Annotated in this window: 53 protein-coding genes, 2 pseudogenes and 2 riboswitches (1 of these 57 only partly in view); of the genes and pseudogenes, 20 read left to right on the top strand and 35 right to left on the bottom strand. The window is 64.2% G+C overall.

Annotated features, from left to right (window positions below; all coding sequences use genetic code 11):
- The 15 genes and pseudogenes from ACZY0Q_RS16965 to ACZY0Q_RS16895 all read right to left on the bottom strand — a co-directional run.
- Positions 1-2,176: the 5' portion of a cation-translocating P-type ATPase gene (locus ACZY0Q_RS16965; RefSeq protein ID WP_463918613.1), read on the bottom strand. 629 nt of this gene lie to the left of the window's left edge; only the first 2,176 of its 2,805 coding nucleotides appear in the window; the start codon lies at positions 2,174-2,176; its stop codon lies beyond the left edge, outside the window.
- A 607-nt stretch (positions 2,177-2,783) separates the two neighbouring features.
- Positions 2,784-3,278, bottom strand: a complete 495-nt coding sequence (locus ACZY0Q_RS16960; RefSeq protein WP_463918612.1) for a universal stress protein — start codon at positions 3,276-3,278, stop codon at positions 2,784-2,786.
- A gap of 185 nt (positions 3,279-3,463) precedes the next feature.
- Positions 3,464-5,593: an NUDIX domain-containing protein gene (locus tag ACZY0Q_RS16955; RefSeq protein WP_463918611.1), complete on the bottom strand. Its 2,130-nt coding sequence runs from the start codon at positions 5,591-5,593 to the stop codon at positions 3,464-3,466.
- 133 nt (positions 5,594-5,726) lie between these two features.
- Entirely contained in the window at positions 5,727-7,391 is a 1,665-nt protein-coding gene (locus tag ACZY0Q_RS16950) for an ABC1 kinase family protein (protein WP_463918610.1), read from the bottom strand.
- Between the two features lie 99 nt (positions 7,392-7,490).
- A complete protein-coding gene (locus ACZY0Q_RS16945; protein WP_463918609.1) occupies positions 7,491-8,420 on the bottom strand; it encodes a DMT family transporter in 930 nt (309 codons plus the stop codon).
- A 90-nt stretch (positions 8,421-8,510) separates the two neighbouring features.
- Positions 8,511-9,191, bottom strand: coding sequence for a methyltransferase family protein (locus tag ACZY0Q_RS16940; RefSeq protein ID WP_104062023.1), 681 nt, complete (start codon positions 9,189-9,191; stop codon positions 8,511-8,513).
- A complete protein-coding gene (locus tag ACZY0Q_RS16935; protein WP_104062024.1) occupies positions 9,188-9,439 on the bottom strand; it encodes a DUF2933 domain-containing protein in 252 nt (83 codons plus the stop codon). Before ACZY0Q_RS16935 ends, ACZY0Q_RS16940 begins: the two co-directional genes overlap by 4 nt.
- Positions 9,436-10,500 (bottom strand): type II glyceraldehyde-3-phosphate dehydrogenase, encoded by a 1,065-nt coding sequence (locus ACZY0Q_RS16930; RefSeq protein WP_463918608.1) that lies wholly within the window; start codon positions 10,498-10,500, stop codon positions 9,436-9,438. The genes ACZY0Q_RS16935 and ACZY0Q_RS16930 overlap by 4 nt, the downstream gene beginning before the upstream one ends.
- Entirely contained in the window at positions 10,497-13,757 is a 3,261-nt protein-coding gene (locus ACZY0Q_RS16925; RefSeq protein ID WP_463918607.1) for a beta-phosphoglucomutase family hydrolase, read from the bottom strand. Before ACZY0Q_RS16925 ends, ACZY0Q_RS16930 begins: the two co-directional genes overlap by 4 nt.
- Before the next feature lies 1 nt (position 13,758).
- Positions 13,759-16,188, bottom strand: coding sequence for a phosphoketolase family protein (locus ACZY0Q_RS16920; RefSeq protein WP_463918606.1), 2,430 nt, complete (start codon positions 16,186-16,188; stop codon positions 13,759-13,761).
- 51 nt (positions 16,189-16,239) lie between these two features.
- Positions 16,240-18,714, bottom strand: coding sequence for a heavy metal translocating P-type ATPase (locus tag ACZY0Q_RS16915; RefSeq protein ID WP_463918605.1), 2,475 nt, complete (start codon positions 18,712-18,714; stop codon positions 16,240-16,242).
- A 221-nt stretch (positions 18,715-18,935) separates the two neighbouring features.
- On the bottom strand, positions 18,936-19,364 hold the full coding sequence (locus ACZY0Q_RS16910; protein ID WP_463918604.1) for a hypothetical protein: 429 nt from the start codon (positions 19,362-19,364) through the stop codon (positions 18,936-18,938).
- 56 nt (positions 19,365-19,420) lie between these two features.
- Complete coding sequence (locus ACZY0Q_RS16905) at positions 19,421-19,627, bottom strand: hypothetical protein (RefSeq protein ID WP_463918603.1); 207 nt, start codon at positions 19,625-19,627, stop codon at positions 19,421-19,423.
- 19 nt (positions 19,628-19,646) lie between these two features.
- Positions 19,647-21,206 (bottom strand): multicopper oxidase family protein, encoded by a 1,560-nt coding sequence (locus ACZY0Q_RS16900; RefSeq protein ID WP_463918602.1) that lies wholly within the window; start codon positions 21,204-21,206, stop codon positions 19,647-19,649.
- A gap of 40 nt (positions 21,207-21,246) precedes the next feature.
- Positions 21,247-21,864: pseudogene (locus tag ACZY0Q_RS16895) on the bottom strand (cytochrome c biogenesis CcdA family protein); the annotation flags it as partial.
- 174 nt (positions 21,865-22,038) lie between these two features.
- On the opposite strand from ACZY0Q_RS16895, the gene ACZY0Q_RS16890 reads away from it, so the two are divergent.
- Together ACZY0Q_RS16890 and ACZY0Q_RS16885 are read left to right on the top strand one after the other, a co-directional pair.
- Positions 22,039-22,485: a universal stress protein gene (locus tag ACZY0Q_RS16890; protein WP_463918601.1), complete on the top strand. Its 447-nt coding sequence runs from the start codon at positions 22,039-22,041 to the stop codon at positions 22,483-22,485.
- Between the two features lie 48 nt (positions 22,486-22,533).
- Positions 22,534-22,974: a hypothetical protein gene (locus ACZY0Q_RS16885; protein WP_463918600.1), complete on the top strand. Its 441-nt coding sequence runs from the start codon at positions 22,534-22,536 to the stop codon at positions 22,972-22,974.
- A gap of 76 nt (positions 22,975-23,050) precedes the next feature.
- Here the strand turns inward: ACZY0Q_RS16885 and ACZY0Q_RS16880 are convergent, their stop codons facing one another.
- The gene (locus tag ACZY0Q_RS16880) at positions 23,051-23,395 is read right to left on the bottom strand and encodes a heavy-metal-associated domain-containing protein (protein ID WP_463918599.1); all 345 of its coding nucleotides are present in this window, start codon (positions 23,393-23,395) and stop codon (positions 23,051-23,053) included.
- A gap of 224 nt (positions 23,396-23,619) precedes the next feature.
- Here ACZY0Q_RS16880 and ACZY0Q_RS16875 point away from each other — a divergent pair, with 224 nt between their 5' ends.
- The 9 genes from ACZY0Q_RS16875 (at position 23,620) to ACZY0Q_RS16835 (ending at position 29,801) form a co-directional block, all read left to right on the top strand.
- Positions 23,620-23,937 carry a DUF2933 domain-containing protein gene (locus ACZY0Q_RS16875; RefSeq protein WP_463918597.1) on the top strand — a complete coding sequence of 106 codons (318 nt, stop codon included), beginning with the start codon at positions 23,620-23,622 and terminating at the stop codon, positions 23,935-23,937.
- A complete protein-coding gene (locus ACZY0Q_RS16870; RefSeq protein ID WP_463918595.1) occupies positions 23,927-24,598 on the top strand; it encodes a methyltransferase family protein in 672 nt (223 codons plus the stop codon). The genes ACZY0Q_RS16875 and ACZY0Q_RS16870 overlap by 11 nt, the downstream gene beginning before the upstream one ends.
- A gap of 43 nt (positions 24,599-24,641) precedes the next feature.
- On the top strand, positions 24,642-25,748 hold the full coding sequence (locus tag ACZY0Q_RS16865; protein ID WP_463918594.1) for an ABC transporter permease: 1,107 nt from the start codon (positions 24,642-24,644) through the stop codon (positions 25,746-25,748).
- Positions 25,745-26,473, top strand: coding sequence for an ABC transporter ATP-binding protein (locus ACZY0Q_RS16860; RefSeq protein WP_463918592.1), 729 nt, complete (start codon positions 25,745-25,747; stop codon positions 26,471-26,473). Before ACZY0Q_RS16865 ends, ACZY0Q_RS16860 begins: the two co-directional genes overlap by 4 nt.
- Positions 26,470-27,147, top strand: a complete 678-nt coding sequence (locus ACZY0Q_RS16855) for an LOG family protein (RefSeq protein WP_463918591.1) — start codon at positions 26,470-26,472, stop codon at positions 27,145-27,147. Before ACZY0Q_RS16860 ends, ACZY0Q_RS16855 begins: the two co-directional genes overlap by 4 nt.
- A 374-nt stretch (positions 27,148-27,521) precedes the next feature.
- The gene (locus ACZY0Q_RS16850) at positions 27,522-27,782 is read left to right on the top strand and encodes an SHOCT domain-containing protein (RefSeq protein ID WP_463918590.1); all 261 of its coding nucleotides are present in this window, start codon (positions 27,522-27,524) and stop codon (positions 27,780-27,782) included.
- Between the two features lie 169 nt (positions 27,783-27,951).
- Positions 27,952-28,083 (top strand): hypothetical protein, encoded by a 132-nt coding sequence (locus ACZY0Q_RS16845; protein ID WP_463918588.1) that lies wholly within the window; start codon positions 27,952-27,954, stop codon positions 28,081-28,083.
- Between the two features lie 10 nt (positions 28,084-28,093).
- Positions 28,094-29,455, top strand: a complete 1,362-nt coding sequence (locus ACZY0Q_RS16840) for a phenylacetate--CoA ligase family protein (protein ID WP_463918586.1) — start codon at positions 28,094-28,096, stop codon at positions 29,453-29,455.
- 76 nt (positions 29,456-29,531) lie between these two features.
- On the top strand, positions 29,532-29,801 hold the full coding sequence (locus ACZY0Q_RS16835; protein ID WP_463918584.1) for a hypothetical protein: 270 nt from the start codon (positions 29,532-29,534) through the stop codon (positions 29,799-29,801).
- 409 nt (positions 29,802-30,210) lie between these two features.
- Here ACZY0Q_RS16835 and ACZY0Q_RS16830 read toward each other — a convergent pair whose 3' ends face one another.
- Positions 30,211-30,750, bottom strand: a complete 540-nt coding sequence (locus ACZY0Q_RS16830) for a DUF2269 domain-containing protein (protein ID WP_463918582.1) — start codon at positions 30,748-30,750, stop codon at positions 30,211-30,213.
- The gene (locus tag ACZY0Q_RS16825) at positions 30,747-30,923 is read right to left on the bottom strand and encodes a hypothetical protein (RefSeq protein WP_463918580.1); all 177 of its coding nucleotides are present in this window, start codon (positions 30,921-30,923) and stop codon (positions 30,747-30,749) included. Before ACZY0Q_RS16825 ends, ACZY0Q_RS16830 begins: the two co-directional genes overlap by 4 nt.
- Before the next feature lie 98 nt (positions 30,924-31,021).
- Between ACZY0Q_RS16825 and ACZY0Q_RS16820 the strand changes: the two genes are divergently transcribed.
- Positions 31,022-31,591, top strand: coding sequence for a TetR/AcrR family transcriptional regulator (locus ACZY0Q_RS16820; RefSeq protein WP_463918578.1), 570 nt, complete (start codon positions 31,022-31,024; stop codon positions 31,589-31,591).
- Positions 31,592-32,184: 593 nt separating this feature from the next.
- On the opposite strand, the gene ACZY0Q_RS16815 is transcribed toward ACZY0Q_RS16820, so the two are convergent.
- A complete protein-coding gene (locus ACZY0Q_RS16815) occupies positions 32,185-32,598 on the bottom strand; it encodes a four-helix bundle copper-binding protein (RefSeq protein WP_463918576.1) in 414 nt (137 codons plus the stop codon).
- Positions 32,599-33,520: 922 nt separating this feature from the next.
- Positions 33,521-33,697, top strand: a riboswitch (cyclic di-AMP (ydaO/yuaA leader).
- A 5-nt stretch (positions 33,698-33,702) separates the two neighbouring features.
- Between ACZY0Q_RS16815 and ACZY0Q_RS16810 the strand changes: the two genes are divergently transcribed.
- Both ACZY0Q_RS16810 and ACZY0Q_RS16805 read left to right on the top strand, forming a co-directional pair.
- A complete protein-coding gene (locus ACZY0Q_RS16810; RefSeq protein WP_463918574.1) occupies positions 33,703-34,479 on the top strand; it encodes a M23 family metallopeptidase in 777 nt (258 codons plus the stop codon).
- Positions 34,480-34,698: 219 nt separating this feature from the next.
- Positions 34,699-35,034: a hypothetical protein gene (locus tag ACZY0Q_RS16805; protein ID WP_463918572.1), complete on the top strand. Its 336-nt coding sequence runs from the start codon at positions 34,699-34,701 to the stop codon at positions 35,032-35,034.
- Between the two features lie 145 nt (positions 35,035-35,179).
- On the opposite strand, the gene ACZY0Q_RS16800 is transcribed toward ACZY0Q_RS16805, so the two are convergent.
- From ACZY0Q_RS16800 to ACZY0Q_RS16760, 9 genes are all read right to left on the bottom strand, one after another.
- Entirely contained in the window at positions 35,180-35,437 is a 258-nt protein-coding gene (locus ACZY0Q_RS16800) for a hypothetical protein (protein WP_463918570.1), read from the bottom strand.
- 23 nt (positions 35,438-35,460) lie between these two features.
- On the bottom strand, positions 35,461-36,096 hold the full coding sequence (locus ACZY0Q_RS16795; protein ID WP_463918568.1) for a DUF3105 domain-containing protein: 636 nt from the start codon (positions 36,094-36,096) through the stop codon (positions 35,461-35,463).
- The gene (gene lgt / locus ACZY0Q_RS16790; RefSeq protein WP_463918567.1) at positions 36,093-37,001 is read right to left on the bottom strand and encodes a prolipoprotein diacylglyceryl transferase; all 909 of its coding nucleotides are present in this window, start codon (positions 36,999-37,001) and stop codon (positions 36,093-36,095) included. Before lgt ends, ACZY0Q_RS16795 begins: the two co-directional genes overlap by 4 nt.
- An 8-nt stretch (positions 37,002-37,009) precedes the next feature.
- Positions 37,010-38,557, bottom strand: a complete 1,548-nt coding sequence (locus ACZY0Q_RS16785) for a multicopper oxidase family protein (protein WP_463918565.1) — start codon at positions 38,555-38,557, stop codon at positions 37,010-37,012.
- 51 nt (positions 38,558-38,608) lie between these two features.
- Entirely contained in the window at positions 38,609-39,358 is a 750-nt protein-coding gene (locus ACZY0Q_RS16780) for a cytochrome c biogenesis CcdA family protein (protein WP_463918563.1), read from the bottom strand.
- A gap of 4 nt (positions 39,359-39,362) precedes the next feature.
- Positions 39,363-40,247, bottom strand: a complete 885-nt coding sequence (locus tag ACZY0Q_RS16775; RefSeq protein ID WP_463918561.1) for a F510_1955 family glycosylhydrolase — start codon at positions 40,245-40,247, stop codon at positions 39,363-39,365.
- Positions 40,248-40,333: 86 nt separating this feature from the next.
- Entirely contained in the window at positions 40,334-40,933 is a 600-nt protein-coding gene (locus ACZY0Q_RS16770; RefSeq protein WP_463918560.1) for a DUF305 domain-containing protein, read from the bottom strand.
- 152 nt (positions 40,934-41,085) lie between these two features.
- Positions 41,086-41,553 (bottom strand): hypothetical protein, encoded by a 468-nt coding sequence (locus tag ACZY0Q_RS16765; protein ID WP_463918559.1) that lies wholly within the window; start codon positions 41,551-41,553, stop codon positions 41,086-41,088.
- 138 nt (positions 41,554-41,691) lie between these two features.
- A complete protein-coding gene (locus ACZY0Q_RS16760) occupies positions 41,692-42,090 on the bottom strand; it encodes a heavy-metal-associated domain-containing protein (protein WP_463918557.1) in 399 nt (132 codons plus the stop codon).
- Positions 42,091-42,470: 380 nt separating this feature from the next.
- Positions 42,471-42,637, top strand: a riboswitch (cyclic di-AMP (ydaO/yuaA leader).
- Positions 42,638-42,640: 3 nt separating this feature from the next.
- Between ACZY0Q_RS16760 and ACZY0Q_RS16755 the strand changes: the two genes are divergently transcribed.
- Positions 42,641-43,387: an NlpC/P60 family protein gene (locus ACZY0Q_RS16755; RefSeq protein ID WP_463918555.1), complete on the top strand. Its 747-nt coding sequence runs from the start codon at positions 42,641-42,643 to the stop codon at positions 43,385-43,387.
- Between the two features lie 108 nt (positions 43,388-43,495).
- Here the strand turns inward: ACZY0Q_RS16755 and ACZY0Q_RS16750 are convergent, their stop codons facing one another.
- The 3 genes from ACZY0Q_RS16750 to ACZY0Q_RS16740 are packed head-to-tail and all read right to left on the bottom strand — an operon-like array spanning position 43,496 to position 46,401.
- On the bottom strand, positions 43,496-45,811 hold the full coding sequence (locus tag ACZY0Q_RS16750) for a heavy metal translocating P-type ATPase (protein ID WP_463918553.1): 2,316 nt from the start codon (positions 45,809-45,811) through the stop codon (positions 43,496-43,498).
- Between the two features lie 2 nt (positions 45,812-45,813).
- Positions 45,814-46,041: a heavy-metal-associated domain-containing protein gene (locus tag ACZY0Q_RS16745; RefSeq protein WP_463918551.1), complete on the bottom strand. Its 228-nt coding sequence runs from the start codon at positions 46,039-46,041 to the stop codon at positions 45,814-45,816.
- 18 nt (positions 46,042-46,059) lie between these two features.
- Entirely contained in the window at positions 46,060-46,401 is a 342-nt protein-coding gene (locus ACZY0Q_RS16740; RefSeq protein ID WP_463918549.1) for a metal-sensitive transcriptional regulator, read from the bottom strand.
- A 235-nt stretch (positions 46,402-46,636) separates the two neighbouring features.
- Here ACZY0Q_RS16740 and ACZY0Q_RS16735 point away from each other — a divergent pair, with 235 nt between their 5' ends.
- Together ACZY0Q_RS16735 and ACZY0Q_RS16730 are read left to right on the top strand one after the other, a co-directional pair.
- Positions 46,637-47,158, top strand: coding sequence for a hypothetical protein (locus ACZY0Q_RS16735; protein ID WP_463918547.1), 522 nt, complete (start codon positions 46,637-46,639; stop codon positions 47,156-47,158).
- A 178-nt stretch (positions 47,159-47,336) separates the two neighbouring features.
- On the top strand, positions 47,337-48,653 hold the full coding sequence (locus ACZY0Q_RS16730) for a YibE/F family protein (protein WP_463918546.1): 1,317 nt from the start codon (positions 47,337-47,339) through the stop codon (positions 48,651-48,653).
- Positions 48,654-48,916: 263 nt separating this feature from the next.
- Here the strand turns inward: ACZY0Q_RS16730 and ACZY0Q_RS16725 are convergent, their stop codons facing one another.
- Together ACZY0Q_RS16725 and ACZY0Q_RS16720 are read right to left on the bottom strand one after the other, a co-directional pair.
- Positions 48,917-49,510: a hypothetical protein gene (locus ACZY0Q_RS16725; RefSeq protein ID WP_463918545.1), complete on the bottom strand. Its 594-nt coding sequence runs from the start codon at positions 49,508-49,510 to the stop codon at positions 48,917-48,919.
- 131 nt (positions 49,511-49,641) lie between these two features.
- Complete coding sequence (locus ACZY0Q_RS16720; RefSeq protein WP_463918544.1) at positions 49,642-52,011, bottom strand: bifunctional polysaccharide deacetylase/glycosyltransferase family 2 protein; 2,370 nt, start codon at positions 52,009-52,011, stop codon at positions 49,642-49,644.
- Between the two features lie 227 nt (positions 52,012-52,238).
- Here ACZY0Q_RS16720 and ACZY0Q_RS16715 point away from each other — a divergent pair.
- A pseudogene (locus ACZY0Q_RS16715) lies at positions 52,239-52,591 on the top strand (ArsR/SmtB family transcription factor).
- Positions 52,588-53,031, top strand: a complete 444-nt coding sequence (locus tag ACZY0Q_RS16710; protein WP_463918543.1) for a hypothetical protein — start codon at positions 52,588-52,590, stop codon at positions 53,029-53,031. Before ACZY0Q_RS16715 ends, ACZY0Q_RS16710 begins: the two are co-directional and overlap by 4 nt.
- 345 nt (positions 53,032-53,376) lie before the next feature.
- Here ACZY0Q_RS16710 and ACZY0Q_RS16705 read toward each other — a convergent pair whose 3' ends face one another.
- Both ACZY0Q_RS16705 and ACZY0Q_RS16700 read right to left on the bottom strand, forming a co-directional pair.
- On the bottom strand, positions 53,377-53,943 hold the full coding sequence (locus tag ACZY0Q_RS16705) for a recombinase family protein (protein ID WP_463918542.1): 567 nt from the start codon (positions 53,941-53,943) through the stop codon (positions 53,377-53,379).
- 406 nt (positions 53,944-54,349) lie between these two features.
- The gene (locus ACZY0Q_RS16700; protein WP_463918541.1) at positions 54,350-54,565 is read right to left on the bottom strand and encodes a hypothetical protein; all 216 of its coding nucleotides are present in this window, start codon (positions 54,563-54,565) and stop codon (positions 54,350-54,352) included.
- Between the two features lie 148 nt (positions 54,566-54,713).
- On the opposite strand from ACZY0Q_RS16700, the gene ACZY0Q_RS16695 reads away from it, so the two are divergent.
- Complete coding sequence (locus tag ACZY0Q_RS16695) at positions 54,714-56,135, top strand: ATP-binding protein (protein ID WP_463918539.1); 1,422 nt, start codon at positions 54,714-54,716, stop codon at positions 56,133-56,135.
- Positions 56,136-56,140 lie beyond the last annotated feature (5 nt).

The following is a 56,140-nucleotide window of genomic DNA, read 5'->3' as shown; positions in this document are numbered from 1 at the left end:
TCAGAACGAAGCCCCACGCCGTCGTCAGCTGGAACTTCACGAACTTGATGATGTTCGCGTAGACCCCGCGGCCTACCTCGACCGCGATGACAATGGTGGCGAAGTTGTCGTCGGTCAGTATCATTCTGGCCGCGCCCTTGGACACATCGGTTCCGGTGATACCCATCGCGATGCCGATGTCTGCCTGTTTCAGTGCCGGGGCGTCGTTGACGCCATCGCCCGTCATGGCCACGACATTCCCTCCGGCCTGCAGCGCCTTGACGACGCGGATCTTATGTTCCGGGGCGACCCGGGCAAGCACGCCATATCCGGAGACCCGGCGGGTGAGCTGTGCGTCATCGAGCCGGTCCAGATCAGTCCCGGCCGCCGCCGCGCCGCGGATGCCCAGGCCAGCGGCGATAGCCGAGGCCGTGACCAGGTGATCCCCGGTGATCATGTGGACCTCGATCCCGGCCTCCCGTGCCGTGGCGATTGCCGCGGCGGCCTCGGGACGCGGCGGGTCGACAATCCCAACCACGGCGTATACCGTCAACCGGTCCGCCGTGAGCCGGAGCTCATCGGGGTCCTGCGGCAGGTCCGAATCGAGCCGGCGCCCGGCGATTACCAGCGTGCGAAGACCTTCCCCTGCCAGTGCCTGGACCTCCTCATGGATCCGCTGGCGGTCAGCGTCGTCCAGCGGGCGGATCCCCGTGTCGGTCAGGACAGAATCGGCACGTTCCATCAGTACGCCGGGTGCTCCTTTAGCGAAGCAGCGGAAGCGGGCGGGAGTGGTGTCTCCGCCGGTGAAGTTCTGCCGGTGGAAGGTGGCCATGAACTTGTAGTCCGAATCAAACGGGATTTCCGCCACACGGGGGTGCTCCTTTCGGGCACCCTCGACGTCAATCCCGCCCTTCTCGGCGAGTACAACGAGTGCGCCTTCTGTAGGATCTCCCACGAGTTCGCCGTCCTTCACGGAGGCATCGTTGCACAACGCCATGGACAGGAAGGTATCCGTCATCGCCGGGGGCGGGGCGCCATCGCTGCTCAGGATTTTGCCGTCTGTCGAATAGCCGTTGCCGGTGATCCGGAAGCTGCGTCCGGCAACGAGCAACTGCCGAACGGTCATTTCGTTGAGCGTCAGCGTCCCAGTCTTGTCCGTTGCTATGTGGGTGGTGCTGCCGAGTGTTTCGACCGCGGACAGCTGCTTGATGATGGCGCCGCGCCGGGCGAGCCGGGAAGCGCCCATGCTCAGAGTGAAAGCGACGACGGCGGTCAGACCCTCCGGGATGGTGGCTACTGAGAGGGAGACGGCGGTGATCAGCAGATCGGACCAGGTCTGGCCCCGGGACAATCCGAGTATGAAGACGATGGCAACGACAACGAGTGCGACGATCGTCAGCATCCCGGCAAGCTGATCGATCCGCCGCTGCAGCAGGGTCTTCTCAGTTCCCGCACCACCGAGCAATGAGGCGATGCCGCCGATCTCGGTGTCCATTCCGGTAGCCGTCGCCACCATCACGGCGCGCCCACGGCTGACGTCGGTGCTCGTGAAAAGCATGTTCGTCCTGTCCGCCAGCACAAGATCCGCGTCGGTCAGCATCTGGGTGGTCTTGTCCACGGGCTGGGACTCACCGGTCAGCGCGGCTTCGGCAACCTGCAGCCTCACAGCCTCGATCAGTCGGCCGTCCGCAGGGACCGAATCCCCGGCGTCCAGCAGCACAATGTCTCCTGGCACCAGGTCGGAGTTGGAAATTTCCTGCTCGCCCCCGTCCCGGCGCACCCGGGACGTGTCCACAGTCATCTTCCGCAGCGCCGCAAGACTGCTGTCAGCCCGTCTCTCCTGAACGTAGTTCAGAACCGTGTTGAGGATGATGACAGCCAGAATCACGACGGGCGTTTCCCATTCCCGGGAGACCGAGGCGCTCACTGCGGCGGCAACGACCAGCAGGATAGTCATCTTCCCCGCCAGGAGCCGCAGTACTTTTTTCCATGCAGGTTTCTTTTGTGCCTCAGCCAGCACATTGGGCCCGTGCTCCAGCTGCCGTGATTCCGCGGCAGCTGTGGTCAGCCCAACCGAAGGGTCTGTCCGGAGGGCCGCTGCGGTGTCGACCGCCGACAGCGTATGCCACGACGGCCCGGCGGACCCGGACGCTGGGGAGGTCCCCGCTCGTGAAGTGCGGGAATCGTTGGAAACCATGGAAAAACTCCTCGCAACGAACTGGCCCGCGGGACATACATCCTGCGAGGCCCAGCGTATAGGAAAGAAACGTTGCAGCCTTTTGCCCATGGGCTGCAAACCGGGAGCCATCTCGGCCGGGCCAGGCGCACACGCCGACGCCGCGGCGAAAGCACGATTCACTTCAGACCTGCGCGTGGACAGGCGTGCTCGCCATCAATGCGTATTCCCTACTGGCGGGTTCCGGCACCGCCGCGGCGCGCACGGGTTCCGTTCTCGTACTGACGCTGATCGCCCTGTGGGTGTTAGTCGTTCTCTCGCGGCCGCTGAACAGCTGGCGGGTAGCGATCATTTGGTGCCGTGTACGCCGCCCTGGTCCTCCTGCTGACCGTGCCTCCACTGCGGGATTTCTTTGATTTCACAGTGCTTCGGCAAGAACACCTGACAGTTATCTGTGCTGGTCTGCCTCGTCGGCGCCCTCGCCGTCGAGGTCCTGTTCCGGTTCCACCGTCGCGGCCTCAACGCTGACCTGGCCCTCCCTCATTCAGGAACCCGCTGATGCATGGCAGCCGCAGATACAGCCGACAGTGCACCCGGCCCACTGGGGCGACCCCCTCGACCGAAGATGTCATCCCTCTTCGAGTACTCCTGGCCTGGTCCTGACTACGAGCACGGCGCAGGCGGCGTGGTGGAGTACCTGCGTGGACACGGATCCGAGCAGCAGCCCGGTGAATCCTCCGTGGCCGCGGGAACCAACGACTAGCAGGTCGGCGTCCTTGGAGGCATTTATAAGGACGGTGACTGTAGGCCCTTGGACGACGTCACCAGTGACGTCGACACCTTCGGTGTCCGCCCCCTTCAAGATGTCCGTCTGCATTCCCCGGGCAGTCGGCTCGAGAATGTTGCTATCCCAGATCATCGCTTCCATCCCGGCGGTCTCGGGAGGATACTCCCAGGCGGTTACTGCCCGTACCTGTCCGTGGCGGAGACGGGCCTCCGTGACGGCCCATTCGAGGGCGAACCGTGATTGCGCCGAGCCGTCCACCCCGACCGCGATCCTGAATCCGTCTCCGTCGCCCATGATCTCCGCCGTCCGTTGGGGTCCTGCCTGGCTGGTTGCCATCAGTCTCCCATACAGGTTTCAGCGGCAAGGTACCTGATGAAGATTGCAATTAAGGAGGATGCTACGCCGCAGGCCAGCCTGCCGGTGACGGGTGATGTGAGGGGTTGCCCAGTCAGGGCAGCCTCTTCCGTGCCGCGGCCTGAGGCAGGGACCAGCGGTTATCGGCGAGTGATTCGTCGTCCCTGTCATGGCTCCGTTGCCCCGGTGCTCATCGGGCCCCAAAGCATGCCTCTGAGCATGTCAAGTATCGCGCTTGTGCCGGCTCCCAGCGTCGCGGGTTGGCGTTCCGCCGAGGTTTCTTCATCCGGTGCAGGATCCTGTCGCTGCTGCCCTGTCTTTGTCCTCTGGTACAACGGAATTGTGGTGATATGGCTGACCTCGGCTATGTTGGCCGTGCCGGTGAAGATGGGCCCCTCAGACCATGCGATGACGGGCGTCAGCATGTAGCCGCTTTCGGGAAGGGCGATTGCGGGCAGAGTGCCCAGAATGTGCACGCTGCCCGGGTCCAATGCGGTTTCCTCACGGGCCTCGCGCAGCGCCGTAGCGGCCGGCCCGTGGTCGCCGTCTTCAGCAGCGCCGCCGGGAAACACCAGCTGCCCGGGGTAGTTGGTTAGATCGGGTGCCCGTTCAGTGAGGAGCACGGACGGGCCCTGTGGGCTGTCCGTGAGCAGCACAAGCACCGCCGCCTGGTTAAGTGTGACCAGGGTCGGCTGGCGGTTCGGTTCTGGACGGTCAGGTCCGGTCAGCCGGGCCAACGTGTCGGCCCACGGCGGCCGCAAGGACGTTCCGCGGGTCAGCCTAGTCCGGCCAGCCTCGGAGTCCAGCCATTGAAGTTGGCCGGTTTGTACACGCAGCAGCCCCACTCCGGGAGCGGAATTGGCCGGCTGCACCAGCCGGGTCAACTGCCCAAAGCCAGGATGGCCGAACAACGCACGGGCAGGACGGTGGACCGTCAGGTCAGTCGCCTCTGAGAAATCAGCCGGGTTGTTTGCTACCGCCACGAAGGCCTGGCCGGATCCTACGAGGTTCGCCACCGGGCCGCCAAAGGCAACGAGGGTCTCGCTCATCGCCGGTACCAGCAGGAGGTTGACGCCAGACTCGGCCAGAGCATGCACCGCGTGGGGATTGAGCAGGTCCCGGCAGATTGCCAGTACCAGATGCCATCCGTCGTCACTGACATGGACCCGCAGCTGGGGCCAGCCTTGGGGCTGGATACCTTCTTTGACCGGCCGGTCGGCTGGCGAGTGCTTGTCCTGGGTCAACGGGGCAGGGGTGCCGCGCAAATACGCGACGGCCGTGTTACGCCGCCGCGGCGACCCAAGATGCTCGTCGTCGTGGTGGTAGCTTCCGGCAACGAGCATCTTGGGCCCGCCGGTCCGGCATGTCCAGCTCTGCAGGCGGGCGGCGAGGGACTCGGTGACGCAGAGCTCGGGCAGGACAACAATGCTCGCGCCGTTTGCGACCGCCGCGCTGATCAGCCGGTCGATCTCCTGGTGCTGTTTGTCTTCATCCTTCGGGCCGACAGGGAATGTCCGCCCGCTGGCGTCGGCCGGAAAGTGGAAATCAGCCAGGGTGCGGTTGGGATGGCAGGTTGCCACGACGGTGTTGCGATCTATGATCCCGGTGAGCTCGCGGGCAAGGCTGTAGTCGAAGATGACCTGGAACTGTGTGGCCCATTCCCCGGCGAGCCGGACGTGTCGGGTCTCGTCGAGGCGGTTGGCCAGCCGCCACGGCGGGGAGGTCGCGGTCAGCGCGGTCACATGCCGGAGGTCTGGACTGTCCAGGGGGATAGGATCACCAACGCCCGGCTGGTAAGGGCTCCGGCGGCGAAAGGACTCGCGGAAGCCGTGGCAGTACTGTTCATCCAAGAGTTCGGCCAGTAGCCGTGCGACAGCGACGGCGGGAAGGCCGTCGTCTGCGGTCAGTGCCGCCGCCAGTGCAGCGGCAACCTGAGGGCCCAGTTCGGGTCCGGTCGATGTGGTGGGCAGTAGGGACCTGACGCCGGCTGTGACCTGCTCCGCCTTAGCGCGGCAGCCGGCATCCTGGATCCGCTCCTGCAGTATGGGGTGCTCGTCCCGGCACAGCTGCAGCAGATGCGTGAGGGCGACCAGTGGTTCTCTCTCGGCGGCGATGGCTGTCTGGATGGACGCGACCCGCTGTGGCAGCGGTGATGGCCGGGCAACGCAGGGGGCACAGTCCGTCATGGATGCAGACGTGATACCCCCTTGGACGTTGGCCGCCCCGGGATCGCCGTCCGGGGCAAAGGCGGCCCTTCCGGTGTCTTTCGAGTCCGCACCGCAGCCTGGATCCTTCACAATGCATCCTTCGCTGTTGCAATTTCATCTCGCTGAGCCTGACCGTGCCGGATTGGCGGCGGAAACAGTCGGGCCGAGCCCGCCGGGGGTAAGGGGGCGCAGGATCCGGTCCGGCGTGCGGAATCTTGACTCCTCATCGATGTGATCCCCCTGCACGCCGTGAAGTCCAGACCAGATAAGCGCCAAGCGCACCGCCCGCGCCCAGCCCGGCGCGCATTAATGGTTTCTCCCAACTTCCCCAGCGTTCCTTGTCCCCCGACGTCAGAGCCCCAACACCTCCGATCAGCGCCGCAGCAATCATGCCAGCTACCAGACGGTTGCCGATGCGTTCCAACCGCCCGACCAAGGGTTCGAGCTCCGCGGCCCGTAAATGGACTTCCAACCCCGTGTCGAGGGTATCCACGACTCGACGCAGTAACTCCGGCAGGTCCCCGGCCAGTTCCGCTGCGTCAGCACCGACTGCGGCCATGCGGCTGGCAAGTGCCTGCGGCGCAAAGCGGCCCAACATCAGCTTCCTGGCATAGGGGGCAAGCAGCACGCCCAAATTAAAGCCGGGGTCCAGTTCAACTCCGATGCCTTCAGCCATGATCATCATCTTCAAGAGCTTCGCCAGTTCCTGCGGCATCTGCAGGTGGTAAGTGCGCATCAGCGCGACCGCTTGGGTGATCAGCGGCCCGATTTCGATCTGATTTAGTGGGCGGCCTTCGTAGAGGGCAATAAACCGGGTGACGTCCGCGCGCAGCCGGCTGCGGTCCACAGGCTGCCGGGTTACGGAAAGGTCCAGCAAAGCGGAGCCGACACGGCCCGGGTCGCTGCGTGCCAATTCAGTCAGCAGGACGCCGAGTTGGCCCCGGAGCTTGTCGTTCACCTCGCCGACCATGCCAAAGTCGATGAGACCTATGCGACCGTCGGCTTCGATGAACAGGTTGCCCGGATGCGGATCGGCATGGAAGAACCCGTCCTCAAAGACCATTTTAAGGGCTGTGCCCGCGGACCGGACAGCCAGCGCGGCCCGGTCGATCCCTGCACGGTCCAGGGCCGCGAGATCATTGACTTTCATCCCCACAATCCGCTCCAGCGTCAGCACCCGGGACGTGGTCGTCTCCCAAAAGACGCGGGGAATATGGACGCCGGGGTCGGATGCAAAGTTCGCGGCGAATCGCTCCGCGTTCCGCCCTTCCTGCAGATAGTCGAGTTCTGCCCGTAAAGTCTGTGCAAACTCCGCGGCTATGCCGGGGAGGTTGTAGTCGCCCGCTGCCTCCCACCGGTTGCTGATCTGGACCGCGAGGTTCTGCAGAATATCCAGGTCTGCCTCGATCGTGGGAATGACGTCGGGCCGGCGGACTTTGACTACGACGGGTGTTCCGTCGTGGAGAGTTGCTGCATGGGCCTGGCCGATAGAGGCACTCGCGAGGGGTTCGAGGGTGAAGTCCGCAAACGCCTCGTCCGGTCCGGACCCGAGTTCTTCGCGGATTACCTGTCGGATCGTTGCGCCTGGCACCGGCGGGGCAGCGTCCTGGAGTTTAGCCAACTGGGTCTGGTATTGGAGCGGCAAGAGGTCAGGCCGGGTGGAGAGGAGTTGGCCGAGCTTGATGAACGTCGGTCCCAGTTCTTCGAGGGCCAACCGCAAGTGGTCCGGATTCGTGTACGGCTCGGCCCTTCGTTCGTGGCCCATGAGCCCCTGGTGGAACGGGACCCACCGCTCAAGTCCGGTGATGCCCACGAGGAAGCCCAGCCCGTGCCGGGCCAGAACCTCGCCGATTTCCTGATAGCGGTGGACACGTATGTTGGTTGTCATGGTCCGTTCTGATTTCCGTGTGATGTGGGGGTCTTCGAAGGGGAAGGGCGTGCCTCACGTTCCTGCACGTCTTGCCTTTCCATGCGGCGGGGCCGCGGTCTATTGTCCATGGGAGTTTTCAGGTCTTTGCAGGGTGGGCTGTCTTCGCGGCAGCACAAGGACGACCATGGACACCAGAACCAGGCCCATGCCGGCCAAGCTCCAACTGCTCTGGCGTTCGCCCAAGACAACCATGGACAACAGGATGCCGAACACCGGAACCAGGAAGGTCCATGCCGTGACCGCGTCCAGGCGGCACTGTTGGACTTCTGTGAACCAGCCGAGAAAGGCCGCAGCGGTGCCGACGAGGGAGACATACAGGAGAATGCCGATGAAGCGCACACCCCAGTTGATGGCCGGTGCCCCTTCGGTGAGCCCGGCGATGACGGCAAGAATTGCGCCACCGATCAGGAAATGCCATGCAATCACCTGCAGGACATCGGCCTTTATCTGCCTCGAAATCAAAGTCCCGGCAGTGACCGCGAGAGCCGCGGTGATGGACAGCCACGCACCGGTGCCAGTTCCGCTGGGCAGGGCGACTGCCAATAGCCCTGCGAAGCCTGTCCCCATCGCTGCCAGCGTTCGCGCTGACACTCGCTCCTTGTATATCCACCAGGCCGGAAGCACTATGAGCAGGGGCTGGGCATTGGCCAGGACGGAGGCGGCCCCTGTTGAGAGGCCGGCCAGACCGCCGAACATGGCACTGAATGCCAGTGTGACATTCACAATTCCCATCACTGCTATCAAAGCCCAGGTCCGTGCCCCGCGCGGCGTCGGTTCCCGCCGGAATCCCGCAACGGCGAGAAGCACCCCGCCGGCTATGATCGCGCGCAACGCAGCAAACCACAGCAGCGGGGCATCCGCCAGACCGATACTGATCGCCAGAAAGCACGAGCCCCAGGCGAACGTGATCAATAACATACGCACCGGCTTGGGCCGGCGCAGGTCTCCGACCTGTCCGGCACCAATTAGTGCCTGGGGTATGCGCACAGCAGCTCCTTCGACACCAGAATCCCGGAAAGGCTTCCGGCCGGCACTTCGCACGGCTTGGTCGGCGGTGCCCCGCAAGCCGAAGCATGGCTACTGAGGATGGTCAGTGCCGCCGTGAACGCGCGGTACCCCTTTGTTCTTGCCGAACCGGGGGATGAAGCCTGGAACGTTGCGGGCATAGGCGAGGTAGTCCTCTCCGAATTCGGCGGCCATGTTTTTCTCTTCGTGTCTGGCGAGGCGGTGGTAGACGACAACGAGGATCGGGAACATGATCAGAGTCAGGAGGGTGGGCCACTGCAGCAGGAAACCGAACATGATTGTCAAGAACCCCAGGTACTGCGGGTGGCGGAGCCGGGCGTAGATATTAGTGACCGCCAACCGGTGCTCCGTCTGTGCCGCATACAAAACGCGCCATGCCTGATAGAGCAGGATGAAGCCGGCGGCTATGAGCACGTTGCTCAGCAGGTGCAGGGGGTTCAGATGCGGATCTCCTTGCCAGCCCATGAGGTCCTGCCACAGATGCCCTGAATTATGGGTCAGGAGGTTGAGATTTGGGAACTGGCTGCCCAGCCAGCCGGAGAGGAAGTAGATGGTCAGCGGAAAACCGTACATCTCCGTGAACAACGCGACGATGAACGCGGCGAACCCGCCGAAGGCCCGCCAGTCGAGTTTCGTTTTGGGTTTGACGAAGCTGAAAGCGAAAACAATGAATATGGCGGAGTTCAGAATCACTAGGAACCACAGGTTGTACCCGGAGTCATCACTTGTCATGATTTAGCACCCCCGCCTCCATGGCCTCCATGACCGAACAGATGCATGCCAAGCATCCCCACGACGAAAATGTAGGGCAGTGCGTCCAGCACGTGCAGCCAGTGGTTAGTCAGCAGGTAGAACACGGCGATGATGATCAGGACGGTCAGCCCGCCACGCAGATACAGGGCCCTGCGGTCCTGAACGGGCTGCACGGGAGGCGGCGTCCCGGGCTGGCTGCCGCCCGAATGCTGGTGGTCGTGGTTCATGGCTGGCCTCCCGGCAGGACGGGCAGATGCTCGGCGAGGAAGTCCTGCCTCATGCCCAGCGTTGAGTCGGTCATCGTCATCGATGTCAATGCGTCCGGGGCGGACGCTGTCAGGGCGCGGATGGCGTCGATGGTTTCGGGTACGACGATGGCCTCGTTGTAGACCTGATAGGTCAGGTAGGCCTCATCTCCTTCAACGGTGACAAGTTCCTCCCAGACTGCGACTTCCCACATGTCCCCGCGGGGCCGGCCGAGATCCTTCATCAGTTCGATGGTCGAGTTCAGCGCGACGAGCCCGTCAGCCATCCGTATGAAGGCTATCCGCGGTGCGGCCCGCAGCGCTGCGAGGACCTCCTCCCTGCTGGCAGTGCGGGTGAGCTGGAGAGTCCAGTAATGGTTATGGGTCTGGGTGTGGGCACCCTTGGCCGCGATGGTGACGACGTCCAGATCGGGCAGGACGGTCCGGGCGTCAGGGCCCTGGTGGGAAGGAATTTTCGCTTCCGGGACCATGGTGTTCATGATCCCGCCAAGATGTGATTCCCAGGGGTCGGTTGCGCGGCGGATGAGGACTCCGCGGGCCTTGGCCAGCAGGCCCGCTTCCTGCAGGGCACCGAGTACCCTGACGATGCTGGTCGTGTTGCATGAGACGACACGGGTCATGTCCCGGCCCAGTGCGCTGTCATAGTTGGCCTGCGCCACGAATGAATGACCGGTGGTGTCATGGGATTCACCGCCCTGCAGGACGACTTTCACCCCTGCCGCCCGGTAACGGGGCAGATTGCCGGCCGCCACATGTTTGGGTGTCGCATCCACGACAACGTCCACCTGGGCCAGCAGGTCATCCAGGCCTCCGGAGATGCTCAGGCCTGCCTGGTCCATGGCGTCCCGTGCTTCGGCGGTGGATGCGAAAAGGGGAAAACGTCCCGCGGCGGAGCGGATCCGCCAGTCGGTGATGATGTCGGCGACGCCGATCAGTTCCATGTCCGGCTGCAACAGGACGGCGTCGGCTACCCGCTTGCCGATGACTCCGTATCCGTTGACGGCCACTCTGGTCTTACTCATTGGTATGCCTTCCCACTTGCGGTTGCGGTGTTTTGTTGATGGCAGTTTTCCGGCCCTGCGGATCTTGCGTTCTTTAGCGTCAGGGGGAAGTTCAGGTCTTCCCCGCCGGCGAGCTGTGCATAGGTTCCTTCGACGCCGATCCGCACAGCGGGTGCACTGCAGGGCTGCAGCCGGATCCGGAGGTTTTCCGCGCCCAGGGACACATCGATGCGGTGGCCCCGGTACAGGATCTGGAACCGGGCGCTTCCCAGCCGGGCCGGCAGCCGGGGAGAAAAGGTCAACGCGCCGGCCTCCGTCTGCAGGCCGGCGAAAGCCCGGGCGACGACATCGGCCGTCCCGGACATGGCGCCCAGATGGATGCCTTCCCTGGTCGTGCCGCCCTGGGTGTCGTCCAGGTCGGCGACCAGGGCTTCACGGAAGACCTGCCAGGCCCGGGATTCATCAATCCGGGCCAGTACCAAGGCGTGCACCACCCGGCTGAGCGTTGATCCATTCGCGGTTCGGGCCAGGTAGTACTCCACGGTGCGCACCAGATCTGGCTCCGCGAACGGATAGCCGAGCCGGTGCAGCTGCCTGATCACCCCTGCCGGCCCCAGCAGGTAGATCAGCATCAGGACGTCTGCCTGTTTCGCGAGTTTGTACCGATTGGTGGTATCGTTTTCGGCTTCGAGGATCAAATCGAGCCGCCCGATGTTGCCATACATTATGCGATAGCGCGCCCAATCAAGTTCAGCCAGGTCTTCATAACCGTCGAACTGGCTGATGACTCCGTCGGCATGGAACGACACAGCAAGTCGGCGGCTGATCCTGGACCAGTGGCTGATTTCCTCCTCGGTGACGTACAGCCGCTCGGTGAGGTCATCGCCGGCATGACCCGCGAGTTCTGCCAGCACATCGGCGGCGCGTTCGCAGAGCCAGGAGAGAAGCACGTTGGTGTAAGCGTTGTCACGCAGGCCGGTCCCGGGCAGATCCGGGTACCCGTCGTGGTATTCGTCCGGTCCCATCACCCCTGAAATGTGGAACCTGTCCTCTTCCGGATCATAGGTGGCCAGCGAGGCGAACATCCTCGTTACTTCGATGATCAGTTCCCCGCCGCGGGCCGCCAACCAGTCCCGATCCCCGGTGGCCTGGAAATGCTGCCAGGCGTTGTGGGCGACGGCGAGTCCGACGTGCCGCTGGCGGCTGGAGTTGTCCGGCATCCAGCGGGCGGACCGGGCGTTGTAGAGCTGGCGCGGTGTTTCCTCCCGTCCGTCGCTGCCGCTCTGCCACGGGAAGAGCGCCCCTTGAAGGCCTTGGGCGCGTGCGGCGGCCCGGGCAGCATCCAGCCTGCGCCAGCGGTACTCCAGCAGGGCCCGGCTGACGTCAGGGAGCCGGAGCCCGATCACGGGGAAGACGAACAGTTCGTCCCAGAAGACGTGGCCGCGGTAGCCTTCCCCGTGCAGGCCGCGGGCCGGCACGCCGGCATCCAGGGCTGCGGTATGCACGGAGATTGTCTGCAGCAGGTGGAACACGTGCAGGTTGAGGACCAGCTGGGCCTGCAGGTCGCCGTCCAGGCTGATCCCGAACCGCTCCCACAGGCGCTGCCAGGCCGCCTCGTGGTCCTTGAGCACTGCGGTGAAGTCGCCGTCGTTGCGGGAAAGTCCGGCCAGGGCCGCGGTCTCGGGCGAAGAGATGGCGCCGTCGCGGGAAGTCGCCAGCGACGCGGTTCTGGTGATGGTTGCCGGTTCTCCATCGGTCAGCCGGAGGTCGAACTGCCGTTGGTACCGTCTGCCGTCGCTCTCGGCGTCCCGGGGCGTTGCCGGCGTGGCGCCGTCGAACACCGTCCGGACGGCCAGGGCGATGCGTATCCTGCTCTGGCTGGTCTGGACGGCGCACAGGAGAACGCCTGCATCCACTTCGGTGAATTCAGGATCAGTCAGGTGCTGCTGCCCGGTGCCGGCATAGTCGCGGACGTTGGTGTTGGCCACGCGGGCATCGATGCCTTCCCGGATACTCACTGTCCCGTTGAAGGCGTGGGCCGTCAGGGTTGTCTCCAGCGCGGCCAGGTGGGGATTGTGCATGGAGACCAGCCGCCTCTGCACGAGGGTGAGCTGTTCCCCGTCCGGGCCGGTCAGGGTTGCGCGGCGGGTCAACAGGCCCCGGCGCAGATCGAGCTCGCTTCGTTCCCCGGCGACAGGTATGTCTCCCGTGGACCACCACGGGCCGGCGCCGATGCGCACATCCACGGGCAGCCAGTTGGGGACGTTGACCAGATGCTCTTCTTCCAGGTCGCGGCCGTGAATGGTGCTGGTCGTCCTGTTGTAGACGCCGCCCAGATAGGTCCCGGGATAGTGGACGCCGTCGTCACGGTGTTCCGGCTGGGCTCCGCGTGTTGCCATGTACCCGTTGCCCAGGGCGGTCAGCACCTCGCGGTGGCCTTCGTGTGCAGGATCGAACCCTTCGTAGACCAGCGTCCACGGATCGGTGCGTGAAACCCCCAGGTCCAGCTCAGAGACGTCGCCGAGGACAATGTCGGCGCCGGCCAGTTCCAGCTGTTCCCGATGCCCGGCGCGGTCGATGCCGACGACCAGACCGAAGCCGCCGCGGCGTCCTGCCTGCACCCCGGCGGCGGCGTCCTCGATAACCGCGGCGTGCCCGGGTGCCACGCCGAGGCGGCGGGCTGCTTCGAGGAACATGGCCGGGTCGGGCTTGCCCGGCAGGCTCTGTTCGGCGGCGGTCTGTCCGTCGATGATGACGTCGAATCCGGTGTCAAGGCCGGCAGCGGCCAGCAGGGCTCGGGCGTTGCGGCTCGCGGTGACCAAGCCCACGGGGATGCCTGCGGCATGCAGCCGGGCCAGCAGGGCGGTGGTCCCGGGGTAGGCCCGGATGCCATTGCGTGTCACGGCCTCCAGGAACAGGTCGTTTTTGCGGGCGCCGAGTCCGTGGACGGACCAGATGTCCGGCCCGTCGTCCGGGCTGCCGGCGGGAAGTCGGGCGCCGCGGGAGGCCAGGAAGGCGGTGACTCCGTCCTCGCGCTGCCGGCCGTCGACGTACCGCCGGTAGTCCGCGTCGTCGTCGAACGGATCCCTCCTTGGGCGCCCGGCGAGCCGGGGGTCCTGAAGGACCGAGTCGAAGAGTTGCTTCCAGGCTGCCGCGTGCACGGCGGCGGTCTGTGTGACGACTCCGTCCATATCGAACAGCACCGCCTGATAAGGCAATGCGGCGCCATGCCCGGATTCACTGGAGGGGCGGCTGCCGCCCGCATGGACGTCCGTCATGCTACTCCGGTTCCGCTACGTCATCAGCCGGGTTGTTGGCGGGACCCGGTGCGGACGTCCACTCCCAGTTCCGGATTTCCGGCATGTCTTCGCCGTGGGTGCGGATGTACTGCCGGTGCTCGATGAGCTTGTTCTTGAGTTCCTCGCGCACATGCGCCGAAACGTCTTTCAGCCTGGGCACCCGGTCGATGACGTCGATGGCCAGGTTGAACCGGTCTAGCTGGTTGAGCACGCACATGTCGAAGGGGGTTGTGGTGGTGCCTTCTTCCTTGTAGCCGCGGACATGGATGTTGCCGTGGTTTGTGCGGCGGTACGTGAGCCGGTGGATCAGCCACGGGTAGCCGTGGTACGCGAAGATGACCGGTATGTCGGTTGTGAACAGGGCATCGAAGTCCCGCCCGGACAGGCCATGGGGATGTTCCGTGTCATCCTGCAGGCGCATGAGGTCAACAACGTTGACGACCCGTATCTTCAGATCCGGGAACCGCCCGCGGAGGATGTCGACGGCGGCGAGGGTCTCCATTGTCGGCACATCACCGGCGCAGCCCATGACGACGTCGGGTTCCCCGTCCGCATCTGAACTGGCCCAGTCCCAGATGCCGATGCCTTTGGTGCAGTGCACGATCGCCTGCTCCATGTCCAGGTACTGCAGTTGCGGCTGCTTGCCGGCGACGATGACGTTGACGTATTGGCGGCTGCGCAGGCAGTGGTCGGCCACGGACAGGAGCGTGTTGGCGTCCGGTGGCAGGTAGACGCGGATGACGTCGGTCTTCTTGTTGATCACATGGTCGATGAATCCGGGGTCCTGGTGCGAGAACCCGTTGTTGTCCTGCCGCCACACGTGGGAGGTCAGCAGGTAGTTCAGGGAGGCGACCGGCCGGCGCCACGGGATGTCGTTGGTCGTGGTCAGCCACTTGGCGTGCTGGTTGAACATCGAGTCGACGATGTGGATAAACGCCTCGTAGCAGGAAAAGAAGCCATGCCGGCCCGAGAGCAGGTACCCTTCCAGCCAGCCCTGGCAGGTGTGTTCGGAGAGGATTTCCATGACCCGCCCGTCGCGGGCGAGATGGTCATCCTCTGGAACGGTCCGGGCATTCCAGGCCCGGTCGGTCGCGTCGAATATGGCCCCCAGCCGGTTGGAGTTGTTTTCGTCCGGAGCGAAGACCCGAAAATTGTCCATGTTCGCCGCCATGATGTCCCGCAGGAACGTGCCCAGCACCCGGGTGGATTCCACGGCCCCGGTGCCGGGATCCGCCACCGGCACGGCATAGTCGGCGAACTCTGGCATGCGCAGGTCCCGCAGCAACAGCCCTCCGTTCGCGTGAAGGTTCGCGCTCATGCGCCGCCCCCCGACCGGATGCAACCCGCCGACCGCCTCCACCGGCGCCCCCGCGTCGTCGAAGAGTTCCTCGGGGCGGTAGCTGCGCAGCCACTGCTCCAGCACGGCACGGTGGCTGTCGTTTTCGCGGGCCTGGGTGAAGGGCACCTGGTGCGAACGCCAGCTTCCCTCCACCTTCAGCCCGTCCACTTCAGCCGGTCCCGTCCAGCCCTTGGGAGAGCGCAGGACGATCATGGGCCAGCGGGGCCGTTCCGTTCGGCCGTCCTCCCGCGCGCCACGCTTGATCTCAAGGATCTCGTTCAGGCAGGCGTCCAGGGTCCGGGCGAAGTCCTGGTGCATCTGTTCCGGGTCGGAACCTTCCACGTAATACGGTGTGTGGCCGTACCCGCGCAGCAGCGAGTCCAGCTCTTCATGGCTGATCCGGTCCAGGACCGTGGGGTTGGCGATTTTGTAGCCGTTCAGGTGCAGGATCGGCAGGACGGTGCCGTCCCGGCCTGGGTCCACGAACTTGTTGGAGTGCCAGCTCGCGGCCAGCGGGCCCGTCTCTGCTTCCCCGTCACCGATGACAGCCGCCACGATGAGGTCCGGGTTATCGAACGCTGCGCCGTAGGCGTGCGAGAGCGCGTATCCGAGCTCCCCGCCCTCGTGGATGGACCCCGGTGTCTCCGGGGCCACATGGCTGGGGATGCCGCCGGGAAAGGAGAACTGGCGGAACAGCCGCTTCATCCCTTGGAGGTCCCGGGAAATATCCGGGTACGTTTCGCTGTACGTTCCTTCCAACCAGGCCGACGCCACCGGGCCGGGTCCGCCGTGCCCGGGACCCATGATGTAGATCATGTCCAGATCCCGGTCCATGATGGCCCGGTTCAGATGGGCGTAAATGAAATTCAGGCCCGGGGTGGTGCCCCAATGGCCCAGCAGCCGCGGCTTGATGTGCTCCGGGCGCAGCGGCTCGCGCAGCAGCGGGTTGTCCATCAGATAGATCTGTCCCACGGACAGATAATTCGCCGCCCGCCACCAGGCATGAATGCGGTCCAGCTGGTCCGGGCTGAGCACGGGTACCCGGGTTTGCAGCTGCTGATGATCTGTCATGGCAGGTCCTGTCTGTCTGTGAGAGTAACGGGGACGGGCGCAGGGACGGCTTTAGCGGACGCCGCTTGGCTCCGGGGCAGGTTCTGTCTTTATCGTGCTGCCGGTGGCCTCTCCCTGCTCCGGGAGGCGCAGGCGCTTGAGCAACAAGGCGTTCACGGCGACAATGACGCTGGAGCCGGACATCGAGATCGCAGCGATCTCCGGACTGAGCCTGATGCCCAGTGAGGCGAAGAAGACGCCGGCAGCGATGGGCAGGGCGATGACGTTGTAACCGATGGCCCAGCCCAGGTTCTGCCGCATCTTGCGCAGCGTTCCCTTGCCGATGCGCAGGGCTACGGGAACATCCAGCGGATCAGAGCGCATCAGGACCACGTCGGCGGTTTCGATCGCCACATCCGTCCCCGCCCCGATCGCGATGCCCAGGTCTGCCTGTGCCAGCGCCGGGGCGTCGTTGACGCCGTCCCCGACCATGGCTACCCGCTTGCCCGCGGCCTGGAGTTCTGCGATCTTTGCTGTCTTGTCCCCGGGCAGCACTTCGGCGATGACCGTGTCGATGTTCAGTTGCGAGGCGATGCGCTGGGCGGTTGCCTCATTGTCACCGGTGAGCATGATGACTTCGATGCCGGCTTCGTGCATCGCCGCGACGGCCGCAGCTGCCGTCGCGCGGACTGCGTCGGCAAGGGCGATGACCCCTGCCGCGCGGCCGTCCACGGCCACCAGGACCGCCGTTCGCCCCGTTGAGGCCAGTTCCTGGCGTTGGTCGGCCACAGGGCCGATGTCAATGCCCTGGGCGGCCATAAGCTTGCGGTTGCCCACGAACACCTGGTGTCCCCGGACCGTCGCTCCGGCGCCGTGGCCGGGAACATTGCGAAACTCCGTGGCATCCAGGGTGGGCACGCCCCTGCCCTTCGCATAGTTGACGACGGCGCCGGCGAGGGGATGCTCGGATTCCCTTTCCACGGCGGCCACGAGAGCCAGCAGTTCATCCTCGTCAATGCCGACGGAGATGAAGTCGGTGACTTCCGGCTTGCCCTGGGTCAGGGTGCCGGTCTTGTCCATGACAACGGCTTCGATACGGGCAGCCGTTTCCAGGGCCGTGGCGTTCTTGAACAGAATGCCCCGCTTGGCCCCCAGGCCGGTGCCGACCATGATCGCCGTGGGAGTGGCCAGGCCCAGCGCGTCGGGGCATGTGACGACCACCACGGTGATTGCAAAGAGCAGCGCCGTCTGGAAGCTTGCGCCGGTCAGCAGCCAGACGGCGAAGGTGGCACTGCCGCCGATGAGTGCGACAAAGACGAGCCAGAACGCTGCCCGGTCGGCGAGCCGCTGCCCCGGAGCCTTGGAGTTCTGGGCTTCCTGGACCAGCGCGACGATCTGTGCCAGGGCCGTGTCCGCACCAACCTTGGTGGCGCGGACCCTCAGGGTTCCGGTGGTGTTGACGGTGGCGCCGATGACTTTGGAACCGACGGTCTTGGCCACCGGCAGGCTTTCTCCGGTGACCATTGACTCATCAATATCGGATTCGCCGTCTTCGACGGTGCCGTCCGTGGGGATTTTTGACCCCGGGCGTACCAGCAGCAGGTCCCCGGGCAGGACTTCGGAGGTGGGAACTTCCACGGGTTCCCCGTCACGGATCACCAGCGCCTTGGCCGGCGCCAGTTCCAGCAGCGTCCGGATCGCGTCGTTGGCCCCGCCCCGCGCCCGCATTTCAAACCAGTGCCCCAGCAGGACGAAGCTGGCCAGAACGGTGGCGGCCTCGTAGAAGACTTCCCCGCCCCCGGTCACGGTGACGACCAGGCTGTACACCCAGCCGGCACCGACACCGACGGCGACGAGGACCATCATGTCCAGTGTCCGGGCCCTGAGCGCCCGGTAGGCGCCGTCGAAGAAGATCCAGCCCGCATAGAAGATGACCGGCACGGACAGAATTAGGGCAAAGATGTCGTCCCGCAACCCGAAGGGGGCCGGGACCGTGAACCCGAAGACATCCCTGCCGATCGGTGACCAAAGAGTAATCGGCACCGAGAGTGTAGCTGCCACAACGAACCGGTTGCGCATGTCACGCACCATCGAGGCCATCGACATGCCGCCGTGGCCGCCGCCATGCCCCATGACCTCCTGCGGATTCCTGGTGACCGGCCCGGTGTGCCCGGCGTGGGCCTGGGGTTCCTTGGCGGTTGTGGTGCCGTGCCCGGGATGACCGGCGTGGGACATGGCGGTGTGGTCGTCGTGAGTATGGCCCTGATCCTTCGACGGGGCCGGGCTGACGCCGGCCATTGGATCGCAGATGTGGTCCGGGACGGAGAGCCCGGCGCAGTGGTAGCCGCATTTCCGTACCCAGCTGGCCAGCTCGGCGATGGAGGTCTTGTCTGGGTCGAACGTGACGTTCGCGGTCTGCGAGACCGGATTCGCTTCCACGCTGAGCACGCCCGGCCGGCGGGAGAGCGTGGCTTCGGCGATGCTCTTGGACGAGGCCCAGTGGACACCTCGCACCTCCATGACCGCGGTTTGTGTCGTAATACTCATGACAGAAATTCCTCTCAGGGCTCGATAAAGCGGTTGAAGAAGTGTCCAGCCGTCGCTCTCGTGGCGCGCAGGCCAGGTATTAGAGCGGTGGTGACATGCCTGGAAATGAGGTTTCCTGATCTGACGGCCTGGTTAGTTCCGGAGTACGTCCGCTCCAGATGCGTGGACACAGTGGCGGGACGTCGATGCCCCCGATCAAAAGTCCGGAGGGCAGAGGTCTCCTATACGCGGCTGATGGACAGCCGGATGAGCGATACAGGGTGCAGGGGTGCCCCGGGGACCTCGGGCAGCGCCCCGGCTGGCTGTGCTGCCGTATCGGCAGCCCGGGTGTTGCCGGGAGATCCCGGGACTGATGTGGCAAGGACGGCAGGCGACAGCACATCAGGGCAGGCGACCGACAAGCCCAGGTTCATGGGGCAGTGTTCAGTACGGGACGGAACTGGTTGGTTCCCCGGACCGTTATTCGCAGCGACAACTGTGTCACGGGAAGGGGTGTAGCGGAGGCTCACGACTTCAGCGGCTTCCGTACGGGACGACGCGATGGTGTGCGACACAGCGCCAGGTCCGGTTGCTGGCGAAGACGTCATCGGCAGGTCAAGAATGCCCGTTATGGCGAGGAGGAACGACAGGACCGCGGTGATTGTGGCCACGTTGGAAAAGGCCTGGTGCTGACGCATCGAATGACGCACTTCTGCCCACCCCGTGTTCATCGCGAAAAAGAACTAGTAGGTTTCGCCCTCTGCAGCGATCCTACCCGGCCGGTTGCGCGGAACCTCAAATCCTTGTCACGCAGGGCGGTCAGCCAGACGCCGACGACAATACCTGCCAGTGTAGCGAGGGCATAGAAACGTATGGCCAGCGGACCGAACTGGAAGGCGCTGACGGTCGGGGAGGGAAAGAACAGGTCTGTCACGACAGGAGTGTTCATGGCCCTATTTGATGTAGGAGAAAACGCCCATCATGCCGCGTTCGGCATGGTAGGCGTTGTGGCAGTGGGTAAGCCACTGGCCCGGGTTGTCGGCGTCGAAGATCACCGTGACGGTCTGTTTGGGCCGGACGATGACGGTATCTTTACGGGCCCCGCCGCCGGATACCTGGAAGGTGTGTCCGTGCAGGTGCATGGGATGCCACATGTCAGTGTCGTTGACGAAATTCACCTGCACCCTTTCGCCGGCCTTAATGTCGAAGGCGTTCTCCAATGGCTTGGTCAGGTCGAAGCGTTTGCCGTTGATGCCCCAGTCGTATTTTTCCATTCCGCCGGTAAGACGAACTTCGTGGGTCCGGTCCGGGGTTTTGTCCGTCAGAGTGACGGTGGGGTCGGCCTTGAGTTGGCCACCATCGACGACGGTACCTTCCAGTTTGTTCGGCAGCACTGCCGGCAGCGGTTGCTTGCCGGTGCCGGTGCTGATGAAGCCCAGGGCCTGTCCGATTTTACCTTCGGCCAGCGCCATCACGGGGGTGAAGCCTTCTGCCACGGTGAGCAGGGCATCGATGCGTTCGCCCATGCCGAGAACGACGGCGGTGACGTCCTGGTGTTGGACAGGGAATCCGTCCGTGTGGGTGAGGGTGAGTTTTTGGCCGGGGATTCCGACCCGGTAGGCGGTGTCCCCGGCGGCGTTGATGATCCTCAACCGGATGACCTGTCCCGTTGTGGCGGTCAGGATTTCTGCTTGGTCCGGGGCTTTGGAGTTGAAGAGGTGGAAGGGGTAGTTGACGTCTCCGGCGTCGCCGCCGAGGAAGTCGCTGCGGGAGCCCATGAGCATGTGTTTCATGCCTGTTGATCCGCCCGAGGGCGAGGGCGTGGAACCCATGGATCCATGGTCCATGCCGGGCATGGAACCGGACATGGACATGCCGCCGGAGAGTTCTTTCACGACGTCCTCGGGGGTGCCGGTGATGCCGTCCATCCAGTCGTCGAGAACGATGACCCAATCCCGGTCGTACACGAGTTTTTCGGCCGGATCTTCGATGATCAGCGCTCCGTAGAGGGCACGTTCGCGCTGCATTTCAACATGGGAGTGGTACCAGTAGGTGCCGGGGTGGGTGAGCCGGAAATCGTAGGTGAATTCGGTCCCTGCGGCCACCGGGTCCTGGGTGAGGCCCGGGACGCCGTCCTGGTCATTGCGCAGGGCCAGTCCGTGCCAGTGGATGCTGGTTGCGTCCTTCAAGCCGTTGACCAGATTTACGTTCAGCTGATCACCGGCCTTGGTGCGGATGGTGGGTGCGGTGAGGCTGCCGTTATAGCCCCAGGTAGTTACCTGCTTGCCAGCCACCGCTGCAGTGAAAGCCGCGGCGTTTAGAGGCTGGGTCACGGTGTTCCCTGAGGAGGGCCGCTGGGCTTCATGTTCGGCGACCACAGGGTCGGTAGGCATGACCCGGTCGGACGCCGCGGTTGTCGGTTCGGGGGTTTGGGTGCAGGCTGCCAGCGCCGCGGCGGCGGCGGTGGCCACTGATAAGCCCAGGAAGTGGCGTCTGTTTAGGTCGGTGTTCATAAGAACTCCTTCAATAGGCGAAGCATGGGCTTCGCGGGTGTCAGATGGGGGTAAGGAAGGTTCCGGAGAGGTTTTGCAGTTCGTAGATCCAGCGGCCCCAGGCTCCGGTGACCATGCGGAGGCCCAGGATGATGAGCATGGAGGCTCCTGCGATATTCACGATCAGGATGTGGCGGCGGACGAGGGCCAAAACCGAACTGACCCACCCCAGGCCCATTGCCGTCAACGCGAACGGGATGCCCAAGCCAAGGCAGTAGGCGAAGGCCAGAAGTGCGCCGTGTCCGGCGCTGCCGGTCGTGACACTTAGAGACAGCACAGCGCTCAGCGTCGGGCCCATGCAGGGAGTCCAGCCGAGCCCAAAAACGATGCCCAGCAGCCGTACGCCGCCCAGGCCGGTCCGCCGGCCCAGGGCAAGTTTGCGGGTCTGCTGCAGCCACGGCGCCAGACCCAGGAGCGCCAGCCCCATTAGAATCACGACCACGCCGAGGCCGCGCATGAGCGGGTCCTGCCAACGCAACAGCCAGGAACCGATCGCGCCGAACGCAGCCTCATAGAGAGTGAAGACCGTCGCGGAGCCCAGCACGAACAGCCCGACCCCGGCCAGGACACGGCACCGGTTGCGCGGCTGGCCCGGGTCAGTGAGCCCGGACAGGTACCCATTGTTCCAAGTGTGCCAGGAACTTACCGCGACGACGATCCCGCACAGCGTTCTGTTTCGGCCGCAAAGCGGGGGCCAATGATCAGGGTCGGGAACTTCGGCCCTTGCGGTGAGAATCATGTGGGGGACACACTGAGGGCAACATTGTAAAGAACCTGGTGGAAGGCGGTGCTCATGGGCGGCGATGAGGTATTCAGGATCGTGGTGGGGGTGGACGGTTCGGCCCCCTCGCGCCTCGCCTTGGAATGGGCAATCGCTGAGGCGCGGCTGCGCCACGGAGAAGTAAAGGCCATGACTGCTTGGCAATTCCCGCCCGTGACGGTCGGGATGGAAGGCCTGGTCCATGATCCGGAGATCTTTCCCCAGGCCGCCCGCCGCCTCCAGGACGAGGCCTTGCGGCGGGTGGACAGCGGGGGAGTGACAGTAACTGGTGATGTTGTCCAGGGCAACACGGCCGGCGTGCTCCTGAAGGCGGCCGAGAACGCCGACCTGGTGGTGGTGGGTTCCCGCGGCCTCGGAGGATTCACCGGATTGCTGCTCGGCTCGGTATCCACCCAGCTGGTTCATCATTCGCCCTCCCCGGTGCTCGTAGTCCGGTCCCGCACCGGCGGTGAGGAATGAGCAATCCGGTGACCAGCCGGATGCCTCACACCGCAGGGAGCAGAGACCGTGACAGCTGACCATTCCTCCCACCTGCATCCGACCGCCGGCACCAGTCACGGAGAGGCGGTTCCGGGAGTGCGTACCTTTAGGGGCAGGCTCCACGCACTGTGGCACACGTTGGTCGGCGCGGTCGGCCTGATCATGGGGCTCCTGCCGCACGTCCTGCATCACATCGGGCTGCTCGCCGGGACCGCGCTGGTCGCGGGATCCGGCGGCACCGTACTGTTCGGGGCACTGGGGCTTCTGGCGTCCATTCCCATGCTAATCCGCCTCTACCGGCGGTTCGGCAGCTGGATTGCACCGGCGCTGGGACTGCTGGTCTTCGTGGCCATGTTCTCCCTGTCCGCGTTCGTTATAGGCCCGGCCATCAGCGGCACCGGAGGGGATGTGAACCCCGGCCCGGTACCCACGGTGGACCATACCGGTGACCACACCGCGGGCCACTGACACCCAACAGGTAAGCCAAAGGAGCAGGGAGGCCCGGGAAAGCCGGGCCTCCCTTTGTCAGCCGACCATTGGAAGGCTACTTCGCGCCGGCCAGGGCATAGCCGGAGGACCGGACTGCCTCAGCCAGGGCCTCCGGGGCGGCAGTGCCCGTGACGGTCAGCCGGGACGTGCCGCCCGGGACGAGATCGACGGTTGCGGTCTCGACCCCTGATACGCCGGACACAGCCTTCTCAACGGTCTGGACGCAATGCCCGCAGGTCAACCCGTCCACCCCGTACTGCGCACCGGAAGCCTGGACCTCCGCCTTGACTGTTGCCGAAGCCCCGGCCCGGGTGTCTGCGGCGGGGGAGCAGCAGCTGCAGCCGTGCTGTGCAGCGGAGGCCAGGGGGAGTTGGGTTCGTGATTCGGTGGTTCCACACATGTCAGTTTTCCTTCGAGAGGGTGGATGCAAAGGGGGCTGTTGGGGATGAACGGCTGTAACGGCCCGGGGGGCCTGGACAAACCACGTCACTGACAACACCATTAGAATACCCCCTAGGGGTATTCTGCGCAAGTCACCCAACACCGGCCGCAGCGTCCGCCTCCGCTGGGCTGCGGGGCCGTTAGGCCCTTGCGGACAGGGCCCGGCGGGTCAACACTCAAGGAATGAGCAGTCTTCCTGATCCGCGTCTCCCTGACGCACGCCGCCCGTTTCCGTCCCGCGGCCCATTCCAGCCCTGGACACAGACGCTGCTGATAGTCCTCGTCGCCGCAGCGGCGATCTACCTCCTCACCAACCACTGGCTCCATGTGCTGGATGCACTGCCCTATCTGGGTGTGGTGCTCGTGATGAGCCTTTGTATGTTCGGGCACGGAGGCCATGGGGGCCACGGCGGACACGGCGGACACGGCAGCTCCCATCAGGGGCACGGCGGGCAGGAGGCCCGGCCAGGGCCCGGGGGAGGTGGCGGGCATGTCCATTGATTACGGGTATGACCTGTGGTGGTTGGTGATCATCAATTCGGCGGTGTTCATTATCTTCGCGTTCAGTTTCGTCCGTCCCCGAACGAAACTGGACTGGCGGGCGGTGGGCGGATTTTCCGCGTTCATCGTGGCGCTGTTCACCGAGATGTACGGTTTCCCGCTGACGATCTACCTGCTCTCGGGATGGCTGGGAAACGGGATGCCGGGCGGGGATCTTCTGAACCACAACTCGGGTCATTTGTGGCAGGACCTCACCGGCTGGCAAGGGGATCCGCACCTGAGCCCCCTGCACCTTCTGAGCAACGTGCTGATCGCCGCAGGGTTCATCCTGCTCTACCGGTCCTGGCAGGTCCTCTTCGCGGCCCAACGGGACCACCGTCTGGCGGTCACGGGACCCTACGGCACGGTGCGGCATCCGCAGTACATGGGTTTCCTGACCATCATGGCAGGGTTCCTGCTGCAGTGGCCCACGCTGCTGACCCTTCTGATGCTCCCGGTCCTGGTCATCGTGTACCTGCGCCTGGCCCGGAAGGAGGAACGCCTGATGGACGCCGAGTTCGGCGAAGCCTATGCCGCCTACCGCCGGCAGGTCCCCGGGTTCGTCCCCAGGTTCGGACGACGCCCGGCCGGCGCCGGGCAGAAGCTGCAGAAGGGCCCGTGATGGCCCGGCAGCCGGGTGTGGATGGGGAGGCCGGGTTACCGCCATGCTGTTCCTGGCGGTAAAGAACCTCGTCCAGGAAAAGACCCGGCTGCTGATCAGCGTCGGCGGGGTCGCGTTCAGCGTGCTGCTGATCATGAGCATCCAGGGGCTGTATCAGGGCTGGAGCAACAAGATCGGCGAATACATCCGCACCGTGCCGGCCGACTACTGGATCACCCAGACCGGCGCGACGGACATGTTCCACACCCCGTCCGTGCTGCCCCTGACCGTCCGGGATTTCCTCACCGGCGTTCCAGGGGTCACCAGTGCCAAGCCGTTCAGCGGCCGCCGGGTAGCGTTTGCGCACAACGGCAAGGACATCAACCTTTACGTCATTGCCGACGACACGGAGAACAACGTCGGGGCCCCGGCGCGGGTGGTCGAGGGCAAAGCCGTCCCGGACAAGGGCGAGATCATCATCGACCGGGTGGTTGGACGCAGCGAGAACATCAGGATCGGGGACACCATCCCTGTCGCCGGCAGGACGCTGAAAGTCGCCGGCTATTCCGAGGGCGGATACATCCTCAGCTTCTCCTTCGCGTTCGCAACCAAGGAAGACGCCGAAAGCATCCTTCAGCTTCCAGGAGCCACGAACTTCTTCCTCGTCACGGTGAAAGACGGCGCCGACGCGGGCGCGGTTGCTTCCCGGATCGAAGCCGACCCTGCTGTGGATGCCATCACCAAGGACAGGTTCGTAGAAAACAATACGAACATCGTTCGGGACACTTTCCTGCCCATCATCCTGGTCCTGCTGCTGATCGGGATCGCCGTGGGTATGACCGTCATCGGCCTGACCATCTTCACCTCGACCATTGAAAAAGCGCGCGAATACGGTGTCCTGAAGGCCATCGGGGTGAGCAACCGCCAGCTTTACACTGTCGTGGTGGAACAGGCCGTCACCGCAGCCGTGCTCGGATACCTCGTCGGGGCGGGCCTGGCCCTTGCCGTCAGCGCTGCCGCGGGAACCTTTGTCCCGGAATTCATTACGGAAATCCGCTGGCTCGATGCGGCCTGGATTTTCGCCGTCACCCTGGCCATGGCTGTGGTGTCTTCGCTACTGCCGGTCCGCCGGCTGGCCCGCATCGACCCGGCGGAGGTGTTCCGCGCATGAGCGTCGTTTTGGTCGAAGACGTGTCCAAGACCTTCGGGGCCGGGCACACCGCAGTGACCGCCGTGGACCACGTATCCCTCAGCGTTGACGCCGGGGACATTGTGCTCGTAATGGGACCCTCCGGGTCCGGAAAAACAACCCTGCTGTCCATGATCGGCACCCTCATGTCCGCCACGGAGGGCCGGATCCTCATTTCCGGGCAGGACACCTCGACCCTTGCACCCGCACAGCTGTCACGCCTGCGGCTGGAAGAATTCGGCTTCGTCTTCCAGACCTTTAATCTGCTGTCGGCGCTTACCGCGGAGGAAAACGTCATGCTGCCCCTCCTCACGGCCGGAGTACCCCGCAAGCTCGCCCTGGCCAAGGCCCGGACGGCGCTGGAGCAGCTCCAGCTCGGACACCGTCTGCGGAACCTGCCCCGGGACCTCTCCGGCGGGGAGAAACAACGTGTGGCCATCGCCCGGTCCCTGGCCAATGATCCCCGGCTGATCCTCGCCGACGAACCGACCGCGAACCTGGACGCGAAGACCGGCCAGGAAGTGACCCTGCTCCTTTGCGAAACGGCCTGCCGGGAGAACCGGGCCGTCATCATCGTCAGCCATGACCAGCGGCTCCGGACCGCCGCGAAAAGGGTTATCACCATCGAGGACGGACGCCTCACAGACGAAGAACCCGGGGAACACGACCGGCACTGCCGCATGCACACGGCAGGATCACCGTCATGAAGATGACTGATGAGGAACTGCTCGCGGCCTTGGCTGACCCGGCCGAAGACCCGGCCCGGATGGAACGGATCAGCACGGAAATCGATGCCGGTTTCCGCCTGCTCTCGGGCCGGGTCGGCAAGGCAGTCGCTGTCTTCGGATCCGCCCGCCCCGGCCCGGAGGATCCCCGCTACGCAGCAGCCCGGAAGATGGGTGCGCGGTTTGCGGACGCGGGGTTCGCAGTGATCACCGGGGGAGGTCCGGGTTTGATGGAAGCGGCCAACCGTGGCGCAGTCGAAGCCGGAGGCATCTCTGTCGGTCTCGGCATCGAACTCCGGCGCGAACAGGTGCTCAACCCCTACGTGGATGTGTCCATGACGTTCCGGTACTTTTTCGCACGGAAACTCATGTTCGTCCGGTATGCCTCGGCATTCGTCGTCCTTCCCGGCGGATTCGGCACCCTGGATGAACTCTTTGAGGCCCTGACACTTGTCCAGACCGGAAAAATCCATGAATTCCCCGTGGTCCTGATCGGGACCGAGCACTGGTCCGGGCTCATGGTCTGGATCCGTGAGCGGCTCCAGAGCCCGGGATTCATCACTCCCGACGACATCGGGCTCCTGCGGGTCACCGATGACATCGACGAAGCCATCGAGTTGATCCAGCACTGCCACCTGCGCCAACTCGCCCTCTGATCCGGAAAAGGGATGAGGAACGGGCAGTCGACGGACATGTGCGGAGTGCCCCCGGTAAGGAAACGCCAGGCGCTGGCGTCGCCGAGGCCGGGGGAGAGAGCATGGTCCCGTTGCGTCCTGCAGGCCAACTGTCTGGACAATGCTCGTGCACGTCATCGGCGTCGGTGTCTCGCTGTTCTTTCCCGGGAAGCGCCCACCGCCGGGGCAGTGGTCGCCATCTGGACTGGTTTTGGCCTCGTCTGGCTTGTGCTCCGGGGGACCCTGCAGGGGGCCGGCCAGGGCAAGGGGACTAAAGACTCTGTCGACGGAAGTCGATGGGAACGAGAGTGGACATCAGGGTACCAATGGTTTCAGGTGGCAGGGAGGAAGCAGACATGATGTTTTGGGACGGGAACATGGGCGTCTGGGGGTACATCCTGATGGGCGTGAGCTTTGTGCTGTTCTGGGGTGCCATCATCACCGCCATCATCCTCTTCGCCCGATCCATGGGAGCCGGGAACAGCCGGCATGAAGATGGCGGGCCCCGTGCAGGCGTCGCCGAGAATCTGCTCGCAGAACGTTTTGCCCGCGGTGAAATCGACGAGAGCGAATACACAGCCCGTCTCACAGTGCTCCGCCGCGGTCGCGGAGCTTAACGCCGAAGTGTCCGCCCGGTCCGGCCGCAGACCTTAACAGATACCGTAGGGGCTACATGTTGTGGGCGTAACCGGAAAACAACGAACGGCGGAAGCCCTCACGCAATGAAGTTCCGGCAACGGGTGGATATCATCTGACGCCCCGGATCCCTCTGCGGAAGGACACACCATGCCTGCTGACCCGAATCCCTCACCCGGACCCGGTTACCAACCGGCACAGGCCTGGCTGCCGCGACCGGAAACACCCGAAGCGACCACCGCCCGCGCTGCCCGGCCGCTGGCCCCTGCCGGGAACCGCTAGGTACGCCGCCATGGACCTCCGGCTCATCTCCCGCGTACTGTTCCTGCGCGCTGCGTGGCGCAGAAGGGACCACTGGGACGCCGCACGAATCACCGCCCACCAGGACCGCGCCCTGCAGGAACTGCGTCGTGCCGCCTACGCGGGCTCGGAGTTCTACCGGCGCCATCACGCCGGCCTGCAGGACGCTCCGCTGCACCAGCTGCCGATCGTGACGAAGGCGGACCTGATGGACCACTTCGACGAGGCCGTTACCACACCGGACTTCAGGTTGGCGGATCTGGAGAGCCATCTGCGGTCCCTGACCGAGCACGGTGGAGACCCGGGGATGCCGTGGAAGGGCCGGTGGTGGGCGGCTGCGACGGCAGGGACCACTGGCCGGCGGGGAACGTTCGTCTGGAACCGCTCTGAGTGGGGGACTGTCCTGGCGTCCTATGCCCGGGCGAACGATTGGGCAGGGATCTCCGCCGGCCCCACCCATCCACTGAAAATGGCCCTCGTGAGCTCCCGCGTCCCAACACACCAGTCAGCCGTCGTCGGCGCCTCGCTGCGCTCCAAGCTCGTACCGACCCTCCGCCTGGACGTCACCGCACCCATGGATGAGACGGTCGCAGCGCTCAACCGGTTCCAGCCCAGGGTCCTGGTCGGCTACGCCTCAGCACTCAAACCCTTGGCCGCCGAGCAGCGGGCCGGACGGCTGCACATCTCACCCCAGGGCGTGATGTCCGCCTCCGAAGTGCTCAGCCCGCACACCGCCTCCGAACTGGAAGCGGCGTGGGGAAGCGCGCCCTTCGATGTCTACGCCGCCACCGAAACGGCCGGGATCGCCTCCCCGTGTACCTACAGGAACCGCCATGTCTACGAGGACCTGCTGATCATCGAACCCGTGGACCAGGCCGGGAATCCAGTGCCGCAGGGGACAACCGGGGCAAAGCTTCTCGTCTCCGTCCTGTTTTCGCGGACCCTGCCGCTGATCCGCTACGAAATGTCCGACACCGTGCGGCTGGGCGGACGAGGCTGCCCCTGCGGACGCTCCTTCACTGTCATGGAGGACATCGAAGGCCGGATCGAAGACGTACTCCACCTGCCAGGCAAGGCCGGAAGCGTAGATGTCCACCCGATCGTGTTCCACCACGTTCTGGACCAAGCCGCCCTTGCCGGCTGGCAGGTCATCCAGGAACCCTCCGGGCTGCGGGTACTCCTCGCGGGCCTCGCGCCCGGAGCTTCCATACAGGGAGTCCGGACCGCAGTAAGCGACGCCCTCGCTGCGGCAGGAGTTGTGCAGACCGGTGTGGATGTACACCTCGTGGATCACCTTGAACGGACAGCACTGGGCAAGGCGCCCTTCGTGCGGGGGTTGAAGGGCCCGCGATGACGGAGTCACCCACCGCCGCTGCTGCTTTGTCGCCGTTATCTTTGATCTGGATGGCGTCGTCACGGACACGGCGGCTGTGCATGCGACAGCATGGACCGAGCTCTTCAACGAGGTGCTGAAAGATCCGCAGGTCCCACCAACGGCACGCAGGAGCCCGTTCAACACCAGGGACTACCAGAAGTGTGTCGACGGCAGAAGCCGCAACTCCGCCGCTGTTCTAGCGGCCGGGGGCCTGTCCCGAGCCTTTGACCTGGTCATCGATGGCGAGATTGCTCGCGAAGCGGGGCTAGCCGGGAAACCAGACCCCGCATTGTTCCTTGAAGTGGTGCACCGGCTGCGCAGATAATGGTCTCGGGCACGATGACCGGCTTTGTCGCAGCCCCGTCGAGGCGGTCATCGATGGATTTCATGGACCGGTAGGGCAAGGCGGTGCGGGAGGCGGCCATTGACGCGGCCTCGGCCCAGCCCGGCCGCATGGTTTCCGGGGTCAGGCACCGGGCCAACAGTGTTGCCGCATCCACAGCCTTCGTCGCGGGTCGTATGACGGCAGCGGGTCTCCCGGGACGGTCAGGTCTTATGCCTTCAATCTGCGGGACTTCTTCGCTTTTCTCGCACCGCGGCGGTGTTCACAGCAAGTTGATTGCTGCGGGATAGGCCACCGGGAATTGCATACCGGGCACCGTCCGGTCCTGCGCCGGGCATCGTCTGTGGCATCTGACCTGTGGCAGGACCTGTGACGGAAGCTTTGCGTCTGGCTACGCCGTTTGCCGTCGCGCCATTGCCTGCTGTTTTTCAGTTATTCCCTGCCCGTATCGCGTGAGCCCACGAGGTTTATAGATTGACAGCACCGTGGTGACAAGCAGCGCCAGCAGCGCAGCACCGGCATCAAACACGAACTGGACCCGCATGCCGGTCATGTCCGCCGAACCCAGGGATGAAGATGCTGCGATTTCCGCCATTGCGGTAACGGGCTGCAGATGAACCAGCAGCAAGGCGCTGGCCCCGGTGGTAATCATGAGCTTGATCAGCACCCAGTAGTAACGGAACAGACCCCAGACGGTGCCCAGGCCCTGGACGATGCCGGAAATCAGGGAGGCCAGGCTGAGCGGGAAGATCACAGTCCAGCCGATGAGGTTCATTCCCAGATACGCAGCCTGGACCAGTCCTGGGTCCGTGGAGGACAGTCCGGTGATGGCCAGAACAAGGAACGTTGTGACGGCACCCAGCCATCCGACAGAGCAGATCACATGCACCATCAGGGTGGCTTTACGGAGCCCAGGGGTCATCACTTTCACGGGGTGTGGTTCATCATTCCGCCGCCGCTGAGATGGATGACCGCGAAAGTCACCACAAGCAAGGTAGCGGCGACGAGGAAGGCTTTGACCCAAAGGGGCGTTCGGTGCCCGGGGGCTGGGCCGCGCTCCTGGACTAGCGGGGACTGGGGTTTGGGTATTGGGCGCTCTGTCATGAGGCTCCTTGTCGGGCGGGGGCGAACATCCTTTTGTAAGACAGTATGTTCTCAGTGTGCCATGTTGTTCAAGGCGTGGCGTGTTGTACGATGCGGGAATGCCAAAGTTATGGGATGAGACTGTCGAGACTCATCGCGGCGCCGTCCGGACCGCTATCCTGGACGCTGCAGCGACCCTGGTCGCCGGCCATTCGGCGGCTGCGGTGACGATGTCCGGTATCGCCCAGACGGCCGGTATCGGCCGCGCAACGCTCTATAAGTACTACCCGGATGTCGAGACGATCCTAGCGGCCTGGCATGAGCGTCAGGTCCATGCGCACCTGGAAGTCCTGACCCGGATTAGGGACAGCACGCGGGGCGCCCGCGAGCAGCTTGAAGCCGTGCTGGAGGCCTACGCCTTCCTCTCACACTCCGGGCACGGAGCAGCCGACGCCGTCGCCCTGCACCAAGGCGCACACATGGGCCCCGCCGAGCGCCACCTGTCCGGATTTCTGACAGAACTCCTGCGCCAGGGTGCGGAAGCCGGGGTATTCCGGGGGGACGTAGCCGCGGATGAACTCGCCGCGTTCTGCCTTCACGCCCTCGAAGCGTCCGCCGGTCTGACATCGCCGGAGGCCGTTCACCGGCTGGTCAAAGTCACCTTGGCCGGGCTCCACCCGGTGCCCTGAGTAGGCAGGCGTCCCCTGGGACCTGCGCCTGCAGGCATCCCGGGACCGGCTGCTGCTGTCCATCCCGGGCCGTCAGTCTGGGCTTCGATCAAAGGTGAAGCCACAGGCGCACCGGTACATCAGCACGCCCCCGGATGGCTCCGGGGGGTGACTGCCCGATGCCTCCGGGAAGAGAAGTACAGGCATTTTGTCGGCCGGGACCAGACGCATAGGCTCACCGCAATGCATGTGGGTGGCCAGCATTCGCCGCAGCTGCGGGTCGTCGACCGGGTTCCCGGACGCGGCACCTATCCCGGCCAAGGTGCCGCCGGCAGGTGGGATGGACCCCTGACGCGGGCCTGAGGGCTGCCTGGGTTTCATGTATTCCTTTTGACGAAAGATGGCGCCACGGTCGCCGAGCGATCCGTGGCTCTGGTCGCGCCCCCACACGGATTAACGATTCGACTGGCACTTTCCTCCCCCGGATGCCGGCGGCAGAGCTCAGGGACGCATTGAGGGTTGCCTTGAGGCCGGGATGCCGCCGGGCAGGCCTTCCCTCGGGTGCCGGAAGGCGTTGGATCTCCGGTCACCGTTGGGTGGGCCGTCGCGGAGGGTCAGCCGAGCGAGCCGAGAAGGTCGTTGCATGCCTTTTCGCAACGGCGGCAGGCCTCGGCACAGAGCCGGCAGTGTTCATGCATGCCTGCGTGTTGTTCGCATTCCTCGGCGCAGGCCTTGCAGATGGTGGCGCAGGCCTGCAGCACCGCGCGGGTGACGTTGGCGTCATAGCCGGTGTGGCGGGAGAGGACGTTTGCCGTGGCCGCGCAGATGTCCGCACAGTCAAGATCGGTGCGGATGCATTTGGTCAACTCGGCGACCATGTCTTCGCCGAGGCAGGCATCAGCGCAGGCGGTACAGGCCTGTGAGCAATCAAAGCACGCCGCAATGCATTCGGCGAGCATGTGCTGATCGATGCCGCCGAGATCCTTCGGGTACGCATCGAGCATCTTGTGGGTGCTTCCGTGTGTCATTTCTTTCTCTCTTTCCAATACTGAACGGAAGGAACCTGGTGCGGAGACCGGCTGATGTTTTCTGATGTGCCGGCTGTTTGGCTGATGTTCTTTCTCGGGCCTCCTTCTGATCGCTGAAGGCAGGACCCAAAGGGCGGCCCGCACGCGGTGTCTACGCCAGCCAGGTCGAAGGGTGCCACTTGCCGGCCGTATGGCCTGGCGTTCGCGCGGCCGGACGGGGAGAACGTGTGCTTTATGTCCGGCTGACAGACAGTTGAGTTAGGGTTAGCGCCTGCCAGCTCAGCGGTGCTTGGGGCCTGTTGGCGATGTGGGATGCCGGGGGCCGGGCGCGCGGGCCCGCGGAATCAGGGATGAGCGTTCCTGGCCTTGGCTGCGCCGCGTCGGTCACAGCAACGGGCCACGACCGTGGACTGACTGCCCGGGTGTCTCCGGTCTCGTGGCACCCGCTGCGCGGGACCCCGCGGAGCACGTCGGAGGCGGATTGGGCTCCGACCGGGCTCACTCTGTTCGAACGTCCCCGAGGGTTCTCCTGTCCCCCGGGGATCGCAGTCTCGCGCTGGCGCTGTGCGGCGGCGTAAGGGCTGCGGTCGGACACCCCCACCACGTGGTCCTGTCCACTACAAAAGGTAACTGGCGCGGCCACCAGGAGGACGATCACGAGGCAGGAAAGAACAGCCCGCGGCGCCGCAAGCCTGCGGACCAGCAGTGGAAGCGTGGAACGTTGAAGGGCCATCTGGTCTTTCCTGGGGCAAGTCCCGCCCAGCGTAACCTTCCGGTGCCCCGCCAGTCACCATCCCTGTCCCCTTAAGCCCAGAGCGCTTTTGATAACGGATTTGTAACTTAAGCCGACGCTTCGCTAAAGTTGGATAAACACATACCCCCAACGGGTATGGATGTGACCGCTTCGCCAAACCCCGCCGGCGGTCCTTGAACCTGATCTTTCTCAGGCGGGGGCGGAGGACCCACTTTTGGTGCGTAATGATGCACCTTGGGGTGAAGCCGACCCTGTGACTGCGCGTCCTGATCGCGTCCTGCAGGGCAGCCGGACAGTCCACTCGTCCGAATCCGACAGCTAACTTCGCCGGCGCCGAGAGGACCACTATCTTGCCTGCCCAGCCAAAACACGGCCGTCGCCGTGCCCTTCCGGCCGCTGCCTCACCACGCCGCCGTCCGTTCTTCCAGGAACCAATGTTCCGGCTCCGCGGCCAGCAGTTCGGCCTAACAGCAGCCGTCACGGGAATGATTGCCCTCACTGCTCTGTCCGCGGCGCAGGCTGACTCCGGCAGCCGCGCTGCGGCCCAGGACCGGCCAGTGGCCGTGGCAGCCGCGGCTCCGGAAGCGGCGGTCACGGCAGCAGCTGAAACTGTTCTCACCTTTGACCGCCCGGAGGTGACCTCCCAGCCTGCGCCTGCGCCCGTTGCCCCGGCGCAGTCCGCAGGGGCGGTTAAGGCACTCCAGGCTGCCCCCGAGCCCGTGCCGGCATCCCCATCCACGGGGTTGCGTGCCCCGCTCGCGTCGATTAACGTCAGTTCCCCCTTCGGCTTCAGAATCAGCCCGATCACCGGGGCCGCAGCTGAAATGCACACCGGGATTGATCTGACCGGGGCGTGCTCGACGGCGGTCTTCGCCGCCGGTTCCGGCACTGTCACCGAGGCCGGCTGGAGCCCGTACGGCGGCGGCAACCGGATCGTCGTCGATCACGGCAACGGGCTGAAGACCACCTACAACCACCTGGCCAGCATCGGTGTCTCCCTCGGACAGGCCGTGGCTCAGGGCCAGCAGATTGCAGGGGTAGGCACAACCGGTGCCTCCACCGGCTGCCACCTTCACTTCGAGGTCATGGTCAACGGCCAGACCGTCGACCCGGCTGCCTTCATCTAAGAGGCCCGGCCCGCAGCCAGATGGCTGCGCTGACTGCTTGCGCGTGAAGGCGGAAGCCGCGCGATGAAGCGGTACAGTTGCGGGTGCGTCCTGCACCCTGTTTTTCTGCGGTCCAGACGGGCCGCCGCTCAGTGCCAGTCATGGTTCCGGGCTCGGGCGGATTACGCACAGGGGCCGCCTGCGGGCGCCCACACAACGAGCCGGACAAAGGACTATACAGTGCAAATCCCAATGGCTGCCGCGGGTCTTTACGCCCTGGCCACGACGCCGGCCCCGGGTCCAGGCAACGAAGGTCTGAGGCCAGGGCTGGACCCGGATCAGGTAACTCCCGGATTCCTGGGTTTCGCGATGACGGCGTTCATGGTCATCGCAGTTGTCCTGCTCATGGTTTCCATGACCAGACGAATCCGGCGTGTGCGTTACCGGGCGCAGTTCGAGCAAGGAAGCGAACCCGTTTCGGAAGAAACGGATGATGCCCGCAGCCAGCCTGGGATCAACGAAACCGAGGCGACCAACGGCAGCGGACCGGGCGGCGAGGGCCCCGGACGGGGATGAGCCCGCGGCTCCCGCGGTAGGCCGCCGTGTGGAGTTTATTTAGTGAAGCCGTGCTGCATGTGGCCGGACAATGCTGGATCTACCGCTCCTGTTTGTCTTTTTCATTATCGACGGTTTGCGATGGTCGTTCCCAGGGGCGGCATGCTCAGCGCTTTTTCGTCTCGGTGCGTCCGGCGAGGATTGCGCCGATGAGGATCAGCACGCCACCGGTGGGGTAGCCGATGAAAATGTCCTCGGTGATGCTCGGCCCCTGGCCGGTAGCGGCCAGGTGCGCGATCCAGTGGCTGATGGCGACGAGGGCACCGGCGGCCATGAGGGCCTGTCCGATGCGGACGAGCCGCCGGTGCCGGCGGTAGCGCGAGTCGGCGTCGGGCTCTTGTTTGGGCTTGTGGTACTTTTTCATGATTTTCCTTGAAGGGGTCGGGGTCAGCTGTTGGTGCCGCCCGTGCAGGCGGCTCCGGGTTCGGGTGCGTTGGGGGACTGGGCGTAGGCCCGGATAAAGGCGGGGATGCGGTCGTCGCCGGCGTCCTGCACGCTCAGCTGTGACCCCCATGCGGTGACGGTGACCGGGCCGGTCTGGTCTTTCTCCGGGCTGAGCAGGACGTAGGGCTTTCCCTTGGCGAGTTCGGTGAGCTTGGTTAGCTCTGCCGCCGGCAGGTCGGGTTTGTAGGTCAGCCACACGGCCCCGTGTTCGAGCGAGTGCACCGCGCGTTGTTCCTTGACCGGTTCGGTGTAGACCCCGCAGTTGATCCAGACCGGCGCATGATCGCCTCCGGCGCCCGGTTCCTGCGGGTAGTCGACGGCGTCCTGGACGTGGTTGCGGGCGAGACCGGCGAAGGTCTGGACGCCGTCGATGGGTCTTTTCGCAGCCTCCGCAGCTGCGTTCTTTTCCTGGACCGAGGTGGTGACGGTGAAGGCAACGGCGGTAATGATGAGCGCCAGGACCAGCCCGAAACTACCGTAGACCAAGAGGTTCCATTTGCGCTGCTTGGCCTCTTGCTGTGACCGGACGGCGGCCAGGGCAGCCTCGTGGTCGGCGCGTCGCTTTCCGGCGTTATTCATGTGTGTGTCCTTTCGGTGGGTGCATCAGGATCCTGCCGCAGATCGGGCGAGCGGGTTTCGACTTCGGAGCGCGGCCGGGACCGCAGGCGATGGAAGAGGGCCATTCCGGCAATAAAGAGAAGGCCGGAGACCCATGTGTTCACGCGCAGACCCAGGATGGTGTTGGCAGGATCGGAGCGCATCAGTTCGAAAGCGAACCGGCCGGCGGTGTAAAGGACGATGTAGAGGGCAAAGACTGCACCGGCACCGAGCCTGTACTTGCGGTCCAGGGCCATCAGCAGGGAGGCGGCGGCCAGGCACCAGAGGGATTCGTAGAGGAAGGTGGGTTGGAAGTAGCCCAGGACCTCCGGGGTGCCGTCGCCCGAGAGGACGGCCTGCCCGGTGGCCTGGTTCATGTTGTAGATCTGGAGTTTCCAGGGCAGGTCTGTGGGGCCGCCGTAGAGTTCGTTGTTGAACCAGTTCCCCCACCGTCCCAGGCCTTGGGCGATGAGCAGGCCGGGGGCGGCTGCGTCAGCGAACGCCAGGAAGGGGATCCCGGCGCGTCGGGCGCCGATCGCGGCGCCGACAAGTCCCAGGGCGACGGCGCCCCAGATGCCGAGGCCGCCCTCCCAGATTCTCAGCGCCCCCCAGGGGTCCCTGCCTGGGCCGAAGTAGAGTTGGTTGTCGGTGATGACGTGATAGAGCCTGCCGCCGATGATGCCGAACGGTACGGCCCACGTCACGGTGTCCAGGGTCTGGGCGGTCGTCCCGCCCCGCTCCCGGAGGCGCCGGGCTGTCAGCCACGTGCCAAAGACGATGCCTGCCAGGATGCACAGCGCGTAGAAACGCACGGTCAGGGGCCCGAGCTCCAGGGCGCTGACCGTCGGGGACGGGATGAAGTAATCCGTTATTGCTGAAGGCTGCATGGCTGCGCTCACTTGATGTAGGAGAAGAGGGCCATCATGCCGCGTTCGGCGTGATAGGCGTTGTGGCAGTGGACGAGCCATTGGCCCGGATTGTCGGCGTCGAAAATCACTGTGACGGTTTCTTTTGGCCGGACGATCACGGTGTCTTTACGCGCCCCTGTGGAACCGACCTGGAAGGTGTGGCCGTGCAGGTGCATGGGGTGCCACATGTCCGTGTCGTTGATAAAGCTCACTTGGACCCGTTCGCCTTCTTTGATGTCGAAGGTGTGCTCGAACGGGTTGACCATTTCGAAGCGGTGGCCGTTGATGCCCCAGTCGTATTTCTCCATGCTGCCGGTGAGCCGAAGTTCGTGGGACCGGTCGGGGGTCCGGGGCTGCAGGTTGACTGCCGGGTCGGCTTTGAGCTGCCCACCGTCCAGGACGGTCCCTTCCAGCCTGCCGGGCAACACTGCCGGGAGCGGCTGTTTTCCCGAGCCGGTGCTGACGAATCCGAGGGCCTTGCCGGTCTTCCCTTCGGGCAGTGCCAGCAGGGGAGTGAAGCCTTCTGCGACGGTGAGCAGGGCATCAATGCGTTCGCCCATGCCGAGCACGACCGCGTCAACGTCCTGGTGTACTGCGGGAAACCCGTCGGTGTGGGTCAGGGTGATCTTCTGGCCGGGGATCCCGACCCGGTAGGCGGTGTCCCCGGCGGCGTTGATGAGCCGGAGGCGGATGACCTGCCCCGCGACGGCGGGTAGGATCTGTGCCTGGTCCGGTACTTTGGAGTTGAACAGGTGGTACGGGTAGTTGACGTCTCCGGCGTCGCCGCCGAGGAAGTCGCTGCGGGATCCCATGAGCATGTGCTTCATTGCTGACGGAGCGGGGCGGGCGTCGGGGGAAGGCGAAGCCGAACGTTCCAGCCCCGCCGTGTACATCCCTTCGGAGAGTTCGGCCAGCACATCGTCGGGGGTGCCGGTGATGCCGTCCATCCAGTCGTCCAGGATGATGACCCAGTCCTTGTCGTATTTCAGTGGCTCGGCCGGGTCTTCGATGATCAGTGCCCCGTACAGTGCGCGTTCGCGCTGCATGTCCATGTGGGAGTGGTACCAGTAGGTGCCGGGCTGGGCGAGCCTGAAGTCGTAGCTGGAGTCGGCTCCGGCGGCAACGGGTTCCTGGGTGATGTGCTGGACGCCGTCCTGGTCGTTGCGCAGGGCCAGGCCGTGCCAGTGGATGCTGGTCTGGTCTTTGAGCTGGTTGGTCAGCGCCACGCTGAGCCGGTCACCGGCCCGGGCGCGGATTTCGGGGGCCGTGAGGTTGCCGTTGTATCCCCAGGTGGTGAACGTTTTTCCGGCCACATTCGTTTCGAACGGTCCGGCCGTGAGTGGCTGGGCCACTGTAGTGCCGGCCAGGGGCCGCTGCGCTTCGTAGTGGGCGACCAGCGGGTCATCGGGCATGACCCGGGTTGGTGCAGCGGCGCTGCGCGGGGAGGTACAGGATGCCAGGGCCGCTGCTGCGGCGCCGGCGGCCGACAGCGCAAGGAATTGCCGCCGGTCCAGTTGGGACGAGGTTGGGTTCATGTCAGTTTCGAATCCTTGGGAAAGAAGGCCGGGCAGTGCGCAAGGCAGCCATCAGATCGGGGTGAGGAAGGTGCCGGAGAGGTTCTGCAGTTTGTAGATCCACTGCACCCACACTCCGGTGATCATCAGGATGCCCAGGATGATCAGCATCGAGGCGCCGGCGATGTTGACGGTGCGGATGTGTCTGCGGACCAGGGCAAGGGTGTTGCTGACCCAGCCGAAGCCCATGGCGGCCAGGGCGAACGGGATGCCCAGGCCCAGGCAGTAGGCGAAGGCCAGCAGAGCCCCGCGTCCGGCGCTGCCGGTGGTCACGCTCAGGGACAGCACCGCGCTCAGTGTCGGGCCCATGCAGGGTGTCCAGCCCAGGCCGAAGACGATCCCGAGCAGCAGTGCGCCGCCGAGTCCTGTGCGGCGGCCGAGGGTGATTTTGCGGGTCTGCTGCAGCCAGGGCACCAGACCGAGCAGGGCCACGCCCATCAGGACCACGACGATTCCCAGGCCGCGCATCAGTGTGTCCTGCCAGCGCAGCAGCCAGGAACCGATCGCCCCGAATGCTGCCCCGTAGAGGGTGAATACGGCGGCGAACCCCAGCACGAACAGGCCCACGCCGGCCAGCACCCGGCGGCGGTTCCGCGGCTGCGTCGGGTCGGTCAGGCCGGAGACGAAGCCGAGGTAGCCGGGGACCAGGGGCAGGATGCAGGGGGAGAGGAAGGAGACGAGCCCGGCGGTCATGGCCAGGGGGATCGCGATGATCAGCGCCCCGGAGGTGACCGTGGAGGCGAAAAACCCGCCGATGCCCATCGGCTCAGGCCGCGTCGGAGGGCCGGAAAACCGCCCCGCCGTCCGTGGACACGACCAGGCCGGTTGAGGTAGCGGCCCAGATCCAGGGTTTACCCTCTGATCCTTCCGTCGCGGCGATGGCTTTGACCTGTCCCTGGATCTGCCCGGTCGGGGACCAGGTGGCGCCGGCGTCGGAGGAGTAGTGCACCGTGCCGTCCGGTGCGACACCGATGGCTTCTGTGGTGCTGGCGAACGCGGCGAACTGCACCACCGGGGCAGCCTTGTCCAGGACCCAGGTGGCGCCGCCGTCGGTCGAGCGTTGCACACCGTCGACGGTGGTGGCCAGCACGGTGTCGCTGTAGGGGTTCCCGGCCAGGGCTGCCGGTGCGAAGTCCGCGGCGATTGTTTTCCAGGTCTTCCCGTCAGGGCTCGCGCGTAAGGCCCCGTCGAAGGCGACGATCCCGGACTTGGTGGCTGTCAGGGCATGGAAATCGGACTCTCCCTGGCGCGAAAGCTGCTCCCACGTGGCACCGCCGTCGCTGGTCTTGACCAGACCCAGCGGGTTGGGAAGATCCGAACCCGGGCCAGGGTGGCCCGACGCGTAGAAGACGCCCTGCTCCATGGTGGCGGTGAAACCCATCAGGTCGTTCGTGGGTCCGATCCTGACGGCGGGTTTTTTGGACACGTCGAACAGGCCCTCGTGCGTGGCCAGGAGCACCTGGCCGGTTTCACCCTTGACGCTCAGGCCATGGATGTGGGCGCCGGGCAGACCTGTGGCGGCGCCGGCTGATGACGGGGTGTCGGCCGTCGGGGCGGTGGACGGGGCGCAGGCAGCCAGGGACAGCGCCAGGGACAGGGCCGCGGCTGAGACGGCGATGATTCGGGGACGTTTAAGAGAACGCGCAGGCACGATAAATCTCCAGGTGACGGAACGAAAAAAGAGGGGTGGAGGGGGGAGGCGCCGGCCCGTGGCCGGGCCGGCACCGGGTCTGCCAGCTAGAGGGTGGCCAGCAGGTCCTTCATTTCCTGCAATTCAGCTTCCTGGGAAGTTGCGATGTCTTTGCTGAGCTGGACTGCCCTGACGTCCTTACCGTCCGCAGATTCAGTTTTGGCCATCGTGATCGCGCCTTCGTGGTGGGCGATCATCTGGGTCAGGAACAGCTTGGCCGCCTCGGTTCCCTGAGCGGCTTCAAGCTTGGCCATGTCTTCATCGCCCATCATGCCGGACATGCTGTGGCCGGAGGGCGTGCCGGTGGGCTGGTTCCAGCTGGTGAGCCAGCCGGCCATCTTCTCGATTTCCGGCGCCTGGGCCGCCTTGATCTTGGTGGCCAGACCCGTCACCGGGGCCGGGATTCCTTCTTTGGCGAGGACCATGTCGGACATTTCCACGGCCTGGGTATGGTGCGGGATCATCATCTGGGCGAACATGGTGTCCGCGTCGTTGAAGTCCGCGGCAGCGGGCGCGGAGCTGGAGGACATCCCGGAGCTGCCGTGGTTCATTCCGGGCATGCTCCCTCCGCCCGAACCCGCGGAACAACCGGACAGGGCGATCGCCGCGGCGATGGTAACAGCGGAAATGGTCAGTGTTTTCTTCATCAAAATCAGGTCCTTCAAATTATCAACCGGCGTCAGACGCCGCTGCGGATAGCGTGGCTGCAGGGCCGCCGGATCTCAGGCGGGGGTATGCAGGGTGGGTACGCAAGCGTGGCGTGGAGGGTGCGCCGGGCAGGACACGGCGCAGCGCGCCTTTACGTCCGGCTGATGCAGAGGTCGCCGGGGGAAGGACCCTCCGGCAGGAAGGAATAGCTGATCGTTGACCCGGCGAGGGCATTCGTGTCCGGGGTCTGGAGCGGTGCGGTGCCGGGCAGCGGCGCCGACAGGGCGGTGTTCGCCGGGGAGAGGACGCAGACCGCATCCATCGCCGACATACTCTGGCAGCCGGCGGCATCGGCGCACGAGGAAGCTGATCCGGCAAGCATCCCGGGCCCGGCCGCGGAGGCCGTCTGGGAAGACTGCGCCGGGGCGTGGCCTGGATGGTTGACCGGGTTCTGTTTCTGCTGAACGGACGTATCCATGCTTGGCGTGGCCGTCGGCATCGCGTGGGCCCCGGTCATGATGTGCATACCGAGGATCCCAGCGACAATGGCCAGGAATCCCGTCAGCAGCGCGGCACGGGTCAGGAACGCCGTGACGCGGCAGGATCCGGTTGCTGCCATGGTGTTCCTCCTTCCGTAGCCATTCATGGGTTTAAGGGTACGGCAGGGATCTTACCCTGCCGGGCTTAGGGTTCAACGAACCTGGGACGGATTCAGTTTCACCCTTTCGCAGCAACTGAGCGTTCAGGGCCGCGATGATTATGATTTTCCATTGTTGCCCTCTCCTGGGTGGGAGGCCCTGACGGCGGCAGCGGCGATGTCCGTCAGGGCGGGCGTTGGACTACCTGCTGGTGAGAGGCTGTACCCGGCGGCCGGGACGGCGTCCCGGACCTCAGGTTCGGTATGGGTGCCGGAGACGGTGAGCCGGGATGCCCCTCCGGGCACCAGCTCGACGGTTACGGCCTCCACTCCGGCGAGGGAGGACACTGCCTTTTCAACGCCCTGTCCGCAATGCCCGCAGGTCAGTCCTTCGACGGAGTAGACGCTGCCTTGAATTGCCGGCGACGCCAGGGTCCGGGAAGAGGTGGAGCAGCAGCTGCATCCGGACGGTTCAGCAGCCACGATGGGCAGCCCGGTCCGGGTTTCGGGGACACACATGTCAGTTCGGCCTTTGCAAGAGAAATCATGGGGAGGCGTTGGGGGTTGAACGGCTGTAACGGCCGGAAGCGCATCGGGCCTGGACAAACCACTTCCCTGAACATCTAAATAATACCCCCATCGGGTATTATTGGCAGGGTGGATGCCGGCGTCTCCTCGCACAGATTGAACAGTTGGCGTGAGCGGCCGGGCCCAGCCGCACTCCCTGTTTAGACCGGCAGGCCGGGTCCGGGTTGCATCGCCGGGCCAGGGGCCTCTGCCCTCGAGTGGCCCCGTTATTCAAATGTGACAATGGGTCGGCCCTCCTGTACGGTCGAATTTGTGCCGGTTTTCTCCGAGGGCGGCACTCCCGCGCTGATTGCCTAACTCTGCCGCTGCCCGGGATCCGATCGCATATTTCGTCCGGCAGAGACGGGGAACCCAATTAGTGGCCTGCTTCGGGCAGGCCTTGGGGTGAAGCCGCTGTACTGCACTTTGTGCAGGACCGCGGCCGGGTGTCTCCCATCCGAATCCGACAGCTCACCTCGCAGGCATTGGGAGAGGCCACTTCATGTCCATTCGCAGAACTCACGGCCGCCACCGCGCGGTCACCGTCCAGACGAGCCCGCTCGCGGCCCTGTCCAGGACCGTCGCTGACAATGCCGGAGGTGTAGGCCGTCAGGCGGCCGTTATCGCTGCTGCATCCGGCCTGGTCCTGACCAGCGGCATCGCCGCGCAGGCCGCAGACGCCCCCGCGCAGCGCGATGCTGAACCGGCTTCAAACCTTGAGGTCACCAGTCAGGCCCCGGCGCCGCTCAGCGCCGACGCGACGGTCAGGATCTCCTATGAGCGTCCCGACGTCAGCACCACACCGGCCCCGGTCGTGGAGGCACCCAAGCCTGCTGCCGCACCTGCCGCGCCGGCAGCTTCCGCCGCCCCGGCGAAAGCCACGATCACCGTAGCCCCTGCTGCTGCGCCAGTGGCCGCTCCGGCCGCTGGCGGCGTGAACGCGACCATGGTTTCTGCCGCTTACGCCCAGATCGGCATGATCCAGGACTGCACACGACTGGTGGAAAACGCCCTTAACGCCGCAGGGATTCCCGTCGGGGACCTTGGACCGATGCAGTTCATGAACTACGGCACCGTCGTCACGGACCCCCAGCCCGGGGACATGGTCATGCAGCCCGGACACGTGGGTATCTACGTCGGCAACGGCCAGGTCCTCAGCTCCGGACTGAACGGCAAGAACGAAACCGCAGTCCACCCCCTGACATGGATGACAGCCAAAGGCTCAGTCACCTTCGTTCGCGCCGGGTAACCAACAACGTGAAGGCCGGTGATTCGCTGCCTTGGGGGCAACGCATCACCGGCCTTCTCCATGCCCACCGACGGATTGGACATCCCGCGGCAGGCACCCCGGCGCTGATCAGCGGACGGGTACCAGTGCCAGCCTGGTCGGGGCGTCGGAGGCCTTCTGAGCGGTGAAGCGGCGCAGCCGTAGGGAGTTGGTGACAACCAGGACGGAGCTGGCTGCCATTGCGGCCCCTGCGATCATCGGATTGAGCAGACCGAGGGCCGCGACCGGAATGCCGACGGCGTTGTAGAAAAACGCCCAGAACAGGTTGGTCTTGATCGTGGCCAGCGTCCGCCGGGAGAGCTCGATGGCGTCCGCGACCTGGCCCAGGTCGCTTCCCATCACTGTCAGGTCCGCGGCGGCAATCGCAACGTCGGTGCCGCTGCCCATTGCGATGCCCAGGTCAGCCTGAGCCAAGGCGGCTGCATCATTCACGCCGTCGCCGGCCATCGCCACGATAGCTCCGCCGGCCTGCAGCCGGCGGATTGCCTCCACCTTGCCTTCAGGAAGTACTCCAGCAAACACGTCTTCTGCCGGGATGCCCACCTGCGCTGCCACGGTGGAGGCGACCGAGGCGTTATCCCCGGTCAGCAGGACGGGCCGCAACCCTAGGGATTTCAGCCGTCCGATCGCGGCCGCAGATCTTTCTTTGACCGTGTCGGTGAGGCTGATGATTCCCTCGGGTTCACCATCAATGCCGACCCAGATGACGGTCGCGCCGGCTTCCTCCTCTGACCGCAGCGCCGTGTAGTTGTCCGCGGCGGGAGTGATGCCGTTATCCTCCAGCCAGCCGGCCCGGCCGGCAACCACCCGTCGGCCGTCCACGGTCCCGCGCACGCCCCCACCCGGTGCGCTGTCGAAGGCTGTGACGGGCAGCAGCGGTGCGTTGGCCTTGGCTGCGCGGGCGATGGCGTGGGCGATCGGGTGTTCGCTGGCGGCTTCGACGGCTCCTGCCAGGGCAAGGATCTCCTCCCCGGTCGTCGAGGTGAAGGACTGCACGGCGGAAACGGAAAGTTGTCCGCTGGTTACCGTTCCGGTCTTATCCAGCACGATGGTGTCCACGGTCCGGGTGTCTTCGAGGACCTGCGGGCCCTTGATGAGGATGCCCAGCTGCGCGCCGCGTCCGGTCCCGGTCAGCAGTGCCGTGGGCGTGGCCAGGCCCAGGGCGCAGGGGCAGGCGATCACCAGGACCGCGACCGCGGCGGTAAAGGAGGACTGCAGGTCACCGGTGGAGAAGTACCATACCGCGAAGGTCGCGGCTGCTATGACGAGGACGACGGGGACGAAGACTGAGCTGATCCGGTCAGCGAGCCGGGCAATCGGGGCCTTGCCGCTCTGGGCCTGGCTGACCAGCTTTCCCATCTGCGCGAGCGTGGTTTCGCTGCCCACACGGGTTGCCTTGACCAGCAGCCGCCCGTTCGTGTTGATCGTCGCCCCGATGACGGTGTCATCGACGCCGACTTCCACCGGAAGTGATTCACCGGTGATCAGGGATGTGTCCACGGCGCTTTGGCCTTCGATGACGTATCCGTCAGTGGGGACTTTTTCGCCCGGGCGGACGACGAAGACATCGCCGGGCCGTAACTGGTCGGCAGGGATCCGGGTCTCGACCCCGTTGCGGAGAACTGTTGCTTCCTTCGCCCCCAGATTCAGCAGCGCCCGCAGCGCGTTGCCCGCACGCTGTTTCGCACTGGCTTCCAGGTACCGGCCCAGCAGCAGGAATGTCGTGACGACGGCGGCGACCTCGAAGTACAGGGCATGGGCGCTCATGTCCATGCCCGGGTGCTCGGTCAGGGCAGGGTCCGCGAAGAGTTGCCAGGCCGAAAACAGGAAGGCGGCACTCACACCGATCGATACCAGGGTGTCCATGGTGGATGCCAGATGCCGGGCATTGACCGCCGCAGCACGGTGGAAGGGCCATGCGGACCAGCTGACCACGGGCAGGCTCAGCGCGAAGGCCACCCAGCCCCAGTTCGGGAACTGCGCTGCCGGGACCATGGAAATGATCACTACCGGCAGGGTGAAAATAGCAGCGAGCAACAGCCTCGGACGCAGGGCGGCGGCTGCTGCAGCGGCGGGCTGAGCCTCATCGTTCAGACCAGTCAGGGCCGGGTCAGACTCAGGCCCCAGGCCGCGTCCTTCGCCTGTCCCGGGGGTTACTTTGAGTCGTGCCGAGTAGCCGGTGGCTGTGACCGCATCGATGATCTGCTGGTCCGTGATGGAGTCCGGAACGGTGACCTGTGCGGATTCCAACGGAAGGTTCACGCTGGCCTCGACCCCGTCGAGTTTGCCAAGTTTGCGTTCGACCCGGGCGACGCACGAGGCGCAGGTCATGCCTTCGATGTCGAGTTCGATGATGCGGGACTTGGTGAAGGTTTCGGCGGCCATCCTTAGGCCCCGCTGCTGACCAGGACGTAGCCGGCTTCCGAGATGGCTTCGCTGATCTGTTCAGGCTCCAGTTCGGACGCAGAGGTGATGGTGGCAACCGAAAGTCCGTCCTTGTTCAGCTGGACGGCTACGTCCTTGACGCCGTCGAGTTTCTGAAGCTCTTCGGTGACGGAGGCCACGCAGTGGCTGCAGTCCTTGCCCGAGATGTTGACCGTTGTGTTGATGCTCATGGCGATTCCCCTTCGTTGCTAGCGCAGCAGACGCCCGATGGCTTCTGTTGCTTCCTTGACTTTCGCCCCGCCGGCTTCGTCGGATTCGGCCGCGGCGTTGACGACGCAGTGGCCAATGTGTTCTTCAAGCAGGCCCAGACTGACCGCGTGCAGAGCTTTGTTCACGGCCGCGACCTGGGTCAGGATGTCGATGCAGTACGAGTCCTCATCGATCATCCTGGCGATGCCGCGCACCTGCCCCTCAATGCGTTTAAGCCGGCGCAGATACGCTTCCTTCTCGCTGGTGTACCCGTGGTCGGCCGCCACGACGGCGGGGGTGGTCTCAACAGCGTCCTGGCTGATGGAAATTCCTTCATGCATACAAATACTTTATACCCCTAGGGGGTATACTTGCAACTACAGTTTAGGTATACGCGTCTGCACGTTTTGCGCCTGCAGAGAGGTGCTAGGACTGACCCGAAAGCTGAAGTCTCCTGTGACAAACGGCAATGCCGGAGACATCGGTGTGTCAGCATGGGGAGGACGCTGAGAAAACCGCCAGCCTGATGCGATCATGCCAAGCATTGTCGCCAACCCGTGAGGATTACAGAACCGTATGCCCAGCGACAATCACGAAGTTTCCCTCACCACGCCTCCTGGAGTGGTGCCAGCTGGCAGCACGAGGATGCCGCTTCCGGCCCGACGGCTTGTCCTGATCGGCGCAGCCTGCCTGCTGGTGGGGATTCTGGCAGGCCGGTTCATCTTTGGCGGCCTTGTCCTGGCTTCGGCAGGAACCGGGACCCTGGCCGTGGCGCTCTCCTACAGTGCCGGCCCCAGATGGTTCTCCCCATTGTCCTGGCTCGTCAGCAGCGCCGGCGCGATCTGGACAGCAGCAACAGCCGGGTACTGGTGGGTCATTACCGCGGCCGCTGACGCCTCTGCGGCCGCACCAGCCATCGCGCCCGCCTTGTTCTACATCGGCCTCGGGGCACTCATCACCATGGCGGCCGGCCTGCTTGCAGCCACGATCCTGAGGACAGTCCGGAGCCGGGGAGCCAGTCCGGGCCTGGAGCTGACAGAGGAACCCGGGAAAGGACACGGCTCCGCCGCTCAGCCGCAGCCTCACCAGGGCGAATGACAGTGGGCAGGACGTGCGACACACGTGCTAAACGGGGCTGGCACAACACAGCCTCAGCTGCCGGCGCCTCCCTTCGGTCCAGGATTCTCCTGACGTCATGACCGGCGCCCCGACAATTGTCACGGCGGGAAAGGAATCCCTTGAGCCGTAGAGTTCACTGCGTGAGGTTGAACTACTGATGGGCCACGGACACACCCACTCACTTACCGAGCCGGATCCGTCACCGGGGGCGGTGGCCCTGAGGCGTCGGGCAAACCGGCTGCTTTTCGCCGTCCTGGTGCCACTGGCTCTGCTGACGCTGGCCGCCATGATCCTGATGTGGCCCTCCGGGGGCAGGGAAGGTCTCACCCTTGCCAACCCGTACGCCGGTGCGCCCGGCGCTACCTTTGAAACCGGCAAGATCCAACGCGTGGTTCAGGAAAGCTGTACGCAGGGAGCAAACCCGGATGCCGGCGGGCAGGGCGCCTCCGAATGTGTGTTTGCGTTTACCGAGCCGGATAAAGGCGGCAGCCCGGTCAAGGTGATTATCAACCCTGACGTCGCGAAGTCCCACGGGGTAAAGGCCGGAGACAACATCAGCTACGTGGACTTGACGGCATCCGTAGGCACCGGCGCCGGGCAGCAGGCCACACCCCGGTTCATTTTCGTCGACTTCGTCCGTACCGTGCCGATTTTTCTGTTGGCCGTCCTGTATTCCGTTGTGGTGGTCGCCGTGGCTCGCTGGCGCGGGCTCCGGGCTCTGGTTGGACTGGTGGGCGCATTCGCTGTTCTGGCCGGTTTCATGCTCCCCGGCCTGGTGGAAGGCAAACCCCCGCTGCTGCTCGCAGTCGTAGGGTCGACCGTGATCATGATCGGCATGCTGTACTTCGCGCACGGGTTCTCCGCGCGAACGTCCACCGCACTTCTGGGCACAATGTTCGGGTTGGGCATCACCGCGCTGCTGGCGGCCTGGACAACGGACGCGGCGAATCTGTCAGGTAGCGGAAGCTTCGAGGCCTCGGTCCTGTCCAACATTTCGGGCAACATCTCCATCTCCGGCATCATCCTGTGCGGGCTCATCATTTCCGGACTCGGGGTGCTGAACGACGTCACCATTGCGCAATCATCTGCCGTGTGGGAACTCTACGAACTCGCTCCGGAAACGTCCGCGCGCAACCTCTTCACCTCTGCCATGCGTATCGGCCGCGATCACATCGCCTCCACGGTCTACACCATCGCGTTCGCCTACGCGGGGGCCGCCTTACCCATCATGATCCTTGTGATGCTCTACGACCGGCCCCTGGGGGAGGCACTGACAAGTGCCGAAATGTCGGAGGAAGTGGTTCGGACCCTGGTCGGCTCAGTAGGACTGGTACTTGCTATCCCTGTCACCACCGTGCTCGCCGTGCTGGTAGTCAAGGCAACAGGGCACCGGAGCTCCTTCCCTTGGGCCCGTTCCGCAGGTGCGAACGGTTCCCGGAACCACGCGGCGGGAAAGGATCGAACGCTTATCTGATCAGGCCGCGGTTTTGGCTATCTTTTCCGGGGTCCCCTACATGGTGGTGACAGTTCCGACTGCGAGATTCTACTGGAATAGTCCTTCATGGCCGGCTCTCCAAAGTCTGAGACGTTCGAGGTCTCTGGGACTTCCGGGGCAGTTGATCGGTGGGCGGGTGACCGGAAGACGCGTGCACGAACCGCCTACCTATGGTGGCCTCTTAGGCGTCCGACCGGTTCTCGGAGAGACAGGCGACTGTAGTGGCCCACTCAGCCCCTGGCCTACCGGACAATGAGGTTGCTGCCGTAGCCTGCGTCGCATTTGCCGTCGTGGATCACACCGGACCCGGGGGCCACGACGTAGTTCTTTGCAGGGTCGATTACCGCCGCAAAGACCCCCGTGGCGGTTATCGTGCAGTTGCGGGCAAAGGACGCGCTTTCTCCTTGGCCGCCGATCCACATGTCAATCCACAGGGAATCACCACCGTTTTTGTCCGCGCCGATGTGGCAGGGGCCGTTTTCCGGGGCCGGTCCGTCTCCACAGGTGTCTTCTACGATGAAGTAGCGCCGCACATCGGGCAGGTAGATGCGCGTGCCTGCCGGGATATCAAGGACGTCCTCCCCGGTCTTTTTGGAATGCCCGACGGCGAGGGTAACTGGATCCTCATATGTTCCTGTTCCGCCGGCCTCATCGTGCAGGACGGGATGGCTGATCGCGGGCGAGCCCGCAGGAGTGTTGTCGTACCAGGTGTAGGCCGTGACAAAGACCTTCGAATGAACAGTTTCACCGGCTGCCCGGGAGGCAGGGCTCACGCAGGCTACTGCCGCCACGACTATGAGGAGTAATCCTGCAGTCGAAGTGAATTTGGTGGGCATTCCTTGCCTCCTCCAGTAGGTCCTGCCGTTTGTCCTGCGAACCGTAGTGCGCCCCTGGCCCGTTCTTAGGGCGAATAAGTCAAGGCCTTGCCTGCCCCTCCGCGAAAGGTGCCGGTTCCTGCTCAACGTCGCTATAGGGAATCCTGCAGGGTTCGCGGTGCGGGTGATGCCGCCACAACAGCGGGGGAAGCGTGGGGGAGGAGCGGCCCCGGCATGGCAGGGAGTGTGACACTGTTCGTGCGTTCGGGCTTGTACCAGCCCACCGCTGTGCCGCGCAGGGCCATGATCGCCGAGCCGAACACCACGTAGGCGCGCAGTGGTTCGTAGATCAGCCTGTAGATCGGCACCATGAGGAGGTGGAGGAGGCTCTCGCGGACCATCAGGATGGCCACAATCGAGATGATCATATGAGTTGCGGCGACGAACGCCGAGAAGATTGCGATGGCCTGCCATTCTCCGTGTATCAGGCTATTGATGGCGACGATGACTGTCAGGGGCATGAAGATCAGCGGGACGATGACTGAGATCAGCGCATAGGGCATGGTGAGCAAACCGAGCGCCCTGTACTTGGGGTTGAAGAGCATTGAGCGGTGCTTGTACAGGGTCTGGAAATTGCCGTAGGTCCACCGGAGCCGTTGTTTGAACAGGCCTTGGATTGTCAGCGGTGCTTCCGTCCAGGCGACGGCCTCGTTTTCCTGGACGATGCTGTAGCCAAGGCTTTGAAGTGAAAGCGTGAGGTCAGCGTCTTCGGCAAGCGTGTCATGGGAGTAGCCGCCGGCCCTGACCAGGGCCTCCCGGCGCCACGCGGCGCAGGCGCCCGGAACGATGGATATCGCGCCCATGAGGCCCTCGGCCATGCGGGTGACGCAGATACCGGAAAGATACTCCAGGCTCTGCCATGCGGTGATGAGATTGCGGCGGTTTCCGACTTTGACGTGCCCTGCCACGGCCCCGACCTCTTTGCCCTGCCGGGGGGCCAGGAAATGGCGAGCGAACATCTTGATCGTCTGCGGTTCAAAAAGTGTGTCGCCGTCGAGCGTGACAACTACTTCCCCGCGGGAGTGGGCGATTCCATTGTTGCTGGCAGCTGATTTGCCGCCGTTCGGTTGGTCGATGACGCGAAGGTTGGGCCACGTCCGGGAGTAGTCCGTGAGGACGGCGAGGGTGCCGTCCGTTGACCCGTCGTTGATCGCGACCACTTCCATGCGGGGGTAATCGCTGGCTCTCAGGGCATCGAGGGTTCTGGCCACGACGAGTTCCTCGTTGAAGACGGGAAGGACGACGCTGACGAACGGCCAGTCCTTTTCGTCGATGGCGTCCCAGTGGCGTCGTTTCTGCCGGGAATTGTTGATCACGGCCAGCACAACGAACAGGAATGTCAGGATGGTCATGGAGCCGATGCCGAACCAGAACAACCAGTTGAGGACAACGTTCGGCGTGACCAGGTAGGTTGTGAGTGCCGCGAGGGTCATGGTGTCCTCTACACTGGCGGGCGCGCTGGGCCGCGGCACATACTCGGTCGGTAGCAGGGGCTGGACAGTAGTGAACGTGTAGCCCTGTGCTTTGGCCTGCGGGATGAAGGCTTCGAGCATTTTGATCGTTGTGGCGCGGTCGCCTCCGGCGTCGTGCATCAGCACGACGTGCCCTTCGCCGTTCAGTTGCGGTACCTCGATGGGCACTCCCGGGGCGTGCTCCCAGTCCCTCGTATCTAGCTCCATGTTGATGTTGAGGTACCCCAGCTGCTGGGCCTGCAGAAGCGCGAGGGTATTGTTTTCCGGATTGCCGGTGGGGATCCTGAACAACCGGGTTTCGTAATTCTCCGTAGCCCGAATGACCCGGTCCGTGCCAATGATCTGTTGGCGGTTATAAGTGTCGTCGTGGGCCCAGAAATCGGCGTGGGACATTGTGTGGTTGCCAACCATATGCCCCTCACGGACGATGCGGCGGAAGATGTCCGGGTATTTGATGATGTTGTCTCCGACCGGGAAGAACGTTGCCGGTACGCCTTCGCGGGAGAGCAGGTCCAGGAGTTGCGGGGTGAAGAGCGGATCGGGCCCGTCATCGAAGGTCAGCATGAGCGTCTTGTTCAGCGGCTGGCCGTAGGCCTCCACCACGTAGGGGCTGCTACCAATAACGGCCGCCTCGTCAGCGGTGGTTTCCCGCCAGACGGTGTCGCTGAAGGGATCCTTGAGCAGGACCTTGCCATCCTTGCGCTCTACCAGCGCTATCCGGTGAAAAATGGCGGCGCCTTCTCGGTAGCCGATCTTCGGGATGTTCTCCAGGTCCTGCTGCGCCAGCAATAGCCGTGGATAGCTGGCTGCCTGGTTGCGGTCCCCATGCCGTACCGGGGCCGTCACCGCGGGGAGGATTGAAACCAGCGAAAGGACCATCAACATCACGGCGGTAAACAGAACGGTCAGGACCAGGCGCCAGCGATTTCCGCTGGCGTCGAAGAATACCGGTGCCGGGGCAGTTGAAAGAGGAGCGGCTGGTTTTCTCATTCATGCCTCGCGTGGTGGCGGTATGTGCAGGGCAACCTGACAGCATCAGGCAAGTGACCCCCAAGGGGGAAGCAGAACGGGTTAGATCTGCCGCCAACCTGGTGCCGCGGAGCCAGCCGCTCCGAAGTGTCACCGTACCTAGGAACCTAGTTGCGCCAGACACAGGTACACATGCGTAGCAGGTACTCGAGTTTTTTCAGCGCGCTACTTGCTGAAATCAGCCGTGCTTGGCGCCCTTGCTCAGGAGCTGTTTTGGACCCGGCGTACGGATCCTCCTGACCCTCTCCGACGCTCCGTCTTACCAGTCAGATCTTGCCGACGTACTTGGCGTCTCACGGCAGAGCATGTCCAACCACCTGACGTGCCTGCGCGGCGGTGGCCTGGTAGTTGCCGTCCCTGACGGGCGTCGGACCCGGTACAAACTGGCCGACGACCCGGCTGGGCCGCGCGATCAAGGATCTGATCGGTGTTGTCCCAACTGGCCGACGCCCGGCTGGGCCACGCGATCAAAGATCTGATCGGTGTTGTCCTGGCCGTAGATCCGTCCTGTTGCGCTCCGGACGGGGAGTGCTTCGCATGACCGCTGTGGTGCAGACACCAAGCCACGAGCGCCGCGCGGTTCTGTCCCGGAGGATCAGGCTGTTCGCGGCAACGACCATCACCTGCAACGTCATTGAGTCGGTCGCGGCTCTGTGGGCCGGTGGTGTCGGCTTGGACATCGCTGCGCTTGGAATCTTCGCTGCCGGTCCGTTCCTTCTATTCCTGGCCCGCCAAACGGAATTACGAGGGTTCGTGGTAGTCCAGCACGACGTGCTCACATGTGGCTTCGAGAGTCTGCTGGAGCGGGATTTCCTGATGCTTGCCGACTATGACGTTGATGCGAAAGTTGACATCTCGAATGGGCACGGACAGGTGTGGCTTGCCAGCTTAGTTGGCAAGACTGACTACCCAGTTGGCAAGCGAGGATCGTGCCGAAGCGGGAATTTGGGTGGCCCTTGCTGGCCAGGTGCAGGCAGTTGAGCCGGAAGAACGCGCCTGAATGAGAAGACCTCGAGCGGCTCGCGTTGCCACTGAAGTTGGCGAAAAGTTCTTTCAGCGGAGTTCAGGGTCGGGCTGCGACGCCGAGGCCACGCGGCGACTCGGTCTACCGCGCACCATTCACTGCTCGGGCGACCGGTCGGAACCCGCGATCCGCTAACTTGGCAAAATTCGCCAGATCGTTTGGCAATTCGCCACCAAGGCTGGCAAGCCACAACAGGACTTCTCGCAGCTACTTCTTTCCCGTTGTTTTGACGCCGATAATTGATATTCTGTAAAGTCAGCGAGCCGCTTAGGGTAGCGACGTTAGAACGGGAGAGAAAGGGGTCATTCCAGCCTGGCGTGGCGCAGGTACTGGTAGACAGTTTCCCTGCTGATTCCGTAGTCACGGGCCAGCACGACTTTCGGGACCCCGGTGCCGGCGCGCTCCACCATCTCGGCGGCCCGTTCAGGGGAGAGTGTTTTCTTCCGTCCTTTGTAGGCTCCGCGCTGCTTGGCCAGGGCAATTCCTTCCCGCTGCCGCTCCCTTATTAGAGAGCGTTCGAATTCTGCGAAAGCACCCATTACGGACAGCATCAAATTGGCCATGGGCGAGTCCTCGCCGGTGAAGACCAGACTCTCTTTGACGAACTCTACGCGGACTCCTTTGCGGGTGAGTCCCTGGACGAGAGCCCGCAGATCATCCAGGTTCCGGGCCAGCCGGTCCATGCTGTGCACCACCACAGTGTCGCCGTCCCGGGCGAAGCGTAGCAGTTCGGCAAGTTCGGGTCTGGCCGTGTCCCTTCCGGATGCTTTGTCCGTAAAGACCCGGTCCAGAATCTGGCCTTCGAGTTGGCGTTTCTCGTTCTGGTCCATCGTGCTGACCCGCACGTACCCGATCCGCTGTCCGTTCACCCGTAGCCTCCAAACCTCGCCTGTGAGGTTGAGTTCTAGGCCTGTCCTACATGGAAGTCAAGATCTACCGCCCATTGTCAGGGTGGCGGGCGCCCTAAGCCGACGAATAGCTTCTTCCGTCGGTGGGAATAGTTTGAGATCGAATATGCACACTTACCAGTAGTCCAAGCTCGGACCTTTCCTTTGCTGCGTGAACGCCGAACTAAGGCGACTTGGGGCCGTCCCTGGCTGGGGGCAATTCGGCTTATCCACGGCTGGAGTTGGGAGCAGGTGGGGTAGCTCCCTGGCTGCAGGAGCGGTGGATAACCCACGAGGATTGTCCCCGCTTGTGGGCGGGGGCGGCCTGCTTCTCCGCGCTGGATCCTGCATCGCGGGTTCTCTGCAGGCACAGGCATCTTTGGCAGGATTAGAGAGTGACGGCCTTGGCGAGCAGGACTGCTTTTTGTTGTTCGTTGGCGGTGAGTGCGGCCGCCTGCAGCAGTTCGGTTTTGGCTTCATCGGTTCTCCCAAGCTTGGTGAGCAGCTCTCCTCTGATGCTGGGCAGCAGGTGTGAGCGGCGGAGGGCGCCATAGGCAACGAGGCGGTCCACGATTTTTAGGGCTGCGGCAGGTCCGGTGGCCATGGCACCGCTACAGCGAGTGCTTCACTCCAGCCCGGCGTGGCGGAGATCCTGTCCCGATGGCGCGGGCAAGTAAGGCATTCCGAACCCGCTGACAGCAAAGCGGCGGGTCATCCGTAAGGGTCGCACTTTTTTCAGGAAGGATTGAATCATGACGATATACGGTCGTGAAAACGAGATAGAGGAGATCTGCGGGTCTTCTGCCTCATTCGTAGTTGTTGCAGGAGACTCCGGCATTGGAAAGTCCGCTGTTCTGAGTGCAGCATCAGAGCGGCTCCAATCGGGCGTGATTCGGACACCCGTAGCGGACCTCCAACGTGCCCCAGGGGCGCTTCACAACGCGCTTATACGTCAACTTGCAGTGGTATTGGACGCACATCTGGCTGATCGGAGCGGCGTGCAGGCCGCTGCTGACTTCATCAAAAGGACGTCCAAACGACTTGCTGCTATTGGCGGCAAGGAAATTGCGCGGGCAGTAGGCACGGAACTCCTGGGCGTTCTGAAGTCCCAGCTGGGCGATGAGTTCGGTGACTCTATTGGCCGCATGACAAGAGAGATCTTTGAGCTAGGGGATGAGGCCTTGCAACAACGACTGCAAAACTCGACCGAGCTCGGGACAGTCGAAGTTGTTCTCACATTTGCCCGTGAGATCTCGGAATTCACGGACAACCAAATCGTCATTTTTCTCGATCGAGCGGAGCGGCTATCAGAAAGCGATAAACGAATACTGGCCGATGTAGCCGAACTACTTCCCCCTCGAGTGCGGATCGTTGCAGGCTGGAGCACTAGTGAAAACGACGCCGAGTTGCGTTCACAACTGACCATGAACGGAGCCCTCACGCTAACAATCCCGCCACTCGATGCCAGAGGGATATCGGCTTGGCTACACGATGCTGGCATCGCTCTCCCGTCACCAGAGATCTTCCTGCGCGTGACTAGCGGATACCCACTCTTCGTAGCCCAGGCCATTGCGGCAGTTCAGTTAGGGGAGCCCATCGAGAATATTGATGGTCGTGGGGCCTTCAGCGAACTAATGAAGATGTCGTGGAGCCGGCTTTCAGTCCATGCGAAGGTGGCCGCGCGAAAGCTCGCCATTTTTACAGAATGTCCACCGGACGACTTCATCCGCGCGGTTTTGGGAGTGGATCAGCACGCTTGGTCAACATTGCGGGAGGAACTCCTGCAGCATCAGGTCTTCGTCCAAAACCACGAAACCATAGCTTGGTTTCACGATCGTCGGCGTGATCTTCTATGGCGAACCGTGATGAACGATGTGGACCGAAAAACGTCAACGTCCGACTCACTGCGTGCGCTCGATCCATGGCTAAGAAGCCTCGATCACATTCCGTTGTGGTCTGCTGCCTGCATGCCAGAGGTGCTTAAACTAGATAATCTTCCGTCCGAACATTCATCTCTAGTGGCAGTGAAGGATATAACCAAGGGCAGCCTTTCGATCTTATTTGCCCTTATCGAGCTGCTAGAACCAACTGAAGACGGAACGCCAACCTTCATCGAGACGGACGCTCTTCTAAGTTATGCAGCAAATGTGCCTGGTGTGGTGGGGATCCCGTAGATGCT

It is taken from the genome of Pseudarthrobacter lactosi (assembly GCF_055412785.1).
Note: the sequence above shows the minus strand (reverse complement) of the source record. Positions and strands in the feature narration are given on the sequence as shown.

What these genes read in the sequence shown, in the direction of transcription:
- ACZY0Q_RS16960 (WP_463918612.1), bottom strand. Translation starts at nt 3,278, where the DNA reads ATGGCAACCAGCCAGGCAGGACCCCAACGGACGGCGGAGATCATGGGC.
- ACZY0Q_RS16950 (WP_463918610.1), bottom strand. Translation starts at nt 7,391, where the DNA reads ATGACAACCAACATACGTGTCCACCGCTATCAGGAAATCGGCGAGGTT.
- ACZY0Q_RS16940 (WP_104062023.1), bottom strand. Translation starts at nt 9,191, where the DNA reads ATGACAAGTGATGACTCCGGGTACAACCTGTGGTTCCTAGTGATTCTG.
- ACZY0Q_RS16935 (WP_104062024.1), bottom strand. Translation starts at nt 9,439, where the DNA reads ATGAACCACGACCACCAGCATTCGGGCGGCAGCCAGCCCGGGACGCCG.
- ACZY0Q_RS16930 (WP_463918608.1), bottom strand. Translation starts at nt 10,500, where the DNA reads ATGAGTAAGACCAGAGTGGCCGTCAACGGATACGGAGTCATCGGCAAG.
- ACZY0Q_RS16925 (WP_463918607.1), bottom strand. Translation starts at nt 13,757, where the DNA reads ATGACGGACGTCCATGCGGGCGGCAGCCGCCCCTCCAGTGAATCCGGG.
- ACZY0Q_RS16920 (WP_463918606.1), bottom strand. Translation starts at nt 16,188, where the DNA reads ATGACAGATCATCAGCAGCTGCAAACCCGGGTACCCGTGCTCAGCCCG.
- ACZY0Q_RS16915 (WP_463918605.1), bottom strand. Translation starts at nt 18,714, where the DNA reads ATGAGTATTACGACACAAACCGCGGTCATGGAGGTGCGAGGTGTCCAC.
- ACZY0Q_RS16900 (WP_463918602.1), bottom strand. Translation starts at nt 21,206, where the DNA reads ATGAACACCGACCTAAACAGACGCCACTTCCTGGGCTTATCAGTGGCC.
- ACZY0Q_RS16890 (WP_463918601.1), top strand. Translation starts at nt 22,039, where the DNA reads ATGGGCGGCGATGAGGTATTCAGGATCGTGGTGGGGGTGGACGGTTCG.
- ACZY0Q_RS16880 (WP_463918599.1), bottom strand. Translation starts at nt 23,395, where the DNA reads ATGTGTGGAACCACCGAATCACGAACCCAACTCCCCCTGGCCTCCGCT.
- ACZY0Q_RS16875 (WP_463918597.1), top strand. Translation starts at nt 23,620, where the DNA reads ATGAGCAGTCTTCCTGATCCGCGTCTCCCTGACGCACGCCGCCCGTTT.
- ACZY0Q_RS16870 (WP_463918595.1), top strand. Translation starts at nt 23,927, where the DNA reads ATGTCCATTGATTACGGGTATGACCTGTGGTGGTTGGTGATCATCAAT.
- ACZY0Q_RS16865 (WP_463918594.1), top strand. Translation starts at nt 24,642, where the DNA reads ATGCTGTTCCTGGCGGTAAAGAACCTCGTCCAGGAAAAGACCCGGCTG.
- ACZY0Q_RS16860 (WP_463918592.1), top strand. Translation starts at nt 25,745, where the DNA reads ATGAGCGTCGTTTTGGTCGAAGACGTGTCCAAGACCTTCGGGGCCGGG.
- ACZY0Q_RS16855 (WP_463918591.1), top strand. Translation starts at nt 26,470, where the DNA reads ATGAAGATGACTGATGAGGAACTGCTCGCGGCCTTGGCTGACCCGGCC.
- ACZY0Q_RS16850 (WP_463918590.1), top strand. Translation starts at nt 27,522, where the DNA reads ATGATGTTTTGGGACGGGAACATGGGCGTCTGGGGGTACATCCTGATG.
- ACZY0Q_RS16845 (WP_463918588.1), top strand. Translation starts at nt 27,952, where the DNA reads ATGCCTGCTGACCCGAATCCCTCACCCGGACCCGGTTACCAACCGGCA.
- ACZY0Q_RS16840 (WP_463918586.1), top strand. Translation starts at nt 28,094, where the DNA reads ATGGACCTCCGGCTCATCTCCCGCGTACTGTTCCTGCGCGCTGCGTGG.
- ACZY0Q_RS16825 (WP_463918580.1), bottom strand. Translation starts at nt 30,923, where the DNA reads ATGACAGAGCGCCCAATACCCAAACCCCAGTCCCCGCTAGTCCAGGAG.
- ACZY0Q_RS16820 (WP_463918578.1), top strand. Translation starts at nt 31,022, where the DNA reads ATGCCAAAGTTATGGGATGAGACTGTCGAGACTCATCGCGGCGCCGTC.
- ACZY0Q_RS16815 (WP_463918576.1), bottom strand. Translation starts at nt 32,598, where the DNA reads ATGACACACGGAAGCACCCACAAGATGCTCGATGCGTACCCGAAGGAT.
- ACZY0Q_RS16800 (WP_463918570.1), bottom strand. Translation starts at nt 35,437, where the DNA reads ATGAAAAAGTACCACAAGCCCAAACAAGAGCCCGACGCCGACTCGCGC.
- ACZY0Q_RS16795 (WP_463918568.1), bottom strand. Translation starts at nt 36,096, where the DNA reads ATGAATAACGCCGGAAAGCGACGCGCCGACCACGAGGCTGCCCTGGCC.
- lgt (WP_463918567.1), bottom strand. Translation starts at nt 37,001, where the DNA reads ATGCAGCCTTCAGCAATAACGGATTACTTCATCCCGTCCCCGACGGTC.
- ACZY0Q_RS16785 (WP_463918565.1), bottom strand. Translation starts at nt 38,557, where the DNA reads ATGAACCCAACCTCGTCCCAACTGGACCGGCGGCAATTCCTTGCGCTG.
- ACZY0Q_RS16780 (WP_463918563.1), bottom strand. Translation starts at nt 39,358, where the DNA reads ATGGGCATCGGCGGGTTTTTCGCCTCCACGGTCACCTCCGGGGCGCTG.
- ACZY0Q_RS16770 (WP_463918560.1), bottom strand. Translation starts at nt 40,933, where the DNA reads ATGAAGAAAACACTGACCATTTCCGCTGTTACCATCGCCGCGGCGATC.
- ACZY0Q_RS16765 (WP_463918559.1), bottom strand. Translation starts at nt 41,553, where the DNA reads ATGGCAGCAACCGGATCCTGCCGCGTCACGGCGTTCCTGACCCGTGCC.
- ACZY0Q_RS16760 (WP_463918557.1), bottom strand. Translation starts at nt 42,090, where the DNA reads ATGTGTGTCCCCGAAACCCGGACCGGGCTGCCCATCGTGGCTGCTGAA.
- ACZY0Q_RS16755 (WP_463918555.1), top strand. Translation starts at nt 42,641, where the DNA reads ATGTCCATTCGCAGAACTCACGGCCGCCACCGCGCGGTCACCGTCCAG.
- ACZY0Q_RS16750 (WP_463918553.1), bottom strand. Translation starts at nt 45,811, where the DNA reads ATGGCCGCCGAAACCTTCACCAAGTCCCGCATCATCGAACTCGACATC.
- ACZY0Q_RS16745 (WP_463918551.1), bottom strand. Translation starts at nt 46,041, where the DNA reads ATGAGCATCAACACAACGGTCAACATCTCGGGCAAGGACTGCAGCCAC.
- ACZY0Q_RS16740 (WP_463918549.1), bottom strand. Translation starts at nt 46,401, where the DNA reads ATGCATGAAGGAATTTCCATCAGCCAGGACGCTGTTGAGACCACCCCC.
- ACZY0Q_RS16735 (WP_463918547.1), top strand. Translation starts at nt 46,637, where the DNA reads ATGCCCAGCGACAATCACGAAGTTTCCCTCACCACGCCTCCTGGAGTG.
- ACZY0Q_RS16730 (WP_463918546.1), top strand. Translation starts at nt 47,337, where the DNA reads ATGGGCCACGGACACACCCACTCACTTACCGAGCCGGATCCGTCACCG.
- ACZY0Q_RS16725 (WP_463918545.1), bottom strand. Translation starts at nt 49,510, where the DNA reads ATGCCCACCAAATTCACTTCGACTGCAGGATTACTCCTCATAGTCGTG.
- ACZY0Q_RS16720 (WP_463918544.1), bottom strand. Translation starts at nt 52,011, where the DNA reads ATGAGAAAACCAGCCGCTCCTCTTTCAACTGCCCCGGCACCGGTATTC.
- ACZY0Q_RS16710 (WP_463918543.1), top strand. Translation starts at nt 52,588, where the DNA reads ATGACCGCTGTGGTGCAGACACCAAGCCACGAGCGCCGCGCGGTTCTG.
- ACZY0Q_RS16700 (WP_463918541.1), bottom strand. Translation starts at nt 54,565, where the DNA reads ATGGCCACCGGACCTGCCGCAGCCCTAAAAATCGTGGACCGCCTCGTT.
- ACZY0Q_RS16695 (WP_463918539.1), top strand. Translation starts at nt 54,714, where the DNA reads ATGACGATATACGGTCGTGAAAACGAGATAGAGGAGATCTGCGGGTCT.